At 67.4% G+C, this 56125-nt stretch carries 53 protein-coding genes and 2 pseudogenes (1 of these 55 cut by a window edge); 20 read left to right on the top strand and 35 right to left on the bottom strand.

What is annotated here, in order from left to right:
• Positions 1-125, top strand: a pseudogene (locus ACP7AU_RS10025) (IS5/IS1182 family transposase); the annotation flags it as partial.
• 401 nt (positions 126-526) lie between these two features.
• On the opposite strand, the gene ACP7AU_RS10030 reads toward ACP7AU_RS10025, so the two are convergent.
• The 8 genes from ACP7AU_RS10030 to ACP7AU_RS10065 form a co-directional block, all read right to left on the bottom strand.
• Complete coding sequence (locus ACP7AU_RS10030) at positions 527-1948, bottom strand: NAD(P)(+) transhydrogenase (Re/Si-specific) subunit beta (RefSeq protein ID WP_426051310.1); 1422 nt, start codon at positions 1946-1948, stop codon at positions 527-529.
• 37 nt (positions 1949-1985) lie between these two features.
• On the bottom strand, positions 1986-2369 hold the full coding sequence (locus ACP7AU_RS10035; RefSeq protein ID WP_426051311.1) for a hypothetical protein: 384 nt from the start codon (positions 2367-2369) through the stop codon (positions 1986-1988).
• Positions 2369-2677, bottom strand: a complete 309-nt coding sequence (locus ACP7AU_RS10040; protein ID WP_426037591.1) for a hypothetical protein — start codon at positions 2675-2677, stop codon at positions 2369-2371. The genes ACP7AU_RS10035 and ACP7AU_RS10040 overlap by 1 nt, the downstream gene beginning before the upstream one ends.
• On the bottom strand, positions 2677-3021 hold the full coding sequence (locus ACP7AU_RS10045; protein WP_426037589.1) for an NAD(P) transhydrogenase subunit alpha: 345 nt from the start codon (positions 3019-3021) through the stop codon (positions 2677-2679). Before ACP7AU_RS10045 ends, ACP7AU_RS10040 begins: the two co-directional genes overlap by 1 nt.
• 1 nt (position 3022) lies before the next feature.
• Positions 3023-3274 (bottom strand): hypothetical protein, encoded by a 252-nt coding sequence (locus tag ACP7AU_RS10050; protein WP_426051312.1) that lies wholly within the window; start codon positions 3272-3274, stop codon positions 3023-3025.
• Entirely contained in the window at positions 3271-4404 is a 1134-nt protein-coding gene (locus tag ACP7AU_RS10055) for a Re/Si-specific NAD(P)(+) transhydrogenase subunit alpha (protein ID WP_426051313.1), read from the bottom strand. Before ACP7AU_RS10055 ends, ACP7AU_RS10050 begins: the two co-directional genes overlap by 4 nt.
• 179 nt (positions 4405-4583) lie before the next feature.
• Positions 4584-4847 (bottom strand): aa3-type cytochrome c oxidase subunit IV, encoded by a 264-nt coding sequence (locus ACP7AU_RS10060; protein WP_426037585.1) that lies wholly within the window; start codon positions 4845-4847, stop codon positions 4584-4586.
• A 203-nt stretch (positions 4848-5050) separates the two neighbouring features.
• A complete protein-coding gene (locus tag ACP7AU_RS10065; protein WP_426051368.1) occupies positions 5051-6802 on the bottom strand; it encodes a M3 family oligoendopeptidase in 1752 nt (583 codons plus the stop codon).
• A 221-nt stretch (positions 6803-7023) separates the two neighbouring features.
• Here ACP7AU_RS10065 and ACP7AU_RS10070 point away from each other — a divergent pair, with 221 nt between their 5' ends.
• The 4 genes from ACP7AU_RS10070 (at position 7024) to ACP7AU_RS10085 (ending at position 13788) form a co-directional block, all read left to right on the top strand.
• Positions 7024-7443: a DUF1203 domain-containing protein gene (locus ACP7AU_RS10070; protein WP_426051314.1), complete on the top strand. Its 420-nt coding sequence runs from the start codon at positions 7024-7026 to the stop codon at positions 7441-7443.
• Between the two features lie 51 nt (positions 7444-7494).
• Positions 7495-9288, top strand: a complete 1794-nt coding sequence (locus ACP7AU_RS10075) for a DUF4153 domain-containing protein (RefSeq protein WP_426037581.1) — start codon at positions 7495-7497, stop codon at positions 9286-9288.
• Positions 9289-9411: 123 nt separating this feature from the next.
• A complete protein-coding gene (locus tag ACP7AU_RS10080) occupies positions 9412-10854 on the top strand; it encodes a sigma-54-dependent transcriptional regulator (RefSeq protein ID WP_426037579.1) in 1443 nt (480 codons plus the stop codon).
• Positions 10855-11103: 249 nt separating this feature from the next.
• Positions 11104-13788: a TonB-dependent receptor gene (locus tag ACP7AU_RS10085; RefSeq protein ID WP_426051315.1), complete on the top strand. Its 2685-nt coding sequence runs from the start codon at positions 11104-11106 to the stop codon at positions 13786-13788.
• An 83-nt stretch (positions 13789-13871) separates the two neighbouring features.
• Here ACP7AU_RS10085 and ACP7AU_RS10090 read toward each other — a convergent pair whose 3' ends face one another.
• The 10 genes from ACP7AU_RS10090 to ACP7AU_RS10135 all read right to left on the bottom strand — a co-directional run bounded on the left by ACP7AU_RS10090 (position 13872) and on the right by ACP7AU_RS10135 (position 21581).
• Positions 13872-14387 (bottom strand): GNAT family N-acetyltransferase, encoded by a 516-nt coding sequence (locus ACP7AU_RS10090; RefSeq protein WP_426051316.1) that lies wholly within the window; start codon positions 14385-14387, stop codon positions 13872-13874.
• A 149-nt stretch (positions 14388-14536) separates the two neighbouring features.
• Positions 14537-15340 (bottom strand): hypothetical protein, encoded by an 804-nt coding sequence (locus ACP7AU_RS10095; protein ID WP_426051317.1) that lies wholly within the window; start codon positions 15338-15340, stop codon positions 14537-14539.
• A 491-nt stretch (positions 15341-15831) separates the two neighbouring features.
• Entirely contained in the window at positions 15832-16092 is a 261-nt protein-coding gene (locus tag ACP7AU_RS10100) for a hypothetical protein (RefSeq protein WP_426037740.1), read from the bottom strand.
• A 155-nt stretch (positions 16093-16247) separates the two neighbouring features.
• Positions 16248-16523 carry a DUF2312 domain-containing protein gene (locus tag ACP7AU_RS10105; protein ID WP_426051318.1) on the bottom strand — a complete coding sequence of 92 codons (276 nt, stop codon included), beginning with the start codon at positions 16521-16523 and terminating at the stop codon, positions 16248-16250.
• 212 nt (positions 16524-16735) lie between these two features.
• Positions 16736-16861, bottom strand: coding sequence for a type B 50S ribosomal protein L36 (gene ykgO / locus ACP7AU_RS10110; protein WP_008263184.1), 126 nt, complete (start codon positions 16859-16861; stop codon positions 16736-16738).
• Positions 16862-17020: 159 nt separating this feature from the next.
• Entirely contained in the window at positions 17021-17677 is a 657-nt protein-coding gene (gene scpB, locus ACP7AU_RS10115; protein ID WP_426037571.1) for an SMC-Scp complex subunit ScpB, read from the bottom strand.
• Positions 17674-18492 carry a segregation and condensation protein A gene (locus ACP7AU_RS10120; protein ID WP_426051319.1) on the bottom strand — a complete coding sequence of 273 codons (819 nt, stop codon included), beginning with the start codon at positions 18490-18492 and terminating at the stop codon, positions 17674-17676. The genes scpB and ACP7AU_RS10120 overlap by 4 nt, the downstream gene beginning before the upstream one ends.
• A 9-nt stretch (positions 18493-18501) precedes the next feature.
• A complete protein-coding gene (gene nagZ, locus ACP7AU_RS10125) occupies positions 18502-19575 on the bottom strand; it encodes a beta-N-acetylhexosaminidase (RefSeq protein ID WP_426037569.1) in 1074 nt (357 codons plus the stop codon).
• A 4-nt stretch (positions 19576-19579) separates the two neighbouring features.
• Positions 19580-20320 carry an SPOR domain-containing protein gene (locus tag ACP7AU_RS10130; protein WP_426051320.1) on the bottom strand — a complete coding sequence of 247 codons (741 nt, stop codon included), beginning with the start codon at positions 20318-20320 and terminating at the stop codon, positions 19580-19582.
• Between the two features lie 79 nt (positions 20321-20399).
• On the bottom strand, positions 20400-21581 hold the full coding sequence (locus tag ACP7AU_RS10135; RefSeq protein ID WP_426051321.1) for a deoxyguanosinetriphosphate triphosphohydrolase: 1182 nt from the start codon (positions 21579-21581) through the stop codon (positions 20400-20402).
• Positions 21582-21641: 60 nt separating this feature from the next.
• On the opposite strand from ACP7AU_RS10135, the gene ACP7AU_RS10140 reads away from it, so the two are divergent.
• Positions 21642-22022, top strand: a complete 381-nt coding sequence (locus ACP7AU_RS10140) for a HesB/IscA family protein (protein WP_426051322.1) — start codon at positions 21642-21644, stop codon at positions 22020-22022.
• Between the two features lie 174 nt (positions 22023-22196).
• On the opposite strand, the gene ACP7AU_RS10145 is transcribed toward ACP7AU_RS10140, so the two are convergent.
• Entirely contained in the window at positions 22197-23186 is a 990-nt protein-coding gene (locus ACP7AU_RS10145; protein ID WP_426051323.1) for a glycosyltransferase family 9 protein, read from the bottom strand.
• A gap of 129 nt (positions 23187-23315) precedes the next feature.
• Between ACP7AU_RS10145 and ACP7AU_RS10150 the strand changes: the two genes are divergently transcribed.
• The 4 genes from ACP7AU_RS10150 (at position 23316) to ACP7AU_RS10165 (ending at position 26660) form a co-directional block, all read left to right on the top strand.
• Entirely contained in the window at positions 23316-24098 is a 783-nt protein-coding gene (locus ACP7AU_RS10150) for a YgfZ/GcvT domain-containing protein (RefSeq protein WP_426051324.1), read from the top strand.
• 144 nt (positions 24099-24242) lie between these two features.
• On the top strand, positions 24243-25220 hold the full coding sequence (locus ACP7AU_RS10155) for a ferritin-like domain-containing protein (protein ID WP_426037557.1): 978 nt from the start codon (positions 24243-24245) through the stop codon (positions 25218-25220).
• Between the two features lie 80 nt (positions 25221-25300).
• Positions 25301-25885 (top strand): DNA-3-methyladenine glycosylase I, encoded by a 585-nt coding sequence (locus ACP7AU_RS10160; protein WP_426051325.1) that lies wholly within the window; start codon positions 25301-25303, stop codon positions 25883-25885.
• A 154-nt stretch (positions 25886-26039) separates the two neighbouring features.
• Positions 26040-26660: a ribonuclease HII gene (locus ACP7AU_RS10165; protein WP_426051326.1), complete on the top strand. Its 621-nt coding sequence runs from the start codon at positions 26040-26042 to the stop codon at positions 26658-26660.
• On the opposite strand, the gene ACP7AU_RS10170 is transcribed toward ACP7AU_RS10165, so the two are convergent.
• The 4 genes from ACP7AU_RS10170 to ACP7AU_RS10185 all read right to left on the bottom strand — a co-directional run bounded on the left by ACP7AU_RS10170 (position 26657) and on the right by ACP7AU_RS10185 (position 31494).
• The gene (locus ACP7AU_RS10170) at positions 26657-26944 is read right to left on the bottom strand and encodes a hypothetical protein (protein WP_426037539.1); all 288 of its coding nucleotides are present in this window, start codon (positions 26942-26944) and stop codon (positions 26657-26659) included. The two genes, ACP7AU_RS10165 and ACP7AU_RS10170, sit on opposite strands and share 4 nt — an antisense overlap.
• 41 nt (positions 26945-26985) lie before the next feature.
• Positions 26986-28020 carry a DNA adenine methylase gene (locus tag ACP7AU_RS10175; RefSeq protein WP_426051327.1) on the bottom strand — a complete coding sequence of 345 codons (1035 nt, stop codon included), beginning with the start codon at positions 28018-28020 and terminating at the stop codon, positions 26986-26988.
• A 170-nt stretch (positions 28021-28190) separates the two neighbouring features.
• Entirely contained in the window at positions 28191-29624 is a 1434-nt protein-coding gene (gene pyk / locus ACP7AU_RS10180; RefSeq protein ID WP_426037535.1) for a pyruvate kinase, read from the bottom strand.
• Positions 29625-29727: 103 nt separating this feature from the next.
• Positions 29728-31494, bottom strand: coding sequence for an alkaline phosphatase family protein (locus ACP7AU_RS10185; protein WP_426051328.1), 1767 nt, complete (start codon positions 31492-31494; stop codon positions 29728-29730).
• A gap of 126 nt (positions 31495-31620) precedes the next feature.
• On the opposite strand from ACP7AU_RS10185, the gene ACP7AU_RS10190 reads away from it, so the two are divergent.
• The gene (locus ACP7AU_RS10190; protein ID WP_426051329.1) at positions 31621-32052 is read left to right on the top strand and encodes a c-type cytochrome; all 432 of its coding nucleotides are present in this window, start codon (positions 31621-31623) and stop codon (positions 32050-32052) included.
• A 16-nt stretch (positions 32053-32068) separates the two neighbouring features.
• On the opposite strand, the gene ACP7AU_RS10195 is transcribed toward ACP7AU_RS10190, so the two are convergent.
• From ACP7AU_RS10195 to ACP7AU_RS10210, 4 genes are all read right to left on the bottom strand, one after another.
• The gene (locus tag ACP7AU_RS10195) at positions 32069-33577 is read right to left on the bottom strand and encodes a UxaA family hydrolase (protein WP_426051330.1); all 1509 of its coding nucleotides are present in this window, start codon (positions 33575-33577) and stop codon (positions 32069-32071) included.
• Positions 33578-33611: 34 nt separating this feature from the next.
• A complete protein-coding gene (locus ACP7AU_RS10200) occupies positions 33612-34802 on the bottom strand; it encodes a TMEM43 family protein (protein WP_426051331.1) in 1191 nt (396 codons plus the stop codon).
• A 109-nt stretch (positions 34803-34911) separates the two neighbouring features.
• Positions 34912-35880: an NAD-dependent epimerase/dehydratase family protein gene (locus ACP7AU_RS10205; RefSeq protein ID WP_426051332.1), complete on the bottom strand. Its 969-nt coding sequence runs from the start codon at positions 35878-35880 to the stop codon at positions 34912-34914.
• 5 nt (positions 35881-35885) lie between these two features.
• Positions 35886-37190, bottom strand: a complete 1305-nt coding sequence (locus tag ACP7AU_RS10210) for a UDP-glucose dehydrogenase family protein (RefSeq protein WP_426051333.1) — start codon at positions 37188-37190, stop codon at positions 35886-35888.
• Positions 37191-37318: 128 nt separating this feature from the next.
• Between ACP7AU_RS10210 and ACP7AU_RS10215 the strand changes: the two genes are divergently transcribed.
• Positions 37319-38188 carry a WecB/TagA/CpsF family glycosyltransferase gene (locus ACP7AU_RS10215; protein WP_426037521.1) on the top strand — a complete coding sequence of 290 codons (870 nt, stop codon included), beginning with the start codon at positions 37319-37321 and terminating at the stop codon, positions 38186-38188.
• Here ACP7AU_RS10215 and ACP7AU_RS10220 read toward each other — a convergent pair.
• The 5 genes and pseudogenes from ACP7AU_RS10220 to ACP7AU_RS10240 all read right to left on the bottom strand — a co-directional run bounded on the left by ACP7AU_RS10220 (position 38185) and on the right by ACP7AU_RS10240 (position 41569).
• The gene (locus ACP7AU_RS10220) at positions 38185-38991 is read right to left on the bottom strand and encodes a metallophosphoesterase family protein (protein WP_426051334.1); all 807 of its coding nucleotides are present in this window, start codon (positions 38989-38991) and stop codon (positions 38185-38187) included. The two genes, ACP7AU_RS10215 and ACP7AU_RS10220, sit on opposite strands and share 4 nt — an antisense overlap.
• Positions 38992-39062: 71 nt before the next feature.
• Positions 39063-40223, bottom strand: coding sequence for a glutathionylspermidine synthase family protein (locus tag ACP7AU_RS10225; protein WP_426051335.1), 1161 nt, complete (start codon positions 40221-40223; stop codon positions 39063-39065).
• Between the two features lie 21 nt (positions 40224-40244).
• Positions 40245-40362: pseudogene (locus ACP7AU_RS10230) on the bottom strand (hypothetical protein); the annotation flags it as partial.
• On the bottom strand, positions 40363-41103 hold the full coding sequence (locus ACP7AU_RS10235; protein WP_426051336.1) for a PspA/IM30 family protein: 741 nt from the start codon (positions 41101-41103) through the stop codon (positions 40363-40365).
• 16 nt (positions 41104-41119) lie between these two features.
• Positions 41120-41569 carry a YjfI family protein gene (locus ACP7AU_RS10240; protein WP_426051337.1) on the bottom strand — a complete coding sequence of 150 codons (450 nt, stop codon included), beginning with the start codon at positions 41567-41569 and terminating at the stop codon, positions 41120-41122.
• 328 nt (positions 41570-41897) lie between these two features.
• On the opposite strand from ACP7AU_RS10240, the gene ACP7AU_RS10245 reads away from it, so the two are divergent.
• The 4 genes from ACP7AU_RS10245 to ACP7AU_RS10260 are packed head-to-tail and all read left to right on the top strand — an operon-like array spanning position 41898 to position 44668.
• Positions 41898-42941, top strand: a complete 1044-nt coding sequence (locus ACP7AU_RS10245; RefSeq protein ID WP_426051338.1) for a potassium channel family protein — start codon at positions 41898-41900, stop codon at positions 42939-42941.
• Positions 42942-42951: 10 nt separating this feature from the next.
• Entirely contained in the window at positions 42952-43614 is a 663-nt protein-coding gene (locus ACP7AU_RS10250) for a YjfK family protein (protein ID WP_426051339.1), read from the top strand.
• A gap of 30 nt (positions 43615-43644) precedes the next feature.
• Positions 43645-44055 (top strand): DUF350 domain-containing protein, encoded by a 411-nt coding sequence (locus ACP7AU_RS10255; RefSeq protein WP_426051340.1) that lies wholly within the window; start codon positions 43645-43647, stop codon positions 44053-44055.
• A 7-nt stretch (positions 44056-44062) separates the two neighbouring features.
• Positions 44063-44668 (top strand): DUF1190 domain-containing protein, encoded by a 606-nt coding sequence (locus tag ACP7AU_RS10260; protein ID WP_426051341.1) that lies wholly within the window; start codon positions 44063-44065, stop codon positions 44666-44668.
• Between the two features lie 188 nt (positions 44669-44856).
• On the opposite strand, the gene ACP7AU_RS10265 is transcribed toward ACP7AU_RS10260, so the two are convergent.
• The gene (locus ACP7AU_RS10265) at positions 44857-46143 is read right to left on the bottom strand and encodes a sugar MFS transporter (protein ID WP_426051342.1); all 1287 of its coding nucleotides are present in this window, start codon (positions 46141-46143) and stop codon (positions 44857-44859) included.
• 210 nt (positions 46144-46353) lie between these two features.
• Positions 46354-49134, bottom strand: coding sequence for a TonB-dependent receptor (locus ACP7AU_RS10270; RefSeq protein WP_426051343.1), 2781 nt, complete (start codon positions 49132-49134; stop codon positions 46354-46356).
• A gap of 287 nt (positions 49135-49421) precedes the next feature.
• Between ACP7AU_RS10270 and ACP7AU_RS10275 the strand changes: the two genes are divergently transcribed.
• Both ACP7AU_RS10275 and ACP7AU_RS10280 read left to right on the top strand, forming a co-directional pair.
• The gene (locus ACP7AU_RS10275; protein WP_426051344.1) at positions 49422-51227 is read left to right on the top strand and encodes an alpha-amylase family glycosyl hydrolase; all 1806 of its coding nucleotides are present in this window, start codon (positions 49422-49424) and stop codon (positions 51225-51227) included.
• A gap of 11 nt (positions 51228-51238) precedes the next feature.
• Positions 51239-52876: an alpha-amylase family glycosyl hydrolase gene (locus ACP7AU_RS10280; RefSeq protein WP_426051369.1), complete on the top strand. Its 1638-nt coding sequence runs from the start codon at positions 51239-51241 to the stop codon at positions 52874-52876.
• 2 nt (positions 52877-52878) lie between these two features.
• Here ACP7AU_RS10280 and ACP7AU_RS10285 read toward each other — a convergent pair whose 3' ends face one another.
• The gene (locus ACP7AU_RS10285; RefSeq protein ID WP_303694001.1) at positions 52879-53931 is read right to left on the bottom strand and encodes a LacI family DNA-binding transcriptional regulator; all 1053 of its coding nucleotides are present in this window, start codon (positions 53929-53931) and stop codon (positions 52879-52881) included.
• Positions 53932-54007: 76 nt separating this feature from the next.
• Between ACP7AU_RS10285 and ACP7AU_RS10290 the strand changes: the two genes are divergently transcribed.
• Both ACP7AU_RS10290 and ACP7AU_RS10295 read left to right on the top strand, forming a co-directional pair.
• Positions 54008-56068, top strand: coding sequence for a glycoside hydrolase family 97 protein (locus tag ACP7AU_RS10290; protein WP_426051345.1), 2061 nt, complete (start codon positions 54008-54010; stop codon positions 56066-56068).
• Positions 56069-56121: 53 nt separating this feature from the next.
• On the top strand, positions 56122-56125 hold the beginning of the coding sequence (locus ACP7AU_RS10295) for an MFS transporter (protein ID WP_426037734.1). It continues 1463 nt past the right edge of the window; only the first 4 of its 1467 coding nucleotides appear in the window; the start codon lies at positions 56122-56124; its stop codon lies beyond the right edge, outside the window.

Here is a 56125-nt window from a genome sequence, read left to right on the forward strand (position 1 = left end):
TCTCAAAGCTCAAACACAGCCGACGACTGGCTACCCGATACGACAAGACCGCCGACAGCTTCCTCGGCTTCGTCGTCGTCGCATCCATCCGACTGTGGATCAGACACTTTGTCCACACCGCCTAGCTTCCTCGTCTGGTCGGACGTGATGAGGAAGCCTTCAAACTCGTCCGTCTCATTCACACATTCGACAAAGGTGAAGCTGTGGATGATGAGATCGATCAGTCGCGCCGCAGACAAGTTCTTATGTTCGCCTGAGTCCAAGCGATACTGCCGATCAAAATGATGGTTATTCAAGCGATTGGCCGCTCGGCCGCGAGCGGGAAGAAATCGCGCTTCAACGCTCCGTCCCGCGAAACTCGTCGAGAGGCGCCGCGCCTCGATCAGCTTGCGAACGGCGAATGCGCTAACGAAGATTCTCTTCTCGAGCAGAGTCGAACGCCTCGTCGAACTCGGCTTTTTGCGCCACCGATCGATCAGCTCAGCATCTCTAAGCAGGTCGCGCTTCCAAGGAGCGCTTTCGTAGATCACAGCCCCTTCACGATCCCCTCGACCATCTTCTTGGCGTCGGCGAACAGCATCATCGTATTGTCGCGGAAGAACAGTTCGTTCTCGACCCCGGCATAGCCCGCCGCCATGCCGCGCTTGATGAACAGGACGGTGCCCGCCTTCTCCACGTCCAGGATCGGCATACCGTAGATGGCCGAGGTCGGGTCGGTCTTGGCGGCCGGGTTGGTCACGTCGTTGGCGCCGATGACGAAGGCGACGTCGGCGGTGGCGAACTCGGCGTTGATGTCCTCCAGCTCGAACACCTCGTCATAGGGGACGTTGGCCTCGGCCAGCAGGACGTTCATGTGGCCGGGCATGCGGCCGGCGACGGGGTGGATGGCGTATTTCACCTCGACGCCTTCCTCCTTCAGCTTGTCGGCCATCTCGCGCAGGGCGTGCTGGGCCTGGGCCACGGCCATGCCGTAGCCGGGGACGATGATGACCTTGGAGGCGTTCTTGAGGATGAAGGCGGCGTCTTCGGCCGAGCCCTGTTTGACGGGGCGGGTTTCCGCAGCTCCCGCTGCGCCCGCCGGACCCGTGTCGCCGCCGAAGCCGCCCAGGATCACGCTGATGAAGCTGCGGTTCATCGCCTTGCACATGATGTAGCTGAGGATCGCGCCCGATGAGCCCACGAGCGCGCCGGTGATGATCAGGGCGATGTTCTCGAGGGTGAAGCCCAGGGCCGCCGCCGCCCAGCCGGAATAGGAGTTCAGCATCGACACCACGACAGGCATATCGGCCCCGCCGATGGGGATGATCAGGGTCGCGCCGAGGATCAGGGCGATGGCGAACACGCCCCAGAAGGCCCAGACCGCCGTGCCGCCGGTCCCGATCAGGATGCCGATCAGGAAGACCAGACCCAGGGCCAGACCGATGTTGATCAGGTGCCGCGCCGGCAGGATGATCGGCGCGCCCGACATATTGCCATTCAGCTTGGCGAAGGCGATCACCGAGCCGGTGAAGGTGATGGCGCCGATGGCGACGCCCAGGCTCAGTTCGATGATCGAGATGGTCTTGATGCCCGTCCCGTCGGCCGAGAGGATGCCGAAGGCCTCGGGCGCATAGACGGCTCCGATGGCGACCAGACAGGCGGCCATGCCGACGAGGCTGTGGAAGGCCGCGACCAGCTGCGGCATGTCGGTCATGGCGACGCGTTTTGCGATCAGCGCCCCGCCGCCGCCGCCCACGATCACGCCCCCGGCCAGCAGCGCCAGGGTCACCGGATCGAGCGCGCCCGATGTCCCCAGCGTCAGCAGGGTGATGCCGACCGCCAGCCCCATGCCGATCATGCCGAAGGTATTGCCCTGACGGCTGGTCTCCGGGCTCGACAGGCCTCGCAGCGACAGGATGAACAGGACGCCGGACGCCAGATAGGCCAGCGCCGCGATGGATGCGTTCATGTCGTTTCCCCCGAAATCGTCTTCTTCAGTCGTGTCATCACAGGAAGCCCACCGCAGCCGGATGGGCCGTATCGTTGGTGGCGTCAGACTGGACCGCACCATCCTTGACCATGGCGATGGCGACCGGTCCCGGCCCGCCGGTCTTGGTCACGGTGCAGCGTCCGTCCTGATGCGGCAGACGACCCCGGGCCGCGCCCGTTCCGGTCGTCGCGATCTTGTTGGTCCAGTGGCGCTGGTCCCACTGGCTGGCCTCATAGGTCACCGGTGCGAACCGGCAGACCAGCGACCAGCTGGCGCCCTGGGGCGCCGCCACCGACCAGTGCAGGCCGCCCTCGACATTCGGACCGACATGGGTCTGGGCCGAGGCGATGGACGCGCCCGACAGGACGATCAGGATCAGGAGACCGACAAACCCGCGCATCACCGGGGGTCCGTCCCGACACCCGCCGCCGTCCGCGCCAGTCGCCACAGGGCGGCGGCGATGAACAGGGGCCCCAGGAAGACCATGGCCCAGTCCACGGCCATCATCGGCCGGTCCTGCACCACGATCCGCGCCAGGATGCCCGAGAACAGCAGCACCACGCCGCAGTCGCGCAGTCGCAGCTTCTGGATCGGGCTCTTCTCGCCGACCCAGCTCCACACCCACATGCCCAGGCCGATGCCCGTGGCGATCCACGAGCCGGTCCAGGCGATGCTGTCGGGTGCGAGATTCAGCGCGTCGAAGGACATCAGGCCTTGGCCGTCTCAGCGGGTTTCGCGGGCCGTTCCTTCTTCTTGTACATGGCCAGCATCCGCCGGGTGACCATGAAGCCGCCGAAGATGTTGACGCTGGCCAGGGTCACCGCCGCGACGCCGGCGCCCTTGGCGATCCAGGCGTTGGGGCCGGTCGCCTCGCCCGACACGGCCGCCGCCGCGATCAGGCCGCCGACGATGATGACGCTGGAGATGGCGTTGGTCACGGCCATCAGCGGCGTGTGCAGGGCCGGCGTCACCGACCAGACGACATAGTAGCCGACGAAGATCGCCAGCACGAAGATAGCCAGGCGAAAGACGGTGGGATCAACGTGTTCCATATCAGCGATTTCCTTCCAGTCGTTCCAGCCGGTCGTCGATGCTGAGGAGCAGGCGAAGGACGCCGCCGATCAGCAAGCTCCAGAAGAGGAGGTAGAGAGCCATGCCGACGCCCAGCCCGGCCTGCGTCGCCCAACCGTAGTTTCCGAAAGAACCGATCGCGCCGCCCAGCAGCATGAGAACCGCCAAGACCGGCCCCAGCACCAGAGCCCGATTGGCAATCAGTTTGAGAAAACCCTTCAGGAAGCCGTTCACCCCCGCACCCCCTCGTGCACAATCGCGCCGCCATTCGTGACCACCGACGCCTTCAGGATCTCGTCCTCAAGATCGACCGTCAGCGCGCCGTCCTTGATCAGCAATCCGGCGAAGGCGACGAGGTTCTTGGCGTACAGGCTCGACGCATCCGACGGGATCCGTCCCGGCAGGTTGGTGTAGCCGACGATGCTCACGCCGTTCGCCGTCATCACGACCTCGCCCGGCTTCGAGCCCGCGACATTGCCGCCCGCCTCGACGGCCAGGTCGATCAGCACGCTGCCGGGCTTCATCGAGGCCACCTGTTCGGCGCTGACCAGAACCGGCGCCGCGCGGCCGGGGATCAGGGCGGTGGTGATGACGATGTCCTGCTTCCTGATGTGTTCGCCGGTCAAGGCCGCCTGTTTGGCCTGATACTCGGGCGACATCGGCTTGGCATAGCCGCCGGCCGTCTGGGCGTTCTTGAACTCCTCATCCTCGACGGCGAGGAACTTCGCTCCCAGAGATTCGACCTGTTCCTTGGTCGCCGGGCGCACGTCTGTGGCCGTGACCACCGCGCCCAGACGCCGGGCCGTGGCGATGGCCTGCAGGCCCGCGACGCCGACGCCCATGATGAAGACCTTGGCCGGGGCGACCGTGCCGGCCGCCGTCATCATCATCGGGAAGCCCTTGCCATAGGCATAGGCCCCCTCGATCACGGCCCGATAGCCGGCCAGGTTGGCCTGGGACGACAGGGCGTCCATCACCTGGGCCCGGGTGATCCGGGGCACGAACTCCATGGCGAAAGCGGTGACATTGGCGCCCGCCATGGCCGCGACCGTGTCCTTCTCGCGATACGCGTCCAGCAGGGCGACGACGACCGCGCCCGGCTTCATGGCGCTGATCTCCTGCGCCGTCGGGCCACGCACCTTCAGCACCAGATCGGCGCCGTCCAGCGTCGCGCGGGTGTCCGGCTTCACCGTGGCGCCGGCCGCAACATACTCGCTGTCGGGAATGGACGAGCCCAGGCCGGTCCCGGCCTCGACCGTCACGGTCGCGCCCAGGGCGGTGAACTTGTTCACGGTCTCGGGAGTGACGGCGCAGCGGGTCTCGCCCTCACGGCGTTCCCGGGTCACGGCGATGGCGACGGCCAAACGAATCTCCCCATCCAGACTGGATCGGCGAACGTTAGGCGCTGGGATACGGATGCGTCAAAGGCGGAAAGTCGGCAAGGTTCAATCAGAACAGCGCGTGATCCACGCCGGCACGCGCACGAGCCGACCCGCGCTCAAGCAGGGAGCCGCCGCGCGGCGAGCGATAGCGCCCTTAAGAGTTAGTGGCTCTTGCCGCCCTTCAGGAAGACGAAGCCGGCCACGGCCAGAACCCCGCCGCCGAGGGCGCCGGCGATGAAGCTGCCGCCCGGCTGGAACCATAGGGTCAGGAACAGCAGCACCGCGGCGATGACCAGAGAACCCCACTTGGCGAGGGTCATGAACAGGCCGTAGGTCGCGGTCTGCTCCTCGACCGTCATCTTGCCGTGGACATAGGCATCCGCGTCGTGATCGGCGTGTTCGGTCGGGGAATGATGGTCGGCCATGAGTCTGCGTCCGTCGGAGAGGCGATTGCGCGCTCTTATAGCGATGCGGGGCGTTGGCTCAAGGTGCAGGAACAAATCCTCCCCCACCGGGGAGGTGGCATGAAGCGAAGCGGAGTGACGGAGGGGGCCTGCCGCGAAACCGGTGTCTGAGGCTTGCCCCCTCCACCGCTGCGCTTCGAGCCACCTCCCCCGACGGGGGAGGATCAGGAGCCCAGCGCCTCGAACTGATCGATCAGTCGTTCCAGCCGTTTCGTGCCGATGGTCCAGAAGGACGGGTCGCGCGGATTGAGGCCGAACGGCTCCAGCGCCTCGACATAGGTCTTCGTCCCTCCGGCCGCGAGCAGGCCGCGATAAAGCGGCGCGAACCCATCGGGGTCAGCCCGCCGCGTCTCCATCAAGGCCGCCACCAGCAGGTCGCCGAACGCATAGGCGTACACATAGAAAGGCGAGTGGACGAAGTGGCTGACATAGCTCCACCAGGCTTCGTAGCCGGGGTTCAGCGTCACCGCCGGGCCGAGCGAGGCCCCCATTTCCTGAAGGAACAACTCGCCCAGCCGGTCGGCGGAGACCTCGCCCTTCGCCCGCTCGTCGTGGAACCGGGTCTCGAAGCGGTGGAAGGCGATCTGGCGTACCACGGTGTTCAGCCCGTCCTCGATCCGCCCGGCCAGCAGGCCGCGCTGCTCGGCCTTCGGGGCCGTCGCCAGCAACCGGTCGAAGGTCAGCCCCTCGGCGAAGATCGACGCTGTCTCGGCCAGCGTCAGAGGCGTATCGGCCAGCAGCGTCCCCTTCTCGGCCGCCAGGGTCTGGTGCACCCCGTGCCCCAGTTCGTGCGCCAGGGTCAGGACGTCGCGGCGCTCGCCCATCCAGTTCAGGAAGACATAGGGGTGGCGGTCGGCCGTCACGGGGTGGGCATAGGCGCCCGACTGTTTCCCGGCCCGCGCGCGTCCATCGATCCAGGGCTTGTCGAAGAACCGCCCGGCCGCCTGCGCGAACTCCCCGCCCAGATCGCCAAAGCTTTCCAGCACCAGCTCCCGCCCCTGGGTCCAGTCGAACCCGCGCGGCGCCGTCGTCTCCAGCGGTGCGTTGCGATCCCACTGGTCCAGCTTCGCCTTGCCCAACGCCCTGGCCTTCAGCGCATAGTAGCGATGCGACAGTTTCGGATAGGCGGCGGCGACCGCATCGGCCATCGCGTCTACGGACTCGCCGTCGACCTCATTGGCCAGGTGGCGGCTGTCGGCGGGGCGTTTGAACCCGCGCCAGCGGTCCTCCATCGCCTTGTCGGCCGCGACGGTATTCAGCACGAGGGCGAGCGTCGAGGTCCGCGCCGCCAGCGCCGTGTTCAGGCCCTCGGCCGCCGAACGTCGCTTCGCCGGCCTGGGGTCGGACAGCTGGTTCAGCGCCTCGGCCAGGGTCAGGCTCTCCTTGCCGCTCTCGACCCTCAGCGCCGCACACGTCTCGTCGAACAGCCGGGGCCATTGCGCCGCGATCGGCATTCGCTCGGCGATGAAGGTCTCCAGTTCGCCAGACAGCTCGTGCGGCTTCATCGCCCGCACCCGCCGCAGCCACGGCTTCCACTTCGCTGCGCCATCATCAGCCGCCAGCGCCGCCTCGATCTCGGCCTCCTCCAGCTGGTTGATCTCCAGCGTCAGCCAGACGGTCGGGGTGGCGATGGCGGTGATCTTCTCGCGCAGATCCGCCTCGAACCCCTGCGCGCCCGCATCGGCCCGGTTGGTCGAGGCCGCCAGGAAGGCATAGGCGCCCAGGGCGCCGAGCTTTTCCGAGGCCTGTTCGTATAGGGTGATGGCCCTGTCCAGCCTCGCGCCCAGCGCTTTCGCATCGGCGCGCGCGCCGACGAACCGGCCCTGCAGCTCGTTCAGCGCCGCGACTGCCTTCCGCGCCGCCTCCAGATCGGCGGCGATCCGCGCGTCCTCGCGCGACGCATAGAGATCGGACAGGTCCCAGAGAGGCGGTTCGGCGGGATCGACGGGATGGGGCGGGGCTTTGAAGGGCGCGTTCATGCCCTTCGTTGTGGGGTCGCCGAGGCCGTGGCGCAACGGCCGAAACCCGCCAGACGTCCCGCGCGGTTCGTCGCATCTCTCCCGGCGAACACGGAGAGACACCCATGACCTAACGCATCGAAGCCCTGCCGCTGGAGTCCTTCACCGCCTATTTCGCAATGACCGACGCTGAACTGGCCGAGGTCGGCGCCCGCCGCTGGGTCGCCGACGCCCCCGGCCGCGCCCCCTGCCGCGTCAGCCTCCAGGACGCCGACGCGGGCGAGGCCCTCGTGCTCGTCAACCACGCCCACCTGACCGATCCCGCCTCGCCTTATCGCGCCTCGGGCCCGATCTTCGTGCGCGAGGCCGCCGTCAGGGCCGAACCGGCGGCCGAGGCGCCCGAGATGCTGCGCAAACGCCCCCTGTCCCTGCGGGTCTACGACCGGCGCAACATGATGATCGAGGGTCAGGTCATCGACGGCGCCGACCTCGACGACACGTTGGCGCAGTGGTTCGCGAACCCGGCGGTCGAACAGGCTCACATCCATTTCGCCCCACGCGGCTGCTACCTGGCTCGCGCCGTCCGTCAGGAAACGTAGCTTCCCCGACGCCTCACCCCGGTTCATGGTCAAGCCCGGGGGAGACACGACATGACCGACCAGACAGACACCGCCGGCCGCAGCGACCTGGGCCAGAGCGACCGCCTCGTCGGACTGGTCCGGCTGGCCATCGGTCTGGCGCAGGGGATCGCCCTCTATCTGCTGGTCCGCGCCTCCGAGGGCGAGGGCGCGACCTGGTCCTCGCGCTTCCCCGAGACCTTCGGCCCCCTGGTCCTGGTCGCCCTCTTCCTGCCGCCGCCCCTGCTGGCCGGCGTCGGGCGCCTGCGCTGGCCCACCCTGGCGATCTGGGGCGTCGTCGCGGCGGCGGCCCTGGCATTCCTCGCCTGGCACGACGTGGCGCGTCAGGCGGGCGACGTCGGCCGCCAGATGACTTTCCCCCTGTTCGCCTTCTCGGCGGCGGCCCTGTTCATCGCCCATCATCTGATCGTCCCGGCCGATCGCGAGCGGAAGCCGATCGCCTCCTTCCCCGCCTATTTCGACGCTGCCTGGATGGCGGGGGTGCAGCTGGTGCTGTCGATCGCCTTCGCCGGCGCCTTCTGGCTGCTGCTGTTCCTCGGCGCCGCCCTGTTCAACATTATCGGCCTCAGCTTCCTCGGCGACCTGATCGAGGAGGGCTGGTTCTCCCTGCCCCTGACCGGCCTCGCCTTCGCCACGGCCGTCCATCTGACCGACGTTCGCGACGGCCTGATCCGGGGCGTGCGCACCGTCGCCCTGATGCTGCTGTCCTGGCTGCTGCTGGTCCTGACCGTCCTGGTCGGAGGCTTCCTCGCCGCCCTGCCCTTCACCGGTCTCGACGGTCTGTGGGAGACCGGCAGCGCCACCGCCTTGGTCCTTTCGGCGGCGGGCGGCCTGATCATCCTCATCAACGCCGCCTATCAGGACGGCCGCGCCGAGAACCTGCCGCCCGCCGTGCTGCGCGTGGCCGTCCGCGTCGCCTCGGTCCTGCTGACGCCCCTGGTCCTGATCGCCTTCTGGGGCCTCAGCCTGCGCATAGGCCAGCACGGCCTGACGCCCGACAGGATCATCGCCGTCGCCTGCGCCCTCGTCGGCGCCGCCTACGCGATCGGCTACGGCCTCGGCGCCCTGGTCCCCTTCGTCCGCAAGGGCTCGCCGTGGATGAAGGCGCTGGAGCTGACCAATATCGTCACCGCCGTCCTAGTGGTCGCCGTCATCCTCGCCCTGTTCACGCCGCTGGCCGATCCCGCCCGCCTGTCCGTCGCCGACCAGGTCGCCCGTCTGGAAAACGGCAAGGTCGCGCCGGACAAGTTCGACTACGCCTTCCTCCAGAACAGCAGCGGCAAGACTGGCCGCGCCGCCCTCGCCCGTCTCGCCGGCTCGGATGACGCCGACGTCGCTGAGCGCGCCCGGCAAGCCCAGGCCGACATCTTTCCCGTCGCCGACGCTGCCGCTGATGAGGACTTCAAGCCGACGATCGCCACCCTCCCCGGCGCCCCCGCCCTGCCCGAGGTCTTCTTCCAGCCGGTTACCGACGACGACGCCCGTCGCGAGTGCCGGGCCGAGGGCGACTGCCTGGCCACGGTCGGCGAGCCCATCGGCTTCCAGCCGAACACCGTCCTGCTGGCCCAGTCCTACCGGGTCACGATCTATGGCGAGGACGCCGAGTTCGGCACCTATATCCCGCTCGGAACCTACGTCCCGGTGCGGTGCGGCGACGAGACGGCGACCACGGACGCGCGCGACCTGCTGCGTCAGGGCAAGCTCAAGGCCGGCGACAGCGACACTCTGCCCGACCTAGACACCGGCGGGGAGCGTCAGTCGGCCCTGTCGCCCGCCGCCCCATTCGCCTGCCCGCCCGCCCGTTAACCCACCGCACACCACGCCCTCTCACCCGATCTTCACCGCATCGGGCCTAAAACCGTCCCGAAACGGGTCAGTCGCGCACCTCGAACGCGACACCCCATCGGTGATGACAAAGGGCGCCCGCACATGGCCAAGACCGTTCTGGTGGTCGACGACGATCCGACCCAGCGCCGCCTCGTCCAGGCGGTTCTGGATCGGGAGGGCTATATCGTCGTCCACGCCGAATCCGGCGGCGAGGCCATCGACCGCCTGACCAAGGGCGGCGGCGCCGACATCGTCCTGCTGGACCTCGTCATGCCGGGCATGAGCGGCATGGAGGCCCTGGCCGAGATCCGCACCGCCGGTGTCACCACCCCCGTCATCGTCCTGACCGCCAACGGCGGCATCGAGACCGTGGTCAAGGCCATGCAGGCCGGCGCCCAGGACTTCTTCATCAAGCCCGCCAGCCCGGAACGCATCCTGGTCGGCATCCGCAACGCGCTTCAGCTGACCCAGCTGACCGCCGAGGTCGGCCGTCTGAAGAAACACGTCGCCGGCCGCGTCACCTTCGCCGACCTCGTGGGCGACAGCCGCCCGATGCAGATGGTGAAACAGCTCGGCGCCCGCGCCGCCAAGTCGTCGATCCCGGTCCTGATCACCGGCGAGAGCGGCGTCGGCAAGGAGGTTATCGCCCGCGCCCTGCACGGCGCCAGTGACCGTGCCGGCAAGCCCTTCGTCGCGGTCAACTGCGGCGCCCTGCCCGCCAACCTGGTCGAGTCCATCCTGTTCGGCCACGAGAAGGGCGCGTTCACCGGCGCCTCTGACAAACACCTCGGCAAGTTCATGGAGGCCAACGGCGGCACCCTGTTCCTGGACGAGATCGGCGAACTGCCGCTCGACATGCAGGTCAAGCTGCTGCGCGCCCTCCAGGAAGGCGAGATCGACCCCGTCGGCGCCAAGCGTGCGGTCAAGGTCGATGTCCGCATCGTCTCCGCCACCAACCGCGACCTGTCGACGGCCGTGGCCGAGGGCCGGTTCCGCGAGGACCTGTTCTATCGCCTCAACGTCTTCCCGATCGAGGCCCCGTCCCTGCGCGAACGCCGCGAGGACGTCCCGGCCCTGATCGACCACTTCATCGGCCGCTTCAACGTCGAGGAGGGCAAGCGGATCGCCGGGGTCGCGCCCGAGACCCTGGCCCTGCTGACCGCCTTCGACTGGCCCGGCAATGTGCGCCAGCTGGAGAACACCATCTATCGCGCCATCGTCCTGGCCGACGCCCCCTTCCTCCAACCGCACGACTTCCCGGCCATCTCGGGCGTCGCCATGCCGCTGGAGGCCGAGGCGCCGTCGGCCGCGATCATGAACTACGCCGACCTGCCGCCCCTTCCGGACCAGCCGATCAGGATCCTCGACGAGCGCGGCCACCTGCGCACGCTGGAGGACATCGAACGCGACCTGATCCAGCACGCCATCGAGGTCTATGCCGGCCATATGTCGGAGATCGCCCGCCGCCTCGGCATCGGCCGCTCGACCCTCTACCGCAAGGTCCGCGAGCAGGGGCTGGAGGGTGCGCTGAAAGAGGCGGGATAGTCTTCGATCGTCTCCTCCCCGCCGCGTAGCGATGGGGAGGAGACTCGGAGCGCAGCGGAGTGGAGGAAGGGCCGAATGCGGCCCGAAAACCACAGTTTTCCCTCTCGACGCAGGGCTGCAACAAAGCGCCACATTGCCGCCGCGACGGATCATGATGACTGACCCGTATAACTAGGCCGTCGGATTGATCGCAGCGCTGCGCGTTCGCCTCCCGACGGGCGTTTCCCCACGCCTCGTTCGGATTGTTGAATGACCATCGCCGCCGCCCTGCTCTATGCCCTCGCCTCGGGCGCCATCCAGACCGCGCCCCCGCCGCAGACGACCGTTCCCCCCGCGCAGGCCACGCCCCAGACGACACCTCCGGCGACTCAGGATGACGATCAGGGGGACCTCCCGACAGGCGCGCCCGCCGGAGACGCCGACGTGGTCGACGACGTCGTGGTCGATGGAACCCGCCTGCGCGGCGGCGTCCAGGGCGACGTCCCGCCCGATCTCGTCCTGGATGCCGAACAACTGCGCGCCTATGGCGCCTCCAACATTGCCGAGCTGCTGACAGCGCTGGAGCCCCTGACCCGCAGCTCGCGCGGTTCCGGCGGCCCCGTCGTCCTGCTGAACGGTCGCCGCACCTCCGGCTTCCAGGAGATCCGCAACATCCCGTTCGAGGCCATCGAACGCACCGAGATCCTGCCGGAACAGGTCGCCCTGACCTACGGCTACACGGCGGATCAGCGGGTCGTGAACATCGTCCTGAAGGCCCAGTTCCGCCAGGCGACGGCCGAACTGTCCAACCGGGCACCGACCCAGGGCGGCCGCACCTCGACCGAAGCCGAAACCAGCTATTTCAGCATCATCGACGGCACCCGCATCAACGTCAGCCTGGAGCGCCAGCACGACACAGCCCTGTTCGAGAGCGAACGCGACATCACCCGCGAACCGGGCTCCCAGCCCTTCGACCTGATCGGCAACGTCGCCGGCATCCCCTACGGGACCCCGATTGACCCGGCCCTGGCGGCCGTCGTCGCGGCCAACCCCGGCGTCGCCAGTCCGACGCTCGCCCAATTCGCCGCCGGAGCGAACGCTCCGCGCACCGGAAATCTCAGCGACTATCGCACCCTCGTCCCGCGCGGCGACACGACGACGCTCAACGCCTCGCTCGCGCGCGACCTCAACTCGACGACCAAGGGCACAGTCAGTCTCAACCTGGTCGAGGCCTCGAGCTTCTCCTACGGCGGACTCCCGGGGGTGACCCTGATCGCCCCGGCCGGCCGCAACGGCTCGCCCTTCAGCCGCGACGTCGCCGTCTACCGGTTCATCGGCGACGCCGGCGCCCTGACCCGCGACACGGACATCTCGACCGCCAACCTGGGCCTGCTGCTCGACGGCTTCATCGGCGACAACTGGCGCTGGACCCTGGCGGGCGCCTACGACCGGGTCGAAACCGAGACCACGACCGGCCGCGGCCTCAGCGCCACGGCGGCGCAAGCCTCCGTCACTGGCGGCACGCTGAACCCCTTCGGCGCCCTGTCGCCGTCCAGCTTCGGCCGCCTCGTCGACTCGGCCAACTCGGTCGCCAGCGGCGGCAATCTCGAAGCCGTGTTCATGGGCAACCTCCTTCAGGCGCCCGCCGGAGGCTTCTATTCCACCTGGAAGGTCGGTTTCGACACCCGCGACCTGAACTCGGAAAGCACCCTCTCCGGCGTGTTCTCGGAGCGCGCCATCGGCCGCGACCGCGCCTATGGCACGGTCAACTTCTCCTTGCCGATCGCCAGCCGCAGCCGCGAAATTCTCGCCGGGCTCGGCGACCTCTCGGTCACGGCCAACGCCGGCTATGACGAGGCCTCCGACATCGGCGGCCTCGTCACCCTGGGCGCCGGGGCGAGCTGGTCGCCGATCGAAGCCCTGTCCCTGAGCGCCAGCTACAAGGATGAAGAGGGCGCTCCGACGATCCAGCAGCTCAACGATCCGACCATCTCGACGCCCAACAGTTCGGTGTTCGACTTCCGCACCGGCCGGACGGTCCAGATCACCCGCGTCAGCGGCGGAAATGCGAACCTCAGCCCCGAGGATCGTCAGGTCCTCGCCCTCGGAGTGAACTTCCGGCCCTGGTCCGAGCAGGACTTCTCCGTCAGCTCCAACTACACCCGCACGATCGTCAACGACGCGATCATCGCCTTCCCAACGATCACGGCCGACCTCGAGGCGGCCCTGCCGGAGCGGTTTACCCGCGACGCCACGGGCAATCTGATCGCACTGGACGCCCGGCCGCTGAACTTCGCCCGCACCGAGCGGGCCGAGCTTCGCACCGGCTTCAACGTCTCGCGCGCCTTCGGCACGCCCACTCCGCCGGCGGCCATGGGCGGCGGACGGGGCGGCATGGCCGGCGGCGGCGGCATGATGATGATGGGCGGCGGCCGTCCGGGCGGGGGACGCGGCGGCGGCATGCAGCCCGGCCAGGGCCGTTTCAACCTGTCGATCTATCATACGGTCCGGTTCACCGACACGGTGAGCATCCGCGACAGCCTGCCCGAGCTGGACCTGCTGGACGGGGACGCCACCGGCGCCCGGGGCGGCACCTCCCGCAACGAGATCCAGGTCCAGGCGGGGGTGTTCCGCAACGGATTCGGCTCGTTCATGAACGCCAACTGGCGTCAGGCGACCCGTGTCGACGGCGGCGCGGGCGGTTCGGACCTGGCCTTCAGCGACCAGACCACGGTCAACCTGAACGTCTTCGCCGACCTGACCCAGCGGACCAGCTGGGTCGAGAAATTCCCGATCCTGAAGGGCACGCGCCTCAACTTCGGCATCCAGAACCTGTTCGACAGCCGCACCGAGGTGACCTCCTCGACCGGCACGGTCCCGCTGAACTACCAGCCCGACTTCCTGGATCCACAGGGCCGCGTCTTCTCGATCAGCCTGCGCAAGATCCTGTTCTAGCGGCCATCACCTCCACCGTGCACCCTGGCGAAGGCCGGGGTGCACGGCCTCGACTGACGCCGCCAGCAGACCTTGATCGCCGCTCAATCGAGCGGCTTCTCCATGAAAACCAGATAGGGCACCAATCGCTCCGGATAGGTGTGGTAAGGCTCGATGGCCTTGAACCCCATCGATTCATACATGGCGATCGCCTCGGTGAGGCGATTGCCGGTGTCCAACTGTATGGTGGAATAGCCATCGGCGATCGCCGCGCCGATGAGGGCGTCCGACAGTTTTCTGCCCAGACCCAAGCCTCTTGCCCCGTCCGTCACGAACAGCCGCTTGAGTTCGCAAGCCGTATCCGACAGCCGCCGGTAGGCCCCTCCGGCCATGACGCCGTCACTGCCCATGACCAGCAGGGTACGCCCGGCAGGTTGCCCGTATTTCTGCGCCAGCCCCTTCAGCTCTTCGTCCAGAGCCTGAAAGCCGAAGACATCTTCGACGAACCAGGGCATGTCCGCGTAACGCTCGCGGCACCATTCGACATACGCCCGGCAGACGCTTCCAAAAGCCTCAAAATCCTCAGGGGTTTCCGCCACGACCAGAGTCGGCTCTGTCACAGGTTTTTGCACCATACTGAGGTCCCCCGAAGTTCCACCGCGTGATCATATCGTTCGGCGGATCAAAATGGACCGCAATCGCCTGCTTCCAATGCTGCAGTGGGTGATGGGGTGGACGCCTCACTCATCAGGGTTCCAGCCGATCTCACCTAGCGGTAGCGACGGGCGGCAGCGTCCAGGCGTCGGTCACCGGTCTCCAGGTCCGAAACCGCGCCAGGGACCTGCTGCGACAGATATTGGCACCGGGACTTCAGGCGCGGGTACATGTCGCGCAGTAGGCGACGCGCCTCCTGCGGCGTCACGCCGGCCGCATTCATGACGATACCCACCTCGGCGCGTTCCACCTCTCGGCCCCGGTCATAGGCTCCGGTCTGTCGTTCTTCCGTCCAACCGACCTCTCGTGAGCGCCGCTCGAAATCGTCGGCGAGGCGGTGCCCGACAGCGATATCGACGGTGTAGTAGGGCTCGCACAGCGCGAACAGGGTCGATAGCCGCCCGAGGTGTTCACCCTCCGTGGTAAGGGCATCTGCCGCAGCGTCTGGCGGGTTATCGAGGTGCGGGGGGCAGGTCGGCACAGTATCTTCGGAGCGCTGGACCCCTCCGATCACGACCTGGATGATGGGCTCCGGCCAGTGCTCATAAGTGGCCATCCCTGGCGGCACGGTACAAACCGAAGTCGGGTCGGGCCCGCGCGCCTGTCCGCCGACGTAGCGCACGATGAACCCTGAATAGGCCAGCCCCTGGGACTGGCCGTTCTCAACCTTCAGTATGGAGCCGACGTCCTGGCGACTTTGCAGCGCGAACCTCAGGGTTCCGGCGTCAGCATCGTTCACCGCCGCAGTCGATCGGTCCGACGGCGGCAAGACGTCTCGCATCTGGATCAGGTCGACCCGGATCAGGTCATAGGTTCCATCAGCGTTCTGACGCAGGGTAGCCCGCTCGCCTGAGGCCACATTAAGCGTTCCTTGGACGTAAGCAGAGCGCCGGTTTCGAAACTGCTGCGGCGTCTCAGGATGAGCGACAGGCGCGTCCTGAAAGACCATCGCGGACAGAAGGGAGATCAACAACATAGCGCGCTCCGGTTGTGGCGGCGTCAGTTAGCTCTGGCCCGCCAACCTTCGTCAAGCTGAGCCGCGGGGTGTCTTTCTCCTGGCTATGGACATGCCGACGGTCTGCAACGGGTGGTGGGCTATCACCCCCCAGGACGAGGTCTCGGCGATGTAAATATGAGTTTATTCCTAATCATCTCTTGCGACCTCGCGACCGTCTCCCCACCTGTTCGCCGGGTCTTTGACAATCATCGCGCCGCGCGCGCGCGGTCCGCCCGGCTCCCTGGCGAACGGACGAAACAGGGGTCGCGTCAGGATTTGAATCGAAACGACTTTTTCGCGTTTCGTCCGTTTCGTCACCCTGTTTTTCGTCCGGACGATCCGGACGGTAGGGATCAGGATTCGTCGGCCGGCGGCGTCTTGCGACCCCAGCGCCGCCTCGGCTCCTCGCCGTGCGCCTTGGCCGTGATCTCCTTCAGCTTGCGCCCCTGCATCGACGACAGGGCCTGGCCCGGCGCGCCCTTCTCGGGATCGCCGAAGGCGCGGCCATAGGTCTTGATGCGGTCAGAAACGCCCTCGATGAACTCCCCCTCCCATTCGGACAGGGCGATCCCGGCCTTGTCGGCGGCCCGCTTCGCGCGTTTGAGGGCGTTCAGCGCCTTGCGACGCGCGGCCTCGCGCTCGGCCTCGAACGGGCTGGGCGGCGGCGCGTCTTTGGTCTTGAAGCCCGATCCCGGCCTGAACCCGGTCGAGCGCTTGAGTGACCCTGGCTGGGTCTTCGGACCGCCCGAGAGGGGCGTCCGCTTCAGGATCAGATCTCGCCGAGCACCGACAGATACAGGTCCAGGATCGCGTCCTCTTCCTGGCGCTTGGCCTTGTCCTGTTTGCGGATGCGGATGACCTTGCGAAGGATCTTGACGTCGTAGCCCTCGCCCTTGGCTTCGAGGAAAACCTCCTTCATGTCAGCCATGATCGCGGCCTTGTCCTCTTCGAGACGCTCGATGCGCTCGATGATGGTCCGCAGGCGACCCTGGGCCGTGGCGTTCATGACGTCCGGCGAGGCGTCGAAAGTGGCGTCGTCGGCCATGGGAGGTCTCCGTGTATCAGGCTGGCCGCCCTCAGGTCGCCCATGGGCGGCAGGGCAACAAAGAAGAGCGGGGACGCTAACCATGCCAGAGGCACAGGCTCAACGCCGGGCACGAAAAAGGTCGCGGACAAAGTCCGCGACCTGTGGGTAGTTCTTTCGGCGCTCAAGCAGCGCGCGACCGTGTCGCGCGCCTCAGCGAATCAAAAAGAGCCTTAGCCCTGCTTCGCCTTGAAGCGCGGGTCCGTCTTGTTGATCACGAAGACGACGCCCTTGCGGCGAACGACCTTGCAGTCGCGGTGACGGGTCTTGAGCGACTTGAGCGAGCTGCGGACCTTCATGGTCTGAATCCTTGGTGGCGCTGACGCTTGCCGCTCGGCGGCTCGCTGCTCAGTGCAGGCTAGGGGCAAATAGAAATAGAAAAGCCGCGCGGAAGCCCGGCGGCGGAGGCGTGCGTATAGCCAGACACCCCCGAGACGTCAACCCGAGTCGGTCCCGGATCAGTCGCCCACGAAGTCCTGGGCGAACTCGGGCGCATCCCCGTCCTCGATCGGGTCCTCCTCCTCCGGTCCCGACCGCGACGGGTCCGGAACCTCGAACCCGACGGGCAGGGACAGGTCCAGCAGCCCCGCCGCCTTCATCTCCGCGGCGCCTGGCAGGTCATAGAGGCTGGCCAGGCCGAAATGCTCGAGGAACCGATCTGCCGTCGCATAGGTCACCGGCCGCCCCGGCGTCCGCCGACGGCCCCTCAGCCGCACGAACCCCATCTCCAGCAGCAGGTCCAGCGTCCCCCGGGAGATCGAAACGCCTCGCACGCTCTCGATCTCGGCCCGGGTGACGGGCTGGTGGTAGGCGATGATGGCCAGGGTCTCCAGCGCCGCCCTGGACAGCCGGCGCGGCTCTTCCCGCTCCTCGGTCATCAGGAAGCCGAGGTCGCCCGCCGTCCGGAAGCTCCACCGGTCGGCGACGCAGACCAGCTCCACTCCCCGGCTCTCATAGCGGGCCCGCAGACCCGCGATGGCCCGCCCCACATCCGCGCCTTCCGGCAGCCTTCGGGCGATATCCGCCGCCGACAGCGGCCCGGCCGCCGCGAACAGCAGGGCCTCGACCCGCCGTTCGATCTCGCCTTCGTCGGGCGCGAACTGGACGCCGCTCATGGCGTCAGCTCCAGCGGCTGGCCCTGCCCGCGCCGCTTCAACCAGACCTCGTCGAAGGCCTTCTCCTGACGCACATCCATCGCGCCCTCCTTGACCAGTTCCAGGCTGGCAGACAGGGTCGAGGCGGTCAGACTGGCCTGGCTAGGCCCCTCGCCGTCCCGGACAGGCGCGACCCGCTCCAGAGGCGTCCAGTCGGCCATGCGCGGCAGGATCTCGCGCAGCCAGTCCCGCGCCGCCTCCAGCGGATAGGCCTCGACCCGCTGGCCGGGATTGTAGTGCCGGGCCTGTTCCCGCCGCCGCTGGCCGACATAGGCCGTCATCAGCTCGTACAGGCTGGCGTCGATCCGGTCGGACGGCACGATGACCGTCGCCTGCGGGTCACCCCGCGTGAACACGTCGCGCTTCAGCTGCGGCCGGGCCAACAGGGCGTCGGAGGCCTTCCGCATCGCCTCCAGCTTCTGCAGCCGGAAGGCCAGGGCGGCGGCCATTTCCTCCGCCGGCGGCTCGTCGCCCTTGCCCTTGTCGGTCCGGGGCAACAGCAGCCGCGACTTCAGATAGGCCAGCCATGACGCCATCACCAGATAGTCGGCGGCCAAGGAGAAGTTCCGCCGTCGGGCCTCATGCACGAAGGCCAGATACTGTTCCGCCAGCCGGGTGATCGACAACTTCAGCAAATCGACCTTCTGCGTCCGTGCCAGGGCCAGCAGGACGTGCAGCGGTCCCTCGTAGCCATCGAGATCAACCACGAAGGCGTCGCGCGCATCGACCTCCTGCGCAGCCGTGAAGTCCAGATTGGGCTGGAAGGCTTCCGACATTCTCTTTGCCTACCGCGCGTTGGCGCGGCTTGAGGCGGGGGCCTGCGCCTCGCCCACGTCCGGCCCCTGCGAGGCGTCGAGCCGACCGCCGAGCAGGGCGTCGAACCGGTCGCGCGCCTCGCGGACATCCAGCGGCTCCGGCGTGTGGACGATCCGGGCCAGCGCTGCCTCCGCTCGTTTCGCCGCCCCGCCCTTCAGCCGATGCACGCCCTCGGCCACCTGACGCATCTCGGCCATGTCGCCGGTCCAGTGGATGACGAGGTCGCATCCGGCCTTCAGCGACCGCTCCGCCCGCTCCGTCAGCGTCCCCGACAGGGCATTCATGCAGAGATCATCGGACAACAGGAGGCCGCCGAAACCCAGATGGTCGCGGATCAGCTTGATCGCCTTCTTCGACTGGGTCGCCGGCCGCTTCCTGTCGATGGCCGTGAAGACGATATGGGCCGTCATCCCGATAGGCATGTCCGACAGGGCCTTGAATGGTGCGAAGTCCCAGTTGTCCAGGGTTTCGAGGTCGGCATGCACCGTCGGCAGCTCCTTGTGGCTGTCGGCGAAGGCGCGGCCATGACCGGGCATATGCTTGATCACCGGCAGGACGCCGCCGGCCAACAGGCCCTCTGCGACCGCCCGGCCCAGTTGGGCCACCGTCGCCGGATCCTTGGCGTAGGCGCGGTCGCCGATGATGTCGTGGGCGCCCGGCGTCGGCACGTCCAGAACAGGCGCGCAGTCGATGTTGATGCCGACCGCCTTCAGGTCGTGCGCCATCAGCCGGCCGCCCAGCCGCGCCAGTTCCCGGGCCGCGAGCCAATCGTTGGTCGCCTTCAGATAGGCCTCTCCCGGCGGGTATTTCGACCAGTGCGGCGGCCCCAGCCTCTGGACCCGTCCACCCTCCTGATCGACCAGCACCGGTGCGTCCCAGCCGACGGCGTCACGCAGGTCGCTGGTCAGCTTCAGAACCTGTTCCGGGCTGTCCACATTCCGGCGGAACAGGATGAAACCCCACGGCCGGACCTCGGCGAAGAAGGTGCGCTCCTCCTCCGTCAGCACGGGCCCCGAGCAGCCATAGATGGCGGCGCTGTTCAAATCCCTATCGCACCAGGCAGTCGCCGCCGCCGCTTTCGATGGCGGAGCAGAAGGCGCGGGCGTCTTCGCGGCTGAGGCCCGTGAAGGTGGTGCGATAGACGGTCGAGCCGTTTGACGCCGTGACTTCCTGCACTCGCTTGGTGGCGTTGCGGGCGAACTGCGGGAAACGGGCGGCGACCGAGGCGTACTCCCGGTCGGCGATGGCTGTTGAGGAGAAGGCCCCGATCTGGACCGCAGCCGCTCCGCCGGCGCCGTTGGCGACCGGAGCGGGCGTTGTGGCGGCCGGGGCCGCAGGGCGCGTGGGCGCGGGCGTCGCGGGACGCGCAGGCGGCAGGGCCTCGGCGGTCTCGATCGGGCGCGGGGCGGGACGGGGAAGCGGGGTTTCGGGCGGGGCCGTGAACTCGGGCGCCGTGGCCGCATCCTCGGCCTGGTCGTAGAGACCGACGCCGGCTTCCGGATCGATTGGCTGGGCCTCCTCGGACGCCTCGACCTTCAGCTGGGCGATGGGGGTGCCGACAGCAGGCGGCGCATCGGTCGAGGAGCGCAGGCCGGAACGATAAAACAGCACCACCGCGATGATCAGCACCAGCAGGACGCCGGCGCTGACAATCAAGGTCACCGGCGGGGCCTTGGCGGGCGGACCTCGACGGGCGTCGAAATCGCCGCGGTTGAACGGCAGGTCGTCATCCGTCGGCGGCGTATAGGCGCCACGGTCGCGGGGGCGTTGGTCGTCGTCATAGGACATGGTCGTCGCCTTCTCGGGGACCAGAGCGCGAATCGACGCTCCGGCCTGACAGTCTAGCCCCTGCAGCGTCTCTTTCGAATCACAGATCGAGGGCGAGGTCGAGGTTGAACAGCTTTCGGTGCTCCTCGATCGCATAGCGGTCGGTCATGCCCGCGATGTAGTCACAGACGGCGCGCGCTCGCTTCTGCAGGTCCCCGGTTGCGGCCAGCTCGCCCCATTCCGTCGGCATGACCTCTGGCTCGGCCACGAAAAGCTGGAACATGTCGGCCAGGATGCGCCGCGCCTGGCTGCGGGTCCGGTTGACACGGTAGTGGCGATACATTCGCTCAAACAGGAACCGGCGCAGTACGCCCAGGTCCGCCATCATCGGATCGGAGAACTGGACCAGGGTCCGACGGGCGGTCCGAACCTCCTCGACGGACCGGATGTTATCGTCGGCCAGGCGCCGTTCGGTCTCTGCCAGGACATCCTCGACCATGACCCCGATCATGCGTCGCACAGCCTCCAGCCGGATCATCCGCCCGTTCAGATCGGGCCAGTCGCGGCGGGTCTGGTGCAGCACCGGGCCGATCAAGGGCACGTCGGCGAGGTCGGCCAAGGTGAACAGCCCCGCCTGAACCCCGTCGTCCACGTCGTGGTTGTTGTAGGCGATGTCGTCAGCAATGGCTGCGGACTGGGCCTCCAGAGAGGCGAAGCTGTCGAGCCGGAGGTCCCAGCCCGGCGCGAAGTCGGCGATAGCCCGCCAGGCCGGCTGATCCAGCATGTGCGAGACCGGCCCGTTGTGCTTGACCACGCCTTCGACCGTTTCCCAGCTCAGGTTCAGGCCGTCGAAGGCCGGGTAGCGGGTCTCAAGCCTGGTGACGACGCGGAACGTCTGAACATTGTGATCGAAGCCGCCCCAGGGCTCCATTCGGGCCTGAAGTTCGTCCTCGCCCGCATGGCCGAAGGGCGGGTGACCCAGATCGTGGGCGAGGGCGACGGTCTCGGCCAGTTCGCCGTCGAGCCGCAGGGCGTGGGCCAGGGAACGGGCGATCTGGCTCACCTCCAGAGAGTGGGTCAGGCGGGTGCGGTAGTGGTCACCCTCGTGCGCCACGAAGACCTGGGTCTTCCCCTTCAGGCGGCGGAAGGCGGTGGAATGGATGATCCGGTCTCGGTCGCGGGCGAAGGCGTTGCGCGTGCGGCTCGGCGCCTCCGGAACAAGGCGTCCGCGCGAGTTGGCGGCCAGTTCGGCGTACGGAGCGCGGGCGTCGGTCTGGCTCAAGCGCAATGTTCTCGCGGACGGCCTTTGCGAACGGGCCTTTGCAGCCTCATATAGACAGGCATGACCTCCGTCCAACCGGCCCCGACTGAACTGAAGATCGCGAAACGCACGCCGGAGGGCATCGTGCTGGCCGAGAGCGCGGCAAGGCGACTGGCCCGGCTGGCGGAGGTCGAGGGCCATCCCGTCCTGCTGCGCGTGGCGGTGGACGGCGGCGGCTGCTCCGGCTTCCAGTACCGGATGGACCTCGTTGAGACGGGCGAGGCGGACGACCTGCGGATCGAGACCGACGGTCAGGCGGCGCTCGTGGACCCGATCTCGGTTCCTTTCCTTAAGGGCTCCGAGATCGCCTGGATCGATGAACTGGCGGGCGCCCAGTTCGTGATCCGCAACCCGAACGCGGCGACCAGCTGCGGCTGCGGCGTCAGCTTCTCGATCCTCTAGACGGGCAATGTTTCCTGGAAGCGGACCGGGCGGCCTTGGCCGAGCCGATCAGCTCCTCGCTGGACATGACGACCCGGCCACGGACGATCAGGTCAAAGGTCTGGGTCTTGGGCGCGGTCCGGTCGTCAAGAACACCGTCCGAAGCGTCCGATCAGTCCGAAGCTTTCGCCGCTGTTATACTTCAGGTTTGAGGGGCGCCGGGTTCGGAACCGCCTTTTTTTTCGCCAGCAGGCCGCGCGCGGCGCGCAGGACCCGGTCGGCGGGCAGGCCGAGCATGTGGTGGATGGCCTGGTTCAGGCGCGGATCGACGGCCTTGAACTCGTCCAGAGACCGCTCGCCCCGGATCGAGACGCCCTGCCATGGGCCGACGAGGCCATCGTCCGATGGGCCGAAGACGGCGACCGAGGGCACGCCCGCAGCGACCGCTAGCTGGGTCCAGATCGAGTCGCCGCCGATATAGAGGGAGGCCCGCGACAGAGCGGCGGCCGTCTGGAGCCGCGTCAGCTTGCCCTGCAGCTCGATCACCCGTTTGCGGGGAACCGCGAGGCGGATGGCGTGGGCGGCGTCACGATCGGCCTCCTCGCCCACGATCATCAGACGGCCGCCCGCGAGCGGGCCGTCATCGGCCAGAAGCGGCGCGGCGACCTTGGCGAACCGTTCGGCCGGCCAGCGCTTGCCGATCCAGTCGGCGCCGGGACCGACCGCCAGCAGCGGGGCCGTGTCGGGCCCGATCAGGGCGTCAGCAGCGGCATGGGTCTCCTCGCTGAAGAACAGACGCGGCGCGGGGATGTCATCGAGCTGAAGGATGCGAGCGGCCTGTTCGACGGCGTGCAGGCCCGGCAGGTCGGAGCCGCGCACGGCGCGCCTCTGGCGGCGCAGGCGTTCGGAGAATCGCGTGCCGCGCATGTCGACGACGAGACCCCAGCGGGTGTCGCGGACCTGGTTCCACAGGGCGATCCAGTCCCAGCGACCGGTCTTGTCGAGCACGATAAGGCGATGCAGGCGTGGGGTGTCGGCGAACAGGGGCGCGGAGGCCGCCGAGCCGACGATGGTGAAGTCCGCGTTCGGAACGGCATCGACGAGATGCGCCAGGGCGCCGGACGAGAGCACAGCGGCCTCCGCGTCGGCCTCGGCGATATAGAGAATGGGGAAACGCACGTTCATGGGCACACCGTATACGGATTCTCTCGTGGCGAGTGTGAGGCGGTTGTTGCGTCGTTCTCACTCCCCGTTTGGGGAGGGAGACGGATCACTCCCCTCCCCTTCTCGCCTCGCACCCCCTATCTCTCGCCCATGACCGAACACATCGCCCGCCTCGACAGTCGCGCCCTGGTGAAGGTCAGCGGGCCGGATGCCCGGGACTTCCTGCACAACCTGCTGACCCAGGATGTGGAGACTCTCGAGCCGGGCGCCCTGCGGTTCGGAGCGATGCTATCGCCACCGGGGCGGCTGCTGTTCGACCTGTTCCTGTGGGGCGACGAGGATGGGGTGATGCTGGACGTGGCGGCGGAGAAACGCGGCGCCCTGATCCAGCGGCTGTCGATGTACAGGTTGAGGGCGAAGGTCGAGGTCGCAACCGATCAGCGGCCGGTGGCGGTCAGCTGGCCGGGCGTCGCGGAAGGTTTCACCGCCGATCCGCGCACGGCGGCGCTCGGCGGGCGTGCCGTCGGCGAGCGTGGCGCGAACGCGAGCGAGGACGACTGGCAGGCGCACCGACTGGCGGTCGGGGTCCCCGATCCTGCGCGGGACGTCGATGACGGGACCTATCCGATCGAGGCCAATTTCGACCTGCTGAACGGCATAGACTTCGCCAAGGGGTGTTTCGTCGGCCAGGAGACAACGTCGCGGATGAAGCGGCGGGGCGAGATCAAGAAGCGGATGCTGCCGCTGACTTTCGACGGCCCGGCTCCGGCGGCCGGGACAGAGGTGCTGAACGGCGAACTGCGCGCGGGCGAGGTCCTGACCGGTCGCGATGGGGCTGCGATGGCGCTGGTGCGACTTGACCGTGTGGATGGAAATTTGTCCGTCGATGGGCGTGTGGCAGCGGTCTACCGTCCAGCTTACTTTCCAGTCTGACACGCGTATTCAGCCAAAGCTGAAACGATAAGTCCGGCTAAATGATGGAAAAATTTAGGCAATTGCCCAAGGTCGGACGCAACCAAACGTCACGGTCACGAGTATCTTCCTGCGGAACGGGCTCATAGACGCAGGATTTTCGGCATGTCCAAGACAGACCTCATCATCGACGCCCTCGACCAGCGGGTCGAACGCCGCAACGAGCGGCGGAAATTCTTCAAATGGGGCGGCGGCTTCGCTGTCGGCGCCGTCGGCGGCGCAGTTCTGGGCGCCTGTTCCAGCTCCAGTGACACGGCCGTGGCCCAGAACCCGCCCGCAGGTTCGCCCAACCTTGATGTCGAGATCCTGAACTTCGCGCTGCAGCTCGAGTATCTGGAAGCCCAGTTCTATTCGTTTGCCGCTTTCGGGACCGGCCTGCCGCAGAGCTCGCTGAGCGGCACTGGGACCCAGGGCGCGGTCATCGGCGGGCGTCAGGTCGCCTTCTCCGATCCCCTCGTCCGCCGCTACGCCAACGAGATCGCGGCCGATGAGGTCGCCCACGTCAACTTCCTGCGCACCGCCCTGGGCAGCGCGGCCGTGGCCCAACCGGCGATCGACGTCGGCGGGACCGATCCCAACGGCGCCTTCTCCAGCGCTGCACGCGCCGCTGGTCTCGTCGGGCCAGGTCAGGCCTTCGACCCGTATCTGAACGACAACAACTTCCTGCTCGGCGCCTTCATCTTCGAAGACGTCGGCGTGACCCTCTACAAGGGCGCTTCGCCGCTGGTCACCAGCAAGGTGTTCCTGGAAGCGGCAGCCGGCCTGTTGGCGGCTGAGGCGTATCACGCCGGGCTGGTTCGCACCGTGCTGACCGCCAAGGGGCTGGAGACGCCGGTCCTGGCGATCTCCAACGCTCGTGACAGCCTGGATGGAACGACGGATCTGGATCAGGGCATCACGACGACCGGGACCGGCAACGCCGCCGCCTCCAATATCTTCCCGGGCGATGCCAACGCCCTGGCGTTCAGCCGCACCGTGCAACAGGGTCTGAACATCGTCTATCTGAAGTCCGGTACAGGCCAGACCAGCGGGGGCTTCTTCCCCGCCGGCATGAACGGTCCGGCCGGCTTCCGCACGACCTGACCGCTGTCGAGACCCGAGGAACCCCGCCCGTGGAAACACGGGCGGGGTTTCGCTTGTTCGGGGCGTGGTAGGCTGCGGGCATGACCGAATCCCCCGGACGCTGCACCTGGTGCGGGACGGACCCGCTGTATGTCGACTACCACGACACTGACTGGGGCGTGCCCGAGTACGATTCCCGCGCCCTGTGGGAGAAGCTGGTGCTGGACGGGTTCCAGGCCGGGCTGGCGTGGATCACCATCCTGAGGAAGCGCGAGACGATGCGCGCAGCCTTCGCCGGGTTCGACCCGGATGTGGTGGCGAAGTTCGACGATGCGGACCGTGAGAGGCTGATGGCCAACCCCGGCATAATCCGCTCGCGCGCCAAGATCGAGGCGGCGATCAGGGGAGCACGGATCTTCGTCGAGATGCGCGACAACGGCGAGGATTTCTCGGCCTGGCTGTGGTCGTTTGTGGACGGGACGCCCGTGCAGGGACATCGCGTGGGCGGCGACGTTCCGACCCAGACGGAGGCCTCCGTCGCCATGGCCAGGGCGCTGAAGACGCGGGGCTTCAACTTCTGCGGCCCCGTGATCGTCTATGCCTTCATGCAGGCGACGGGGATGGTCAACGACCACGTCGCCGGATGCTTCCGCTGTGAGGATGTCCGGGCTATGGGCGCGTCGTGACCCTGGTGATCCAACAATCCCCCCCTGCACCCCGGCGAAGGCCGGAGCCCAGATCAAGGTCACGGGCGGTAGGGATCGGGCACAGGTTCCACAGATCGGAAGACCGGGTTTTCCAACTGGACCCCGGCCTTCGCCGGGGTGCAGGGTGATGGGGATGGGAAAGTCGTTCCCGACGCTTGTGCTCGAGACCTTGCTGGCGCAGCGGGTCGGCGGGCTCGTGTGCGGTGTGGACGAGGCGGGGCGCGGGCCGTGGGCCGGGCCAGTCTCGGCGGGCGCAGTGATCCTGTCGGCCGACGACATCCCCGAGGGCATCAACGACTCCAAGGCCCTGACAGCTGGTCGGCGCGAGGTGCTCGCGGTCGAGATCAAGCGCTGCGCCGTCGCCTGGGGCGTCGGGTTCGCTTCGCCCGAAGAGATCGAGGACCTGAACATCCTGCAGGCGACGGGCCTGGCCATGTGTCGGGCAATCGAGGCGATGAGCGTGCAGCCGAAGGCGGCGCTGGTCGACGGCAACTACCGGTTCAAGCTGCCCTGCGACGTGGAGACGGCGGTGGGCGGTGACGGACTGTCGCTGTCGATCGCGGCGGCCTCGATCCTGGCCAAGACGGCACGCGACCGGATCATGATCGAGATGGACGCCGAATACCACGGCTACGGCTTCGCCTCGCACAAGGGTTACAACGCGCCGATCCACCAGGCGGCGCTGAAGGCCATGGGACCATGCGCCATCCACCGGCGCAGCTGGGCGCCGATCCGGGCGCTGCTCGAAACCTAGACGGACATCATCCCGCCCAGCAGGGCGCCGAGCAGGGCCGCGACGACGCAGCCGATGGCGACTACGATCCAGCGCGGCAAGGGCTCCATCTCGGCCGGCTGGACGCCATAGGTCGTCGGCGCGATGACTTCTGCGCGCGACAGGAAGTCATTGGCCGGGCGGCTGTCGAATCGGGTCGCGGCGGGCGCACGCCAGGCGGCGGTCTGATAGGCGCTCAAAGCGTCGCGAACGGCGCCGGGACGCGTAGGATTGACGGGGCCCTGGGTCACGATCAGCTCTTCCATGCCGCTCTAACGACGCAATGAGACCCTCGTTCCCAGAATGGTCAAGCTGCGAGTGCGACGGGCCGTTCAGTGACCACGAACAGGTATTCGACGTTGCGCAGACGCCCCACGGCCCCGACTTTCTCGCCCTTGGGATTATGGATGCCGATACGGGCGCCGACGTAGCGGGGGCGCGGGATTTCCACGACCTGCACATGGCCGCGCGCCGACAGCATCTCGACCAGCTGATCGCGGCTCAGATAGCCTTCGTCGTTGAAGGAGACGATCAGGTTGGGCGCGCGGATCGCCTCGATCACGGCCTGCAACGCCGGGCCGATGCCGGGGCGGGAGTTGAAGGCGCTCTTCCTCGTCTTTACGTCGATCCGCTTGTTGGCGATCCCGTAGGTCTCGGGCCGGTCCCACAGGATCAGGCTTTCCCAGACATGGTAGTTCCCGAGGTAGGAGTGCTGGTTGTAGGGCGGGTCGAGATAGACGAGATCGCCGTCGAAGGCGGCGGCGGTCTCCAGCGCATCGGCCCGGGTGGCGCGGCAGGGACCGGCGGCGACGGCGGGCCGCAGCGTCGGCATCCGCAGCGTCAGGGGTTTCAGCGCCCGCGCGGCCCAGGACTTCATATAGGCCATCTGCAGACCGGCCGTGGAATCGACCCGGTCGGCGGCCTCCATCAGGCTGACAAGGGCGATGGCCTTGAGTTCGGGCTCCAAACCCATGGCCTCGATCCGGTCGCGCATGCCGTCGATGCGGGCGCCATTCTCGGGCGTGAAATAGCGGGCGTCCTCGCAGAAGGCCCTGGTGAACCAACCGGCGGCGGGGGGCGTGGTGGAGAGGTCGGCGAGGACGGCCTCGGCTCTATCCGCCCACACGTCGCGGTCAACCTGGACATAGGCGGTTGCGAGAGCGTGGGCATAGGCGTTGTGATCGTTGGACCAGACCTGGAAGCCGGTGCCTTTCAGGGCATGGCCGACGCGGGCCGTGCCGGAGAACAGGTCGCAGATGTGGCCGCCCTCCGGCAGCAGGGCGCGGACGGCGGCGGCGATCGGATCCAGCAGGGCCCGCTTGGAGCCGAGGTATTTGATCATGACGCTCCCAATCCTCCCCCGTCGGGGCTTGCGGTCTGCTCGTATACGAGCAGCTCCTCAAGGCGCGGCGCATCTTCGCGCCGTGACGGAGGGGGCTCACGGCGAGTGCGGTGTCCGGGGTTGGCCCCCTGCACCGCTTCGCGGTCCCCCTCCCCCTACGGGGAGGATTGCTATTTGCGCGCCTTCTTCATCGGAGCATGCGCCAGTCGCAGGAGATTCGCAGCCCCCGGCGCGCCGAAGGGCGTTCCGGCCAGGATCAGGACGCGCTGGCCCGGCTGGGCGAGGCCGTATTCGATGGCTGATCTCACAGCATCCTCTGTGACGTCCTCCAGGGAGGCAGGCTCCTTGCCGAGGCGCGGTTCCAGACCCCAGACCAGCGACAGGCGACGCGCGGTGTCGGGGTTGGGGGTCAGGGCCAGCACCGGCTGGAGCGGGCGTTCGCGCGACATGCGCCGGGCGGTGCCGCCGAGGGTGGTGAAGACGACGATACAGGCGGTGGACTGGGCCTCGCCGGCCTTGCGGGCCGCAGCGACAAGCGCGTCGGCGTCGATGTCGTCCATGCCCGTGTGTTCGGCGTCCATCAGGCTGGGCCACAGGGGGTCGGCCTCGACCCGCTCCATGATCCGGTTCATGATTCCGACGGACTCGAGCGGATAGTCGCCGGACGCCGTCTCGGCCGACAGCATCAGGGCGTCGGCGCCTTCGTAGACCGCATTGGCGACGTCTGAGGCCTCGGCCCGCGTGGGCGCGGGCGAGGTTGTCATCGATTCCAGCATCTGGGTGGCGACAATGACCGGCACGCCGCGCTGGCGGGCGGCGCGGATGATGCGCTTCTGGGCGACGGGCACCTCTTCCGGCTCCATCTCGACGCCCAGGTCGCCCCGCGCGACCATGACGCCGTCGCAGTAGTCGAGGATGCTTTCGAGGGCGTCGAGCGCCTGGGGCTTTTCGATCTTGGCGAGACAGGCGGCGCGGCCCTTCACGATCGCCTTCAGCTCGGCCATGTCCTCGGCCTTCTGAACAAAGCTCAGGGCGACCCAGTCGACGCCGATGCGCAGGGCGAAGGCCAGATCCTCGCGGTCCTTGGCGGTCAGAGCCGAGACGGGCACCACGGCCTCGGGCACGGCGACGCCCTTGCGATCCGACAGCTTCGAACCGCTCTCGACGGTCACGTCGGCCCATTCGTCGGTGCGCTTTCCTACGCGCAGACGGACCCGACCGTCGTCGAGCAGCAGCAGCATGCCTTCTCGGAGGGCCTTGAAGATTTCCGGGTGCGGCATCTGAACCCGCGTCTCGTCGCCGGGCGTCGGATCCAGGTCGAAGCGCATCTTGTGGCCCGGCTTCACCGAGATTTCGACATCGGCGAAGCGGCCGAGGCGCAGCTTGGGGCCTTGCAGGTCTGCGAGGACGCCCAGCGGACGCTTCAGCGCCAGTTCGGCGCCGCGCACGGCCTTCAGGTTGGCGGCGTGATCCTCATGCGAGCCATGGCTGAAGTTCAGGCGGAAGACATCGACCCCCGCCTGGGCCAGGGCCTTGACCATGCCGGGAGCCCGACTGGCCGGTCCCAGGGTCGCGACGATGCGCGCGCGGCGTGCTCTGTTCATGATGGTCCCGTTGGCCGGTCGCGTTTCCTGAGACGACGTTGTGCCACGAAACGCGCCGGGAGGAAGGCCGGCTCCCCCACGGGAAACGAGAAGTGAGTCTCTGTTACCTGGCGCCGAGTCGACGAGCCATCCCGGTCACCGTGCGCTGGAGGGCGGAGGGGCGACGTTCGGCCGCCGACGCCGCCGGAGCGACGACAGGGCAATCGCCGGCGCCGAACAGTCCCAGATCCATGCAGCGACCCTCGACCGTTGTCGGGGCCTCGACCCCGACGATATTGGCCAGGGTCGGGGCGATGTCGATGGTGCGGATGGGGAAGAACCGCTCCTGGCCCTGCATGTTCGGAGACCAGAAGACGATCGGCACGCCGCGATCATAGTCCCAGGGCGTGCCGTGGGTGGACAGGGTGCCGCCGACGCGGCCCGCGACCGTGGTGGTGTTCGGCCATTGGGCCACGACGATGTCGGGCGAGCGGCCTTCGACGGCGCCGAGGCGGTGGCGCTGGAGCAGGGTCAGTTCCTGGGGGCTCAGGTTGCGCGGCGGCAGGGGCGAGGCCAGCACATCCTCGATCGTCCAGGCGCCGGCGACATTGGGCTCGGCGCGCAGGAGGGCGACGGCGGCTGCGGCGATCTGGTCGCGGCGACGGTCGGCCAGTTCCACATTGCCCGCACCCACGACCATCAGGCCGGAGCCGCCATAGGACAGCGGATCGACGGTCAGGTTGAAGCGGTCCCTGAGCGCCGTATTGATGCGGCCCAACAGAGCCGGGTCGCCGCGCACCGCGTCGTCGTAGCCGCGCTCTTGCATCCGTTCGGGGAAGTCAGAGCCGCCATGGTCGGCAGTCAGGACGACGACAACGCCGCCCGGAAGCTGGGACAGGCGATCCATGAAGACGCCAAGGGCGGCGTCAAGCCGGTACATCTGCTCGCACATCTCCGGCCCCTGGGTGCCGAAGGCATGGCCAATCCGGTCGGTGGCCGAGAGGCTGACGCCGAGGATGTCGGTGACGCCGCGACGCCCCAGCGACTGGGTGTCCAGCAACTCGGTCGCGGCCTCCAGCGTCAGCTCGTCGAGAATCGGCGACGTGTCCAGCTTGAAGCCCGTCGCGGGCGGCAAGGTGGCGTGGAAGGTCTCGGTTCCTATGGTCCAGTCACCTTCCAGGGCGCGGCACTCGGCGCGGGTGTAGGTCCAGGTCGGTGGAGAGGCGGCCAGACGGGCGTTGATGCGGGCGTTCAGGGCGGCGACGGGCGCAAGCTTGGCCTCGGCCGTCTGGCCCGGTTCGACGTAGGTGGTGAAGCCGAAGCCGTCGGTCATCCAGAAGGCGCCGTCGCCATGGTGGCCGGCCAGGTTGATGGCGCCGCGGTCCTTGCCGGAGACCGCGAAGATGCGGCTGGTGGGACTCCCGGCCTTGAGCCAGTCACCCAGGGTCGTCGCGAGCAGTTGATCGGGGCCGACCGGGCCGTTGTCGGTGATGCGGCCGTGGGCGAGCGTGTTCCGGGGTGCGGCCAGGCAATAGACTTCCGCGCCGGTCGTGCGGTCGATCCAGTCATTGGCGGGGATGCCCGCACTGGCCGGGTTGACCCCGGTCAGGATCGTGGCGTGACCCGGGCAGGTCTCGGTCATCGCATGCTGCTGGAAGCCATTGGCGTATACGAGGCCGGTAGAGGCCAGGGTATGCAGGCCGCCGGTGAAGCGGTCGCGGTACTGGTTGAAGAGATTCGAACTGAGCTGATCGACGACGATCGTCACGACCAGCGACGGGCGCTCGGGCGGCGGGCCAGGAGTCGCCGATGACGGGGTCTGAGCCATTGCCGCCGGGGCGATGAGACAGGTCGCCAAGGTCAGCAGCAGGGGAGCGGACAGTCGGGACATCAAGGACACCGGAGCAGTTGCAATGGCCCCGCTTAGACCCACATCGTTACGTCTCCAAGACGCGCGTCGCGTCGCGTTGACAGGGCTGTGGACCACAGCCTAGGTCGGCTGCGAAACGAGGCGTCCATGAATAGATTGCAAGTCCTGACGCTGCTGGGCGCCAGCCTGCTGGCGGCCTGTTCCGGCGAGCCCGCTCGGCCGGACAAGCCTGAGGCGCCCGTCGTTCAGGTCGCCGATATAACCCGACTGACGGGCGATGCCGAGGCGGGGCGGATCGGCTTCGGCCAATGCCGCAGCTGTCATGCGGTCGAGGCCGGGGTGAACCGGGTCGGGCCGAGCCTGCACACGATCGTCGGGCGACCGGTCGGGACGGTGGCGGACTATCGCTACAGCACCGCCATGGCCGCAGCAGGCGGAGCCTGGGACGAACAGCGGCTGTACGACTTCCTCGAGAATCCGCGCGGGTATCTGCCAGGCACGAAGATGACCTTCGTCGGCATCAAGGACGGCCAGCGCCGCGCCGACATCATTGCGTATCTGAAGACCCAGGCGGACTAGGTCCGCCTGTCGGGGTCTACATCGTCGCGCCGAGGCGCCAGGGCTGGATCTCGTCCTCGCCGAAGCCCAGCGCCTCCGAGGCCGTCACCTTGCCCGAGGCGGTGGCGATGATGGTCTCGAAGATCTCGGCGCCGAGGGCGTCCAGCGATATCCCCTCGTCCAGCACGCGGCCGCAGTCGATATCGATGTCGTCCGGCATGCGGCGGGCCAGGGCGCTGTTGGTGGCCAGCTTCAGGCTGGGGGCCGGCTTGGCGCCGAAGACCGAGCCGCGGCCTGTGGTGAAACAGATCAGGGTCGCCCCGCCCGCGATCTGGCCCGTGGCCGAGACGGGGTCGTAGCCGGGCGTGTCCATGAAGACGAGGCCGTGGGCCGTGACCGGCTCGGCATATTCGTAGACGGCCGCCAAGGACGCGGAGCCTGCCTTGGCCACGGCGCCGAGCGACTTCTCGAGGATGGTCGTCAGGCCGCCAGCCTTGTTGCCTGCGGAGGGATTGTTGTCGAGAGAGCCGCCGGTCGTCTCGACGTGCTTCTCCCACCAGGCGATGCGGCCCATGAGTTTGGCGGCGACCTCGGGCGAGGCGCGGCCGGTCAGCAGGTGTTCGGCGCCGTAGATCTCGGGCGTCTCCGACAGGATCGCCGTGCCGCCATGGGCGACCAGCAGATCGACGGCGCGGCCGAGGGCCGGGTTGGCGGTCATACCGGAATAGCCGTCCGAGCCGCCGCACTGGAGACCCACAATCAGTTTCGACACCGGCTGGGGCGTACGCTCAAGCGAGGCGGCGCGGTCGGCCATCTCCATCAGCCGGTCGACGCCGTGCTGAATGGTCGAGGCGGCGCCGCCCTCGTCCTGGATGGCCATGACGCCGAGGTCGCGGGACCCCGCCATCTGCTCCGCCTCCATCAGGCTGGATATCTGGTTGGTCTCGCAGCCGAGGCCCAGCATCAGAACGCCCGCGACATTGGGGTGGCGCGCATACCCCGCGAGCGTCCGGCGCAGGATGTCCATGCCCTCGCCCCCGGAGGCCATGCCGCAGCCCGAGCCGTGAGTGATGGCGACGACGCCGTCGATATGGGGATAGCGGTCGCCAAGCCGCGCCTCGGTCTCGCGCGCGATGCGGCGAGCGACCATGGCCGAGCAGTTCACCGAGGTGACCACCGCCAGATAGTTGCGCGTTCCCACCCGTCCGTCGGCGCGGAGGTAGCCGTCGAAGGTGCGCGGCTCACTGGCGACGGAGACGACGCCGGCCGTGATACCGGTGTCAGCACGGGCCGAAATATCGCCGATGCCAAGGTTGTGGGCGTGGACCCAGTCGCCGGGCGCGATGGCGGCGCTGGCCGCGCCGATGACCTGACCGTATTTGCGGACCTGGCCGCCGACGGGGACCGGCTTGAGCGCGATCTTATGGCCTGCGGGGACATCGGTCGTGGCGGTGACGCCATCGACGGTCTCGCCGGCGGTCAGGGCGCGGACGGCGACGGCGACGTCGTCATCAGGATGGAGGCGGAGAACGGACGGGGAGGACATGGTCCTCCCCGCCTAGCATGAGGCAGCGGAAACGTCAGGCCGCAGGTGCGGCTTCGGCTTCAGCAGCGAGCTTCTTCTTTGAACGGCCGCGACCGACCCGGTAGACGGCGAAGGCGATACCGCCGCCGATGGCCAGGATGATGATCGTGGTGATGGGACGGAAGGCCAGCCACGCCAAAGCGATGGTCACGGTGCCGACGATCAGGCCGAGCACGAAGCCGATCAGGCCCGTGCCCATCCGCACGATCGTTCCGGCCAGGGGCAGGACGTCGGCCAGCACCCCGAACGGCGCCAGGATCAGACCGAAACCGACCATCAGCAGGACCATGCCGACGACGCGGATGATCCAAGCGATCACGTTGTTGGCGTCCTGGGCCGACTGGAACATGTCGCCGGCGGGCACGTCGCCGTCCGCGACCAGCAGGAATTCCGAGCCGTTGCGGGCGCGGTAGTCGAGGAAGTTGTCGCCGTTCTGACGGGCGACGACGCTGATTTCCGACGCCGGGGTGGCCTCATAGGAGACGCGGGTGTCGCCGATGGCGGGCGTCTGCGGGGTCTCGCCGAAGAAAATCGCGCCTTGCGACACCGTCAGGGTCGAAGCCTCGCCGGCGGCGGCCTCGATGGCATCGGTCTGTTCTGTCAGGTTCACGGCCTCGGCGCCGCCGACCTGGCTGAGGACGTTCTCCTCCAGACGATAGTCACCCAGCGTCGCGTCGGTCGCATAGATGTCGGCGCTCTCGACCGACATCTCCGGATTCTCGTGACCGGCCGGGGTGTTGAAGGCGCTGGAGTCGATCGCGGTCGAGGACCAGGCCTTGGTGTAGGTGTAGGTGGTGACGGTCTCTTCACCGCCGCCGAGCTTGGTGCGGCTCTCGGACTTCGACTCCTCCTGCCACTGATACATCTCGGCGGTGCGCGACAGCTTCAGGCCGGTCGCGGCGACACCGTACTGATTGTCCTCCAGCGGCGCGGTGACAACGGTCTGGCCAGTGACGTGGACCAGCTTCTGGTCGTTGGCGGGATCGATCGGAGAGGCGGGCGCCTCGACCACGGCACCGGCGCCTTCGGTCAGGCCGCGCGCGACCTTGACGGCATTACCCTCGTTCCAGGCCAGCCCCCACACGCAGGCGAAGATCAGGACGATGCCGACCAGAACGCCGGCGACGGCCGAGCCGATGCGGCTGAACCAGCCCTTGTTGGTGGTGACTGTGACTTGATCCGGCATGTGAGCCCCCCACGAGCTATCCGGCCGAAACCCGGCCGTCAGGCGCGCAGATATAGCACCGCTTCATCGCTGAGATAGCGATGGCGCGCATACGGAAGCTGACGACGCCCTACAGCCCGCGCCAGTCCCGCCACCAGGCCACGAACCGGCCCAGCCCCTCGGCCAGGGCGACCCTGGGCGCATATCCGGTCAGGGCGGTCAGCCTGGACACGTCGGCCCAGGTGGCGGTGACGTCCCCCGCCTGCATCGGGCGCATGACCTTGACCGCCTCGCGACCCAGCGCCGTCTCCAGGGTGGCTATCATCTCCATCAAGCCGACCGGGCTGGAATCGCCGATGTTGTAGATCTCGTGCCCGCCCGGGGCCGGCGGCCTGTCCAGCACGCCCATGACGCCGTCGACGATGTCGTCGATGAAGGTGAAGTCGCGCGCCATCCGGCCCTCACCGAAGACCTGGATCGGCTCGCCCGCCATGATCTTCTCGGTGAAGCTGAAATAGGCCATGTCAGGCCGGCCCATCGGCCCATAGACGGTGAAGAACCGCAGGCCCGACTGGGGGAAGCCGTAGAGCGAGGCGTAGCTCTGGCTGATCAGTTCGCAGGAGCGTTTGGTGGCGGCATAGAGCGAGACGGGGCTGACCGTCGGATCGTCCTCGCGGAAGCCCTGCCCGGCCAGCGGCCGGTCGCCATAGACCGAGCTGGACGAGGCGTAGACCAGGTGCTCGACGCGGTTGTGGCGGCAGGCCTCAAGGATCGAGAGGTGGCCCTGCAGGTTCGAGCGCTGGTAGGCGAAGGGGTTCTCGATCGAGTAGCGGACCCCGGCCTGGGCGGCGAGATGGACCACACGGTCGGCGCCCGAGGCGCGGACCAGTTCGGCCATGACCTCGGCGTCGGCGATATCCGCGCGCACCATGCGGAAGCCCGGATAGGTCGCCAGCCGCCCCGCCCGCAGCTCTTTCAGCGCGACGTCGTAATAGGCGTTGAAGTCGTCCACGCCGACGACGGTCTCTCCGCGTTGCAGCAGGCGTTGCGCCACGTGCATGCCGATGAAGCCGGCCGCTCCGGTCACAACGACGGTCATGAGGCTCAGCCCCGTCCGATGCTGGTGTAGGCGAACCCGCGGGCGCGCATTTCCGCCGGACGATAGATGTTCCGCAGGTCCACGATGACCGGCGCCCGGGCCATCAGCTTGATCCGGTCGAGATCCAGAGCGCGGAACTGATCCCATTCCGTCAGAATCACGATCGCGTCGGCGTCCTGTGTCGCGCTGTAGGCGTCGTCCCGGTAGTCGACGTCAGGCAGAAGCTTCCGCGCCTCGTGCATGCTCTCGGGATCATAGGCCTGGACCTTGACCCCGGCGGCGATCAGGGCGGGCACGATGTCGAGGCTGGGGGCGTCGCGCATATCGTCGGTGTTGGGCTTGAACGCCAGGCCGAGAATGCCGACGGTCTTGCCCGCACCGGAGCCGCCCAAGGCCGCGATGACCCGGTCGGCCATGGCCTTCTTGCGCGCGTCATTGACCTCGACTGTCGTCTCCACCAGCCGGACCGGCGTGCCGTACTGCTGGGCCGTGCGGACCAGGGCGACGGTGTCCTTGGGGAAGCAGGAGCCGCCGTAGCCGGGGCCGGCGTTGAGGAATTTCGAGCCGATCCTTCCGTCCAGACCGATGCCCTTGGCGACCTGCTGCACGTCGGCTCCGACCTTTTCGCACAGGTCGGCGATCTCGTTGATGAAGGTGATCTTCAAAGCGAGGAAGGCATTGCCAGCGTATTTGATCAGCTCGGACGTCCGGCGCGACGTATAGATGACGGGGAAATCGTTGAGGCTCAGCGGACGATAGACCTCGGCCATCACGGCCTTGGCGCGATCATCGTCCGTACCGACCACGACGCGGTCCGGGCGTTTGAAGTCCTCGATCGCGGCGCCTTCGCGCAGGAACTCAGGGTTCGAGACCACGGCGAAGTCGGCGTCCGGATTGACCCGGCGGATGATGGCCTCGACCTCGTCGCCAGTGCCCACGGGAACGGTCGACTTGTTGACGATGACGGTGAATCCCTCGATCAGGCCCGCGATCTCCTCGGCTGCCGCATAGACGTAGGACAGGTCCGCATGGCCGTCGCCGCGCCGCGTCGGCGTGCCCACGGCGATGAAGACGACATCCGCCGAGCGGATCGCCTCGGCGCCGTCCAGGGTAAACTCCAGACGGCCGGCCCTGACATTGTCGGCCACCAGTTGTTCCAGGCCTGGCTCAAAGATCGGGATCTCGCCCCGATGTAGCCGCTCGATCTTTGAGGGATCCTTGTCGACGCAGACCACGGTGTGGCCGAAGTCGGCGAAACAGGCTCCAGACACCAGGCCGACATAACCGGTGCCAATCAACGTGACGCGCATCAAAACATTCCCAGCGAGAGCGCGGGCAGCCTTAGCCCAGTCATCCCGGCGGCGCAAAAGGCGGGCGATACGACCTGTTAAGCCTGTCCCCTTACCCGATCTTGAGCCGGACCCGTCAGGGTAGGCGCATGACCGACGCCTCCCGCTTCTCCCTGCCCGAAGCTGTTGCGACCGATCGCCGTCAGCAGGCGCGGGCGCCCTTCCGCAAGGCGCGGCGTGAGCACGAGCGCGTCCGCCTGCTGGGCCAGACTGTCGACCTGGTCAGGCCAGAGGAGGTTCTGCACCACGTCGAGACCTGGGTCGAGGCGCGCCGCAAGGTGCTTATCGCCAATCACAACCTCAACAGCCTCGCCCTGCTTCAGAAGCACCCAAGGCTTCAGCGCTTCTATGATCGGGCCGATCTTGTCGAGGTCGACTCCACGCCGCTGATCCATTTCGCAAGGCTGCTGGGCCTTCAGGGCAAGGCGTTTCACCGCTGCACCTATCTGGACTGGCGCGACCACTTCTGGAGCCTGGTCGACCGCAAGGGCTGGCGGGTGATGTACATCGGCGGTGCGCCGCAGGTGGTCGAGCGGGCGCGCGGCCGTCTGGCTTCGGAGTACCCGAACGCCGACATTCGCGCGCGTGACGGCTTTTTCGTCCCCACCCCGGGCTCGCGCGACAATGCAGTCGTGGTCGCCGAGGTGAAGGCCTTCGATCCGCACATCCTGTTCGTCGGCATGGGCATGCCGCGTCAGGAACTGTGGATCCTCGACAATCTGGACGCCCTGCCCGACTGCGCCGTTTTCTCGGTCGGCGCCGCATTCGACTATGAGGCCGGTGAGCAGAAAGCCGCGCCGCGCTGGATGGGTCGGATGGGCCTCGAATGGTTGTTTCGCCTGGTCCACGACCCGAGGCGGCTGGCGCGCCGCTATCTGATAGAGCCGTGGAGCCTGAGCCAACTGATCGTCGCCGATGTCTGGACGGCGATCCGGACGAAACGGTTCGGCCGGGCCTAGACCGCCAGGGACGAGGTGGTAATCGCGACGCGGCCAGCCCGGCCCGTGGCCCGTACCTGGGTCCGCGTCTCGCCCTCGAGCCGGACCGCCGACAGCACATTCGTTGCATAGGCGCCGGTGTCGACGCCGATTCGGCGCGCATCGGAATGAACCCCCTCGGCGGGGGTGTGGCCGTGCACAACCACCTGCTCGAACAGGCCTGCGTGATCCAGGAACGGCTCACGAATCCACATCAGATCTTGGGGCGACTGGACTGCCAGGGCGACGCCAGGCCGGGCGCCGGCGTGGGTGAAGAAATAGTCGCCGATCGAGATCGACATCTCCTGGCTGGCCAGCAACTCGCGGTGGGAATCCGGCAACGCCTCGTCGAGCGCTCGCGAGGCATCGGCCCAGGCCAGAGTATCGCCGCGCAGCGGGGGCGGACTGACGCCGTAGGACACCAGGGTGTCGCGGCCGCCTTCGTCGCACCAAGACGGGCCGACCTGGGGATCGCGCAGGAAGGCCTCCATCCGGTCCTCGTGGTTGCCGCGGATGAAGCGAACCTCCAGCCCCGGATCGGCCGCGAGATTGATCAGCTGATTCAGGACCCCTTTTGAGTCGAGACCGCGATCGACACAGTCGCCGAGGACGACGACGACCTTGCGCTTCACCTCGGCCGCATACAGGTCGGCACGGATGGCCTGTATCAGCCGGTCGGCCAGATCGGAACGTCCGTGGATGTCGCCCACCGCCCAGATGACACAGTCGGGCGGCGTGCGCGACGCCGGCCGTGCAGGCCGATTGGGGAACAGGCGGGAGAGCATGCCGATCACATGCCTCCTCGCTTCCCCGCGTTCAAGCCGAACCCGGGGGCGACGCCTCTAACGCCGGAGGATCAGTCGTGGATGAAGTGGGGAACGAAGCGCGAGACGTTGCGCGTGATCCGGCCTTCGTCCTCGCGCACCGACATGCCGGCCGGTTCCTCGCCAACCACCCATGAGCCGATGATGGCGTGACGGCCGTCGAACACGGGCGGAGCGTGGACGGCCTGGAGGATGGCGCGGCCGTCGTAGCCGCCGTCCTTTCCCTGTTCCGTACCGCCGGGCTCGACGATCGAGATGTTGTCGCCCTCACGAGAGAAAAGCGGCTTGCGGACGTGGGCGGAGGACAGGGCCGAGGCTCCGGGATCGTCCTCGAACCAGCTCTCCAGCAGGTTGGGGTGACCGGCGTGGCGTTCCCACAGCAGCGGCAGGATGCCCTTGTTGGACAGGATCGATTTCCACGCCGGCTCCAGCACCGTGATATCGGCGTGGGGCAGAGGCTCGGCGTAGTCGTCGCGCAGCATCTGTTCCCACGGGTAGAGTTTGAACATGGCCTGGATCAGCCAGTTCTGTTCGTCCACAAACCGCCCGTCGGCGTTCAGGCCGATGTCGCCGATGGCCACGAATTTCGGGTCGAGACCGGCCTGTCTGGCGATATCCTCGAGGAAGCGGACGGTCTGGCGATCCTCGACGAAATCGGGGTCCGACGAGAAATGCACGAACCCGCCCATCGGGAAGATGGCGCGGAAGCGGGCGACCAGTTTCTCATGCAGGCTGTTGAACTGGTCGGCGGCGGCCGGGATCGAGCCGTCGGCGATCCGGTCTTCCAGCCACAGCCACTGGAACACCGCGCTCTCATAGATCGACGTCGGGGTGTCGGCGTTGTACTCATAGAGCCTGGCGGGGCCCTGGCCGTCGTAGGCGAAGTCGAACCGGCCGTATAGCGATGGGTCGCCCCGCTTCCAGCTGTCGGCGACGTAGTCCCTGAGCTTTTCCGGGATGTCGAGCAGGCTCATCAGCCGTTCGGACTTCACCGCCTCGTCGACGAGATCGAGGCACATCTGATGCAGTTCGGCGGTCGGCGCCTCGATCCCCTCCTCCACTTCCTGAAGCGTCAGGGCGTAGGCGACCTCGTCGGACCAATAGGGATCGCCCGACGTGTGGTGCCAGGTGAAGCCGAGGCTGTCGGCCTTGGCCTGCCAGTCGGGACGTTCGGGGAGGATGAGGCGTTGCATATGATCTCCAAACCTCCCCCGTCGGGGGAGGTGGCGCGGCGCTACTTCAGCGCCGTGACGGAGGGGGCCAGCCGCGAATCCGGTGTCTGGGGCCAGCCCCCTCCACCGCTTCGCGGTCCCCCTCCCCCAGAGGGAGGATTTAGGCTGGGTCTTTATCCGGCGTCGCCTGCCCGATGCGCGGCGTGACCACCGTAACGTCCTGTTGCGTCAGCCGCGCCAGCACATCGTCGGCCGACGAATGCCCGGGCAGAATGCCGGCCTCCTTAAGCTTGGCGTCGAGGTCGGCGCCGGTGCGCTTGTCCTCGAACTCCTGGCCAACACGGAGACGCTCCTCCTGAACCGCCTGGCGCTGCTTGATGCGCTGCAGGCTGTCGGCGGCGGAGCCGATGCGCGAATGGGCGCCGGCCGATTGCAGGGCGACCGAGGTCTGGGCGCGTTGGACGCTTTCGTTGACCTTCACGATATCGATCTCGCGACGCAGGGTCTCAATCTTCTGGTCGGTCGAGGCGATGGCGGTGCGCAGGCGCGCCTCGGCGGCCTTCATGTTGTCGATCAGCGGACCGCGCGTGCCGATCTCGGATTCCAGTTCGGCGATCCGGCCTGCGACCTCGCGGGCCAGATCGGTCTTGCCCTGGCCGAGCGCGGCGCGGGTCGAACTTTCATATTTGCCGATCTGGTCGCGGAACGAGGCCATCTCGCTTTCCGCCATGCGGCGGCGGGCGACAAGGCCGGCAAGGTCGTCGCGGGCCTTACCCTGGGCCGTGTCGGCGTCGCGGATTTCCTGATCGAGGATCTTCAGGGCGTTGGCGTCAACCACCGACTGGGCGGTGTCATGGGCGGTGCCGCGGAACAGGGCGGAGAGTTTGCTGAGCATGGACATGGGTCTGGTCTCCGGTTCAGGCGGCGGCTTCGGTGCCGAAGGTTTCGCGCAGGTCGGTGGCGTCGATGGCGTTCTCGGCCAGGGTGCGCAGTTCAATCAGGATGGTCTGGAGCGTGGTCTTGGACGACAGTTCGCCCATCAGCTCATAGACGTCCTGATCGCCGACGGTGGTGATCGCGAAGTTCGACAGGGGCACCAGCCGCTGGGCCTTCAGCAGGAAGGCGTTGAACCGGGCCGTGTCGGCCTGTTCCGCCACCGGCCACAGCAGGACCGAACAGACGATCTGCGCCCCGCCGACGCTCAGATAGACCGGCAGGTCGCCATACTCATGCATGGTGGCCAACAGCACGGGATCGGCCCCTTCCAGCACGCGCAGGGTCATTTCCCCCTCGCGAACCAGGGCGGACTCGTCCAGCGCGGCCTTGATGGCGGGCACGGTCCAGGCGGTTTCGATGACGGCGTCCATGTGCGGTTCGGCTCCGGTTGATGTCGAAGAGGTGGGGCGCCGGCGGCGCGGCGCAAGCGCGGGTCCGCGCGTCGAATCGGTGACAATAGCGTGCACTGCAGCCCTGACATCGTCTCGGGTCGGGGCCGGCACCCAGAACTCCAGCTTGACCATGCCCGCTTCACGCCGGGCCTTTCGCCAAGCTCTGATCCGATCATTCGCCGACTGCAAGGGGGCTGTGTCCAGATTACGCATGTTTCATGTTACGCGTATCAGGAACGATTGACATCCGCCAGCCACCTGCCAAGATTCAACCTTGGGCATAGGGCCCGGCCGGGGTCACGGGCGAATGCTGCTGCCGCGAATGAAGCTCGCGCGACTGTTCGATGAGGCTTTCCATGCGATGGCCGATCTGCACTGGACCCTGCTTTTCCTGCTGATCAGCTTGCATGCCGTCTCGACCTGGGTGCTTTTCGTGCTCTTCGGAGAAACGGAACTGACGGCCCCAGCGACGTTTTTCTACTGGTACGCCACCACGGCCTATACGGTCGGCTATGGGGATCTGAGTCCCTCAAGCGACGGCGGCAGACTGATCACCGCCCTGTGGGTCTTTCCAGGGGCCATCGCCGCATTCACCACCGTCGTCGCCAAGGTCTTCGCCGCCATCGGCGAAGTCTGGCGCCTCCGCCGCGCCGGCAAAGGAGACTACTCCAGGATGACCCAGTCCATCGTGCTGATCGGCCATCACGCCGCTCGCACCCCGAAAATGATCGCCGAACTGTGCTCGGACGTGGCCCACGACCAGACCCTGGTGTTGCTGACGCGCCAGACATTGACCGATATCGACTCGCGCGTCCGCTACGTCCAGTCCGAGAGCCTGACGTCCACCGAGGCCCTGACGCGGGCCGGCGTGCGCGAGGCCAGCCGCGTGCTGGTCTTTACAGACTCGGACTCCGACACCCTGGCGGCGACGCTCGCCGCGACGGCCCTGGCCCCCGCCAGTGCCCACGTCGTCTGCTATTTCGAAGACGAAGATCACGCTCGTTTGATCGACCAGCATTGCCCAGAGGTTGAGGTGATCCTGTCCGCCGGCCCGGAGTTGGTCGCGCGCGCCTGCAAGGACCCCGGCGCCAGTCAGGTCATCAGCGCCCTGACCAGCCATCTCGACGCCAGCGCGACCCTGTTCAGCCTGCAATGGCCGGATCGCGCGGCGCGTCCGTTCGGCGACCTGGCCAGAGTCCTTCTGGACCGGGGAGCCACGCTTCTGGCCATTCAGCCCGGACAGGACACCCGCCCGACCTTCAACCCGCCGGCAGACCGCCGCGTCGAACCAGGCGATCGTCTGTTCTATGTCGCGTCGAATAGGCTCGATGCCTCGGCAATCGCGGGGTAAAGACCGGGCCATGTTCAAGCGTCTCTTCGGCGGACTGCCTCCACCCGAGCCTACAAACCGGCTGGCGATGGTGCGCAACATCACCGTGGGCCGCACCGTGTCCCTCGACCCGCTCGCCTGGCGCCGGCTGCAGCCCGAGACAGTCTTCAACCTGGACACCGACGCGCTGGAGATCACGGCCCAGGGCACGATCGCCCTGGACAGCGGCCAGCATGTGCATCGCTTCTACACCGACGACCACGTGATGCTGCAGGCCATGAGCGACGACGCCACCGGCGCCGAGGCCTATGATTTCTCCCTGTTCATTCCCTGGACAAGCGCCTATCCGCCCGGTCCGCGGGAGCGCCGAATCTGGACCGACCGGCTGAGCGAGCCCGTGTTCGACGGGACGGCGGAGGAGCTGCCGTCCTACCCCCGTTACTGGTTCGCCGAGAGCGACGCGCGCCAGCCGCCGGTGACGCTGTGGGAATCGATCTGGGACGACCGCACGGCGACCGTTCCCCATGGCCGGATCTTCCAGACCTGCATGCTGTATGCGCGGGACCTGTCGGGCGGACGCGAACTGATGCTGGCGCTGGAAATGGAGCCCGAGAAGGCGCCAGGGAAATCCGCCGACATCAGCCACGAGATCATGGTCGGCATCCCCCTGGAAGTCGGCGAGTTCACGGCGTGAGCCGTCCCACGACAATGGAGCACTGAGACGATGGACTGGTTTGCATTCCAGACGGGGGCCACGGCCTTCGTCATCGCCTTCGCCGCGGCGGGGGTCTTCACCGTGGCGTTCAAGCTGATCTACCAGTGGATCACGCCCTATCACGAGCGGACACTGATCCGGGACGGCAATCCGGCGGCGGCCATTGCCCTGGGCGGTGCCCTGATCGGCTATGTCCTACCGCTGGCCTCGGCCCTGTCGCATACGGTCAGCCTGATGGAGTTCGCGGCCTGGGCGACGCTCGCAGGCATCATCCAGATCCTGGCCTTCGTGGTCGTCAGCAAACTGGCGTTCAAGAACCTCGCGACCCGCATCGAGGCGGGCGAGATCGCCGCCGCCATCTATCTGGCCTCCATTTCCATCTGCGTCGGCTTGCTGAACGCCGCCTGCATGACGACGTGAGGGAAACATGAGCGACCTTCCCGAGACCACCACAATGCGCCACCTGAAGCGTTCGCGCACACTGCAGGTCACCAGTCTGATGGCGACGGCCTCCTTCTCGCTCGCCGCCTGCGGCGCGCCGCAGGTCGCCGTGCCGGAGCCCGTGCCGGCCCTCGCCTATACGTCCCTGGACGAGTGCAAGGCCGCCAATGACATCACCGACACGGAATGTGACGCCGCCGACGCCAACGCCCGCACCCAGGCCGAAACGACCGCGCCGCGCTATGCCACCCAGTCGGAATGCGAGGGCCAGTGGGGTCCGGACCAGTGCCGTCCGAACAGCTCCGGCGGCTCATTCTTCACGCCCCTGCTGACCGGCTTTGTCATCGGCCAGATGCTTAACGGCGGCGGCTATCGCGGCGGCGGCGGCCTCTACCGCGACCGCAACGGCAATTTCCAGAACGGCTATGGCGGCGGATATCTGAGCCGCGACTATCGCACGGGGCGCCAGGTCGCCAATGGCCGCGACTACGGGACCGACGTCGCGCGTCAGGCGCCGAGCCGCGTCCAGAGCCGCACGACCGTGGTCTCGCGCGGCGGCTTCGGCGGCGGCGGACGGGGTTACGGGGGGTAGGCCCCTCTCCCCTTGCGGGAGAGGGCTTGAGCGCCCGAGAGCGAAGCGAACGGCCTCGCGCGAAAGGGGGAGGGGTCGAGATGCCTCTCCGGTCAGCGCCCCGCGTCACCCCTCACCCGACCGCTCCAGAACGACGGCTTCGCCGCCGTGCGCGATCTCCCTCTCCCGCAAGGGGAGAGGGTCTTCTTCTAGTGCCCGCCGCTCACCGTTGCCGCGACCTCGCCCCGCACCTTGGTCCGGGCCGCTGCGATGGCGAACACCGTCAGCGCCACATAACCCAGCAGCGGCACCCAGAAGGCCGGGTTCAGCACCCCGCCCGCGCTGTCCGCGATCCGCCCTGCCAGCAGCGGCAGGACGGCGCCGCCGATGATGCCGAAGACCAGCAGGCCCGAGGTCGCCGAGGTCGGGGCTGAGGACCGCTCCAGCGTCAGGGTGAAAATGGTCGGGAACATGATCGAGTTGAACAGCCCGATCGACAGGGCTGCATAGGCGGCCGTGGTCCCGCCGGTCTGGATGACGACGAAGCACAGGATGCCTGCCGCCACGGTGCACATCGCCAGCAACCAGCCGGCGGGAATGAAGCGCAGCAGGAGCGTGCCGACGAAACGGCCGACCATGGCGCCGCCCCAGTACAGGGCGACAAGCTTGCCGGCCTCCTCCAGCGGACGGTTGAGGATGCTCTCCGAGGCTAGGAAGTTGGTCATCAGCGAACCGATGGCCACTTCGGACCCGACATAGATGAAGATGGCCACGGCGCCGAAGAGCGCCCAGGGCGAGCGGAAGGCAGTCAGGAGGTTGGAACCGGCCGCGTCGGTCACCGGAGCGGCCGCATTGATCTGTTTCCGCGCCGAGAAGATGAAGGCGGCGACCAGGGCGAAGAAGCCGCCCAGCGCCAGGAAGGCCAGGTCGATGGCGCGCATGGACTCGCCGCGAGTAGCGACAGTGACCACCGCGCCGGCCGCGAACACGCCGCCGGTTAGAAGGACGTGCGACCCCAGCCACGGCCCAATCGTCGTGCCGAGCGAGTTGAAGGCCTGCGACAGCGTCAGGCGCAGATGCGAGCTCTTCTTCGCCCCCAGCTCGGCGACCAGCGGATTGGCGGCGACCTGCAGCAGGGTGACCCCTGAGGCGATCACGAACAGGGCGATCAGGATGCCGGGATACCAGTCGACCATGGTCGAGAGCGGCACGATCAGACAGCCCGCCACCATCGTCGCCAGAGCCGCCAGGATGGCCCGGCTGTAGCCGAGGCGGGCGAGGACCGCAGCCGCCGGCAGGGAGGCGACCCCATAGGCGATGAACCAGGCGAAGGTGGTCAGGAAGGCCTCGGTGAAGCTGAGATCGAACACCCGCCGCACAGCCGCGATCAGCGGATCGATCAGCGAGGTCGCGAACCCCCAGGCGAAGAACAGCGTCGTCACATAGGCGAAGGCGAGGGTCGTGCCCTTCGTCGGGGTCGTGGTGGTCTCGGTCATCCTGGCCTCGTTTCCTGTCGGGCGTTGGTCGCCCGTAACCGCTTACGTCCCATGGGTCACGCGGATCGTCCGCGCCGTCCAGTGCGATCTTCCGCCCGTAACGAAAAGTGGCCGTGCAAGCGGACCCGCACGGCCAGTTTCACGCCTCAGGAGGCGGCGGCCACACCCCGGCCCCTCGGGGCAAGGGGACGGGGGCGACCAATGATCGGATCAGTATTTGTAGTTCACACCGATCAGGAAGGTCCGGCCATAGGTCTGATAGTCGATGACCTGACGCTCGTCGCCGTTCTGGAAGGTCTGGAACGGCTCGTCGGTCAGGTTATTGACCTGGAACAGCACCGAGGCGCCCTCGAGCATGCCCGACTGGAACTCGTAGCCGACCTGGGCGTCGACGACGTTCTCGGCGGCGACACTGCGCAGGGTACGGCCGTTGCCGAAGCCGGCGACTTCTCCGAGGAAGTCGGAGCGATAGCGGTTCGAGATGCGCGCCTGGAAGTCGTTGGCCTCGTAGTAGACAGTCAGGTTAGCGACTGTTTCCGACAGGCCTGGCAAGGCCGTCGCGGCCTGGCCGTCCGGCTTGATCTCGCTGGAGGTCTGCGAGACCGAGGCCTGCATACCGAAGCCTTCCAGCGCCGGGTGGACGATGTCGAACGGCATCGACAGGGCGAACTCGATGCCCGAGATATAGCCGCCCTCGCCGTTGTCCGGGGCCGAGACCACGCCCTGGTTGATCACCGGGACGACAGAGCCCGATGGGTAGCCGCTGAAGTCGAAGATCTGGTTCCGCGTAAAGACGAAGGTCTCCAGGTCCTTGTAGAAGCCGGCGATCGAGACATAGCCCTGACGGTCGGCGAAATATTTCTCGAACGAGATGTCATAGACGTTGGCGATGGTCGGCATCAGGTCCAGATTGCCGCCCGAGCCGCTCCAGGGCGAGTTGAGGTCCGGACGCGCCGCCGGCGTGTTGTTCGTCACGTTGAAGCTGAAGTTCCGCGACGCGCGCATATCGTCCATCCGAGTCCGGGCGAGGGTGCGGGCCGCGGCGAAGCGCAGGAACATGTCATCCTGAACTTGCAGAATGAAGTTGGTGGAAGGCAGGAACTCCTCGTACTCCCGACCGCCGGACACGGCCCTCGAGACGGTCGATGCGCCGCTGCCCGAGGCTGCGAAGCCGTTCGAGCTCTGATCCGTGCCAATGTACTGCAGGCCGATGTTGCCCGTCAGAGGCAGGGAGCCCAGCATGTGATCGATGTTCAACTGGACGTAAGCCGTGTTGACCTTCTCGGTCACTTCCCAGTTGCCCGAACGCACATCGGCGTTGGGGTTGCGGACCCGGTTGTAGAAGCCGGAGTTCACCAGGCCCAGCGCGTCATAGCTGATGACGCCGCCCAGGCCGAGGTATGTCAGCTGGGTCGCGGGCAACAGGAAGGCGGTCGGCACGACGGCCGAGGCGCCGCCCGGAACGCCGAGGAAGAACTGGTCATTGACGAAGGTCTTCTCGCGCTCGGAGATGTTGACGCCGAACTTGATCGAGGAGAACGGACCTTCGCCGTTGAACTGGTGGCGAGCTTCGAGGCGCACAGCCTTGAGCTCGTCGTCGATGCTCGGGTTGTTCAGGTAGCCGTCCTGGCCGCCCGGAATGATGTCGCCGCCCCAGCCTTGCGGGCTGGTCAGACGGATCAGGTTCGGATCGGCATAGTTCAGGTTGTGGGTGAAGACGGGGACGTTGTTCTCATCCAGGCGGAAACCGAGCGTGTCCAGTGCTCCGGCGACGTCGCGTCCGGTGCCGGAATAGGTTTCCAGCACGACGTCCTCGCGCTCGACCTTGGAGTAGCTCAGGTCGGCCATGAACGACCAGTCGTCGGTCGCGTCGAAAACCGTGTTCCAGCCCAGCGAGGTGATGTTGCTGTCGCGGGTGTTGACGTCGTTGCGGATGACGCCCTTCACATTGTTGAACGTTCCGGCGGTGACGAAGCCGTTGGCGACTGTGGCACCGGTCTGCAGCGCCGGGCCGGGACGGCAGGTCGCCGTCTGCACCTGGGTCGGGCAGTTGCCCGAAGAGCCGCCCCACCACAGCGGGAACTCGATGCCGCGCAGGATCTGGGTGTTCTGGAACTCGGAATAGAAGCCGTCGATGGTCGAATGGAAGCGATCGTTCGGGCGGAACTCCAGCGTGCCCATGAAGCCGTCGCGTTCCAGCTCCGATGACATGACATAGGGCTTCACGCCGCCGATGACGAAGGCGCCCGAGCCGGTGGTCGGATAGCCCCAGGCGTTATAGCGCTCGGACTGATAGGGGCTGGTGATGTGGGCGTAGCCCAGGGCGATGCCGATCGTGTCGTCCGCGAACTGGTCGATGTAGGACACGCTGTAGCGGACGCCGCTGTCCTCGGTGCCCGAGTTGAGCGCGCCGATGTCGTTCTGCTCGTAACGGACGTTGGCGGCGATGGCGCGACGGCCGTAGGCCAGCGGGCGGATCGTCTGCAGGTCGACCGTGCCGGCCAGCCCCTGACCGATCAGCTGGGCGTCCGGGGTCTTGTAGATGGTGACGCCGCTGAGCAGTTCCGACGGGTACTGGTCGAATTCGACGCCGCGGTTGTCGCCGGTGGTGACCTGCTCGCGACCGTTCAGCAGGGCGGTGGTGAAGTCGGGACCGAGGCCGCGGATCGAGATCAGCTGACCCCGGCCGTCCAGGCGCTGGACCGTCAGGCCCGGCAGGCGCGCCAGGGATTCGGCGATGGAGACGTCCGGCAGCTTGCCGATGTCCTCGGCCGTGATGACCTCGACGATGGAGGTGTTGCGGGCCTTGGCGGCGATCGAGCTGGCGATCGAGCCACGGATGCCGGTGACGATGACTTCTTCCACCTGGGTGGCGTCATCGTCCTGTGGAGTGGTCTGGGCCTGTGCGCCACCGGTGACAACCAGCATTGCCAGGACGCTCGCCGCGCCTCCGGCCATCAGACGCGCACGCGTGTTGAAGCGGTTCCTCATCGTCTTCCTCCCTGCGGCCATCTCGCGTTTCTGACGAAGCGATCCCGACCTGTTACGCAAATCTATGCAAACTCTGCGCAACCTTGCAAGCTTGTAATGCGAGGGTTCGAAACAAGGCGAACCTGAAATCCAGCGACTCCGCCCAATATTGCGGCGCAACATATGCACAGCCTGAGCGAAGAGGCGTCACCGTTGCTGCATTGACACGGCGAACTGAGCCTGCAAAATCTTGCAAAGAGTTCTGCCGGGCCTTGTATCCGGCGACCAGGAAGGGAGGAGATAGAGCGATGACCACATCATCCCGTCGCGTCCCGAGCATGGCTCGGGGCCTGACCCTGGGTCTCATGACGACGCTGCTGGCCTCCACCGCGCTTGCGCAGACGCCGGACTATCGCGCGCGCCTGCCGCAGGACGAGGTGATCTATTTCCTGATGCCGGACCGGTTCGACAACGGCGATGCGTCCAACGACACGGGCGGCATTTCCGGCGGGCGGCTGGACCACGGCTTCGACCCGACGCACGAAGGCTTCTATCACGGCGGGGACCTTGCCGGGATCGAGCGTCGGCTGGACTACATCCAGGGCCTCGGCGCGACAGCCATCTGGATGGCTCCGATCTTCAAGAACAAACCGGTGCAGGGCGAGCCGGGCCGCGAGTTCGCCGGGTCGCACGGCTACTGGATCACCGACTTCACCCGCGTCGATCCGCATTTCGGCGACGAGGCAGCGATGCGCGCCCTGGTCGAGGCCGCCCATGCGCGCGGCATGAAGGTCTATATGGGCATCGTCGCCAACCACACGGCCGACGTGATCCGCTATCGCGAGTGCCCGGCCAACGACTGCGCCTATCGCAGCCGGGCGGACTATCCGTTCACCCGTCGGGGCGGTGTGGACGGCGAGGCGATCAACGACGGTTTCACCGGGCGGAATTTCGACCGGCTGACCGACACCGACTTCGCCTGGACCCCCTACGTCCCGGCGGGCGAGGAGACGGTGAAGGTCCCGGCCTGGCTCAACGACCCCGCCTATTACCACAACCGTGGCGACACGACCTTCCGGGGCGAGAGCTCGCTAGACGGCGACTTCGCCGGCCTCGACGACCTGATGACCGAACACCCGCGCGTGGTCGAGGGTATGATCGAGATCTTTGGCGACTGGATCGACCGCTACCAGATCGACGGCTTCCGTATCGACACGGCCCGGCATGTGAACCCCGAGTTCTGGCAGGCCTTCGTCCCGGCCATGATCGCGCGGGCAGAGGCCAACGGCATCCCGAACTTCCACATCTTCGGCGAGGTCTATGACGTCGATCCGGCGGTGACGGCGCGCTTCACCCGCATCGACGGCTACCCGGCGGTGCTCGACTTCGGCTTTCAGTACACGGTGACCGACATCGTCGCCCGCGACGCGCCGCCCGATCGCCTGGCCAGGGTGTTCGCCTCGGACGCCCTCTACCAAGGCGGCGAAATCGGCGCGCTCGGCCTGCCGACCTTTCTCGGTAATCACGACATGGGCCGGATCGGCGGCTTCATCCTGACGGCCAAGCCAGACATCTCGGATGAAGAACTGCTCCAGCGCGAGACCCTGGCCCACGCGATGATGATGTTCTCGCGCGGCACCCCGACCCTCTACTACGGCGACGAACAGGGCTTCTCCGGCGCCGGCGGCTACGGCAGCGCGCGTCAGGACATGTTCGAGACCCAGGTCGCCTCCTATCGCGACGACCGGATCGTCGGTGGAGCCCCGCCGACCTTCTCGATCGAGGCCCCGCTGTACCGCGCGATCGCCGCGATGGCTCGCCTGCGCCAGGCCGATGTCCGCCTGCGCCGGGGTCTGCAAACCGTGCGTTTCGCCGCCGAGGCGCCGGGCCTTCTGGCCGTATCGCGCCGCATCCTGGACACGGCGGGCGAGACCCTGATCGTCTACAACACCTCGACCGCACCGATCACGGCGAACATCGAGGTGGACGCCGCCTCCGCCGACTGGTCCTCTTTGCGGGGTGATTGCCCCATGTCGGCGACCGCCCCCGCCAGTATCCGGGTCACCGTGCCCGCGCTCGATTATTTGATCTGTAGTTCCGAAGGTGTGCGTTGACTGCTGAACCCCTGAGCCAAGACCTGTACGCCGTCCCCGGGGGCGAGGCCGCGCCGCATCGCGAGTGGTGGCGCGGGGCCGTCATCTATCAGGTCTATCCGCGCAGCTTCGCCGACACCAACGGCGACGGAATCGGCGACCTGCCAGGCATCACCGCGCATCTGGGGCATGTCGCCTCGCTGGGCGTGGACGGGGTCTGGCTGTCGCCCTTCTTCACCTCGCCGATGAAGGACTTCGGCTACGACGTCGCCGACTATGTCGGCATCGATCCAATCTTCGGCACGATGGAGGATTTTGACCGGCTGGTGGCGCGAGCGCACGAACTGGGCCTGAAAGTCATCATCGACCAGGTCTATTCCCACACCTCGGACCTGCATGAATGGTTCCAGGAAAGCCGCCAGGACCGGACCAATCCCAAGGCCGACTGGTTCGTCTGGGCCGACGCCAGGCCGGAAGGCTCGCCACCGTCCAACTGGCAGTCGGTGTTCGGCGGCCCGGCCTGGACCTGGAATGCACGCCGGCACCAGTACTACATGCACAACTTCCTCAAGGAGCAGCCGCAGCTGAACGTGAGGAACGCCGAGGTCCAGGAGGCTCTGCTGAGCGTGGCCCGCTTCTGGCTGGATCGGGGGGTGGACGGGTTCCGTTGCGACGCCCTGAATTTCTCGATGCACGACCCCGCCCTGACCGACAACCCGCCGGTCCTGACGCCCGGCAAGCGCACCCGATCGTTCGACTTCCAGCACCACGACCACAACCAGTCGCATCCCGACATCCTGACGTTCCTGACCCGGCTGCGTCAGACGACCGATTCCTATGACGGGGACCGGTTCCTGGTGGCCGAGGTCGGGGGCGAGAAGGCCAACGAGGAGATGAAGCTCTACACCGAGGGCGCCGACCGGCTGCATTCGGCCTATGGCTTCCTCTATCTGTATGCCGACAAGCTGACGACGGATCTGGTCGATCGCGGCCCGGCAATGTGGCCGGGGACCGAGGGCGAGGGCTGGCCGTCCTGGAGCTTCTCCAATCACGACGCGCCACGCGCCCTGTCGCGCTGGGCAGAAGGTCGCGACCCCAAGGCCTTCGCCGAGATGGCGCTGCTGCTGCTCATGTGCCTGCGCGGCAACGTCTTCGTCTATCAAGGCGAGGAACTGGGACTGCCCCAGGCCGAGGTTCCGTTCGAGCGGCTGGTCGATCCCGAGGCCATCGCCAACTGGCCCGACACCCTGGGCCGCGATGGCGCCCGCACCCCCATGCCGTGGAAGAGCGACAACGGCTTCGCCGGTTTCTCGGAGCACGAGCCCTGGCTGCCGGTCGATCCGCGTCATCGCGCCCTGGCGGTCGAGGTGCAGGAGAAGGATCCGAATTCGACCCTGCATCTGGCGCGTCGCCTGATCGCCCTGCGTCACAGCCATCCAGCGCTGCGCACCGGCGCGATGACGATGCTGAAGGACGCCGGCGAACTCCTGCTGTTCCGGCGCGAGGGCGGCGGCGAGACCCTGCTCTGCGCCTTCAACCTGGGTCACGATCCGATCGCCTGGACGCCGCCCGCGGGCTGGTCCGTGGTCGAGGCGGTGAACCAGCCGGACGCACGATCCGGTCAGCTTGCGCCGATGGCGGGGCTGATCTTCTCCGGGCCGACCGGATGACCTCAGCCGCCGCACGTCTCCCTGATGATCAGGTCGGTGGGGATGCGTTCGGAGCGCCCGCCGCCCTCGCCGGCGTGGTCCAGCAGTTTAGAGACCATCAGCCGGCCGGCCTTCATCGTGTCCTGGGCGATGGTCGACAGGGCCGGACGGCTGTAGCGGCTGAAGGGCACATTATCGAAGCCGATCACCGACACGTCCTCGGGCACCCGTTTGCCGGCATGAAGCAGGGCGCGCACCGCGCCGAGCGCGATCAGGTCGGACGCCGCGACGATGCCGTCGAAATCCAGTCCCCTGCGGATCATGGAATCGACCGAAGCCTCCGCGCTCTCGACCTCGAAATGCGCGGGGACGATCAGGTCGGGATCGACGCCCAGACCCGCCGCCTCGCAAGCCTCGGCATAGCCGCGCTGACGCTGCATCGCCTCGGGCGGTTCGAGGTCGCCGAGGAAGACGATGCGCTTCCTGCCCAGCCGCGCCAGATGCGCCGTCGCCCGGCGTCCGCCGTTGATGTTGTCCGAGCCGATCGAGCAATAGTTCTGGTCCGGCAGTTCGGCGCCCCAGACCACGAACCGGCCGTCCGTCTCCGCCATCCGGTTGAAGGCCGAATGCAGGGTCGATTGACCGAGAAAGATCACTCCGTCCGCGCGGCTGGTGTTCATGGCCGCGTTCAGATCATCGATGTTCGCCGGCGAGACGTGGCTCATCACAAGGTCGCAACCGCGCTCGCGCGCCGCCTCCCCCACCCCGGCCAGAAGCTCAAGGAAGAAGGGATCGCTCAGACGCCCTTCACGCCCCTGCGGTCGCGGTGTCACCAGGGCGATGGTGCCCGAGGCGCCGATGGGGCCGGCGGGCATGTAGCGGCGGAACGGATAGTCGTGCTCGCGCGCCAGCTTCCAGATCGCCTGTTTGGTGCGCGCGTTCACCGCCGGGCTGTCGTTCAGCGCCCGCGAGGCGGTGGAGATCGACACCCCGGCCAGGGTCGCGATGTCTTCCAGACGGGTGGATCGCTTGCTCAAGCCCGCCCCGCCGATACTGCAAATTTTGCTGCAAACCACGTCATCGCCGCATCTGCATCCGTTGCGCGGCGCTTGGCAAGGGCTTCGATCCAGAAGCTTTAGAGGAGTGAAGCCGATGCGTATTCCGTTGCTTGTGCTGGCGCTGGTCGCCCTCTGTTCGCCGGCCGTGGCGCAGACCCCGCCCCCGGCGCAGGCAACCGTCTCCTCGCCCGACGGGTCGCTGACGGTCAGTGTCACGACCGACGGCGACGGCCGCCCGAGCTACGCCGTCAACCGCCTTGGCCGCCCTGTGATCGCCCCCTCGCGCCTCGGCTTCATCCTGACCGATGCGCCGAAACTGGAGCGCGGACTGGTCGTTTCGGCCGAACCCGCCACCGATCACGACGATACCTGGGAGCAGCCCTGGGGCGAGCGCCGGTTCATCCGCAACCACTACCGGGAACTGCGCGTGCATCTGCGCGAACGCACCGCCCTGGCGCGGATCTTCGACGTCGTGTTCCGCGTCTATGACGACGGTTTGGGCTTCCGCTACGAGTTCCCGCAGCAGGACGCCCTGCCAACCGTCCGCATCGGTTCGGAGCTGACCGAGTTCAACATCGCCGAGGACGGCGAGGCCTGGTGGATCCCCTCGCACGAGTGGAACCGCGAGGAATATCTGTATCACCGCACCTCGATCCAGGAGGCGTCGAACACCCAGACGCCGATGACGATGCGGCTGGACTCGGGTCTGCATGTCTCGATCCACGAGGCGGCCCTGATCGACTATGCCGGCATGAACCTGCGCCGCGCCGAGGGCCGTCGCTTCGTCGCCGACCTGACGCCCGGCTTCACCAACGCGGCGGTTGAGCGCGAGGCGCCGTTCAACACACCATGGCGCACCCTGCAGATCACCGACACGGCCGGCGGCCTGGTCGAATCCGCCCTGATCCTGAACCTGAACGCCCCCAATGCGATCGGTGACGTCAGCTGGTTCCGGCCGATGAAATACGTCGGCGTCTGGTGGGAAATGCACCTCGACCTGAAGACCTGGAACGCGGGTCCCCGTCACGGCGCAACCAATGACAACACCCGCCGCCACATCGACTTCGCCGCCGAGAACGGCTTCGGCGGGGTGCTGGTCGAGGGCTGGAACGTCGGCTGGGACGGCGACTGGTTCGGCAACGGCTGGGATTATTCGTTCACCGAAGCCTATCCCGATTTCGACATCGAGGGCCTCGCCGCCTACGCCCGCGAGCGCGGCGTCCAGCTGATCGGCCACCACGAGACCGGCGGCAACGCCTACCACTACGAACAGCAGATGCAGGCCGCCTTCGATCTGAATCAGCGGCTGGGTATCACGACGGTCAAGACCGGCTATGTCGCCGATGCCGGCGGAGCGCGGGTCACCGGCCCGGACGGCCAGCCGACCTTCGCCTGGCATGAGAGCCAGGCCATGAGCCGCCACCATCTGGCCGTCGTGCGCGAGGCGGCCGAGCGCCACGTCGCGATCAACGCCCACGAGCCGTTCAAGGATACGGGCCTGCGTCGCACCTACCCGAACATGATCTCTCGCGAAGGCGCGCGGGGCACGGAGTTCAGCGCCTGGGGCCAGCCGGGCAATCCGCCCGAGCACGAGGTCAACCTGGTCTTCACCCGCCTTTTGGCCGGGCCGATGGACTATACGCCGGGCATCTTCGGCATGGTCACCCGCGCGCCCGACGGAATTGCCACGACCTGGGCCAAACAGCTCGCGCTGTATGTGACGATCTACAGCCCGATCCAGATGGCGGCCGATCTGCTCGACAACTACGAGGCCAATCCGGCCCCCTTCCAGTTCATCAGGGACGTCGCTGTCGACTGGGACGAGACCCGGGTGCTGAACGGCGAGGTCGGCGACTTCGTCACCATCGCGCGCAAGGAGCGCGGAACCCGCGAGTGGTTCCTGGGCTCGATCACCGACGAGAACCCGCGCGTACTGCAAGCGTCACTGAGCTTCCTTGAGCCCGGGGTCCGCTATCGCGCGGAGATCTACCGCGACGGTCCCAACGCCGACTGGCGAGATGGAGACGGCCGCAGCCGCACCGACATCGTCATCGAGCAGCAGGAGGTGACGTCGGCCGAGACCCTGACCCTGCGGCTCGCACCCGGCGGCGGCCAGGCCATCCGGTTCGTGCCGCTCGGGAGCGCGCGCCGGTGACCCCGCCCTCCGCCCTCCTGACCCTTCGCCCACGCCTGAACGCCCTGGCGATCATGA

The organism is Brevundimonas sp. SL161 (assembly GCF_049896985.1).
Lineage (GTDB): Bacteria > Pseudomonadota > Alphaproteobacteria > Caulobacterales > Caulobacteraceae > Brevundimonas.

Coding starts and splice junctions, on each gene's coding strand:
- ACP7AU_RS10030 (WP_426051310.1), bottom strand. CDS start 1,948: ATGAACGCATCCATCGCGGCGCTGGCCTATCTGGCGTCCGGCGTCCTG.
- ACP7AU_RS10035 (WP_426051311.1), bottom strand. CDS start 2,369: ATGCGCGGGTTTGTCGGTCTCCTGATCCTGATCGTCCTGTCGGGCGCG.
- ACP7AU_RS10040 (WP_426037591.1), bottom strand. CDS start 2,677: ATGTCCTTCGACGCGCTGAATCTCGCACCCGACAGCATCGCCTGGACC.
- ACP7AU_RS10045 (WP_426037589.1), bottom strand. CDS start 3,021: ATGGAACACGTTGATCCCACCGTCTTTCGCCTGGCTATCTTCGTGCTG.
- ACP7AU_RS10060 (WP_426037585.1), bottom strand. CDS start 4,847: ATGGCCGACCATCATTCCCCGACCGAACACGCCGATCACGACGCGGAT.
- ACP7AU_RS10070 (WP_426051314.1), top strand. CDS start 7,024: ATGACCGACGCTGAACTGGCCGAGGTCGGCGCCCGCCGCTGGGTCGCC.
- ACP7AU_RS10075 (WP_426037581.1), top strand. CDS start 7,495: ATGACCGACCAGACAGACACCGCCGGCCGCAGCGACCTGGGCCAGAGC.
- ACP7AU_RS10080 (WP_426037579.1), top strand. CDS start 9,412: ATGGCCAAGACCGTTCTGGTGGTCGACGACGATCCGACCCAGCGCCGC.
- ACP7AU_RS10085 (WP_426051315.1), top strand. CDS start 11,104: ATGACCATCGCCGCCGCCCTGCTCTATGCCCTCGCCTCGGGCGCCATC.
- ACP7AU_RS10105 (WP_426051318.1), bottom strand. CDS start 16,523: ATGGCCGACGACGCCACTTTCGACGCCTCGCCGGACGTCATGAACGCC.
- ykgO (WP_008263184.1), bottom strand. CDS start 16,861: ATGAAGGTCCGCAGCTCGCTCAAGTCGCTCAAGACCCGTCACCGCGAC.
- scpB (WP_426037571.1), bottom strand. CDS start 17,677: ATGAGCGGCGTCCAGTTCGCGCCCGACGAAGGCGAGATCGAACGGCGG.
- ACP7AU_RS10120 (WP_426051319.1), bottom strand. CDS start 18,492: ATGTCGGAAGCCTTCCAGCCCAATCTGGACTTCACGGCTGCGCAGGAG.
- ACP7AU_RS10130 (WP_426051320.1), bottom strand. CDS start 20,320: ATGTCCTATGACGACGACCAACGCCCCCGCGACCGTGGCGCCTATACG.
- ACP7AU_RS10140 (WP_426051322.1), top strand. CDS start 21,642: ATGACCTCCGTCCAACCGGCCCCGACTGAACTGAAGATCGCGAAACGC.
- ACP7AU_RS10145 (WP_426051323.1), bottom strand. CDS start 23,186: ATGAACGTGCGTTTCCCCATTCTCTATATCGCCGAGGCCGACGCGGAG.
- ACP7AU_RS10150 (WP_426051324.1), top strand. CDS start 23,316: ATGACCGAACACATCGCCCGCCTCGACAGTCGCGCCCTGGTGAAGGTC.
- ACP7AU_RS10155 (WP_426037557.1), top strand. CDS start 24,243: ATGTCCAAGACAGACCTCATCATCGACGCCCTCGACCAGCGGGTCGAA.
- ACP7AU_RS10160 (WP_426051325.1), top strand. CDS start 25,301: ATGACCGAATCCCCCGGACGCTGCACCTGGTGCGGGACGGACCCGCTG.
- ACP7AU_RS10165 (WP_426051326.1), top strand. CDS start 26,040: ATGGGAAAGTCGTTCCCGACGCTTGTGCTCGAGACCTTGCTGGCGCAG.
- ACP7AU_RS10170 (WP_426037539.1), bottom strand. CDS start 26,944: ATGGAAGAGCTGATCGTGACCCAGGGCCCCGTCAATCCTACGCGTCCC.
- ACP7AU_RS10175 (WP_426051327.1), bottom strand. CDS start 28,020: ATGATCAAATACCTCGGCTCCAAGCGGGCCCTGCTGGATCCGATCGCC.
- pyk (WP_426037535.1), bottom strand. CDS start 29,624: ATGAACAGAGCACGCCGCGCGCGCATCGTCGCGACCCTGGGACCGGCC.
- ACP7AU_RS10185 (WP_426051328.1), bottom strand. CDS start 31,494: ATGTCCCGACTGTCCGCTCCCCTGCTGCTGACCTTGGCGACCTGTCTC.
- ACP7AU_RS10190 (WP_426051329.1), top strand. CDS start 31,621: ATGAATAGATTGCAAGTCCTGACGCTGCTGGGCGCCAGCCTGCTGGCG.
- ACP7AU_RS10195 (WP_426051330.1), bottom strand. CDS start 33,577: ATGTCCTCCCCGTCCGTTCTCCGCCTCCATCCTGATGACGACGTCGCC.
- ACP7AU_RS10200 (WP_426051331.1), bottom strand. CDS start 34,802: ATGCCGGATCAAGTCACAGTCACCACCAACAAGGGCTGGTTCAGCCGC.
- ACP7AU_RS10205 (WP_426051332.1), bottom strand. CDS start 35,880: ATGACCGTCGTTGTGACCGGAGCGGCCGGCTTCATCGGCATGCACGTG.
- ACP7AU_RS10210 (WP_426051333.1), bottom strand. CDS start 37,190: ATGCGCGTCACGTTGATTGGCACCGGTTATGTCGGCCTGGTGTCTGGA.
- ACP7AU_RS10215 (WP_426037521.1), top strand. CDS start 37,319: ATGACCGACGCCTCCCGCTTCTCCCTGCCCGAAGCTGTTGCGACCGAT.
- ACP7AU_RS10220 (WP_426051334.1), bottom strand. CDS start 38,991: ATGCTCTCCCGCCTGTTCCCCAATCGGCCTGCACGGCCGGCGTCGCGC.
- ACP7AU_RS10225 (WP_426051335.1), bottom strand. CDS start 40,223: ATGCAACGCCTCATCCTCCCCGAACGTCCCGACTGGCAGGCCAAGGCC.
- ACP7AU_RS10235 (WP_426051336.1), bottom strand. CDS start 41,103: ATGTCCATGCTCAGCAAACTCTCCGCCCTGTTCCGCGGCACCGCCCAT.
- ACP7AU_RS10240 (WP_426051337.1), bottom strand. CDS start 41,569: ATGGACGCCGTCATCGAAACCGCCTGGACCGTGCCCGCCATCAAGGCC.
- ACP7AU_RS10245 (WP_426051338.1), top strand. CDS start 41,898: ATGCTGCTGCCGCGAATGAAGCTCGCGCGACTGTTCGATGAGGCTTTC.
- ACP7AU_RS10250 (WP_426051339.1), top strand. CDS start 42,952: ATGTTCAAGCGTCTCTTCGGCGGACTGCCTCCACCCGAGCCTACAAAC.
- ACP7AU_RS10255 (WP_426051340.1), top strand. CDS start 43,645: ATGGACTGGTTTGCATTCCAGACGGGGGCCACGGCCTTCGTCATCGCC.
- ACP7AU_RS10260 (WP_426051341.1), top strand. CDS start 44,063: ATGAGCGACCTTCCCGAGACCACCACAATGCGCCACCTGAAGCGTTCG.
- ACP7AU_RS10265 (WP_426051342.1), bottom strand. CDS start 46,143: ATGACCGAGACCACCACGACCCCGACGAAGGGCACGACCCTCGCCTTC.
- ACP7AU_RS10270 (WP_426051343.1), bottom strand. CDS start 49,134: ATGAGGAACCGCTTCAACACGCGTGCGCGTCTGATGGCCGGAGGCGCG.
- ACP7AU_RS10275 (WP_426051344.1), top strand. CDS start 49,422: ATGACCACATCATCCCGTCGCGTCCCGAGCATGGCTCGGGGCCTGACC.
- ACP7AU_RS10290 (WP_426051345.1), top strand. CDS start 54,008: ATGCGTATTCCGTTGCTTGTGCTGGCGCTGGTCGCCCTCTGTTCGCCG.